The sequence below is a fragment of the Vibrio sp. 397 genome, assembly GCF_033339395.1.
Lineage (GTDB): Bacteria > Pseudomonadota > Gammaproteobacteria > Enterobacterales > Vibrionaceae > Vibrio > Vibrio alginolyticus.
Genome location: NZ_JAWOUN010000012.1, coordinates 1 through 57,671, shown reverse-complemented (window position 1 = coordinate 57,671; position 57,671 = coordinate 1). Strand labels below are relative to the sequence as shown.

The window sequence follows — 57,671 nt, the reverse complement described above, 5'->3', positions numbered from 1 at the left end:
TGCGCCCGGCTGCTGCAAATACAGGTATCATTTACCGTCGTACAGATGTAAATCCACCTGTAGATTTTCCAGCTGATCCAGCTTCGGTTCGTGACACCATGCTTTGTACTGCATTGGTAAACGATGAAGGTGTGCGTATTTCAACTGTTGAGCACTTGAATGCGGCACTTGCTGGTATGGGCATCGATAACATTGTTGTCGAAGTAGACGCACCTGAAATTCCGATCATGGATGGTAGTGCAAGCCCATTTGTATACTTGCTACAACAAGCAGGTATCGAAACGCAAAATGCGCCAAAACGCTTCATCCGTATCAAAAAGCCAGTTCGTTTTGAAGATGGTGATAAATGGGCAGAATTTGTACCATTTAACGGCTTTCGTATGGACTTCGAAATTGAGTTTAATCACCCAGCGATTGAATCAGACGAGCAACGTTTGCTGTTTGATTTCTCGTCAAAAGGCTTTGTTCGTGAGATTTCTCGAGCACGTACGTTTGGCTTTATGCGTGATATCGAATATCTACAATCTCAAAACCTAGTTTTGGGTGGTAGTTTTGACAATGCTATCGTTTTGGATGATTACCGTATTCTTAATGAAGAAGGTCTACGCTTTGAAAATGAGTTTGTGACTCACAAAGTGTTGGATGCGATTGGTGACCTTTACATGTGTGGCCACCCAATCATTGGTGAATTCCGTGCCTTTAAATCTGGCCACGGTTTAAATAACCAACTGTTACGTGCTGTTCTTGCAGATCAGGAAGCGTGGGAGTGGACTACATTCGAAGAAGAAGTCGGCTCACCAGTAGCATTCGCAGAACCAAATATGGTGCTTGCGTAAATACTTGGCATTAGAATTAATAAAAAACCAGGCTTATGCCTGGTTTTTTTGCTATTTGGCTTTAATCCTGGATTTATCAATAACATTCAAGCTTTCAGCATATTGAAATAACGTTCACTTACGATCTTCCTTTTCTGCCATATCGGCTAATCGTTTTAAACGCTCTTGAATTTTCGGTGGCGCCATGTCGGCAATCGTCATTAATGACTTTGCTGCAGATTCGGTTAGTGGTGGACGCTTAGGTCTGTCGTCTTGTTGAAAGCGGTTTCTATATAGTGAAGGATTGATCCTCACTTCAACGCTCATCAGCTTGGCAAAGCCTTGAGTACGAAGTTTATTTAGGATCATGAGGCGATCGTAATCGATCTTCATTTTGATCGCGGCACTGGAGACATCGATCAATAGATGGCCGTTACGAACATTCGCTACTCGGCAATGATCGGCCGTCCCCATGGGTAAGACCTCTTGCAAAGCTTGGTTAAGCTGTAAGATTTCTCCAGCATGTTCTTGAATCTGCTTGAACTGTGACTCAGCAATAACATCTTCAGTCGAGGTTGGACGGTGATCACGCATAGGTAAAATCTAATTTTGTTGAGATATAGCTATTCTAGAGCAGCTTTCTATCAAGGTATAGTTTACATTAACGTCTTTAGCTTCAGTTTTACAATGTAGCAAGGTAAAAAGCAAAGTTTGCTCTGGATGGATTACACATATTGCGGTATGCAATATCGGCTAATCAGTCACCACTTTAAGTAAAAACTTCAGAGTGCTTCAAACAAATACGTCTATTTATGGTTGTATCGATTAAAAATCCTTACACTAAGCCACATTGTTTCAAAACTTAGCCTTGAAATATGGATGTTTGAACTCAATATCTTTGATAAATGATTTATCTCAGTATTCTTAGTTCCAAACTGGCAGAGACTGAAGGCATTATGAGTAGATCGGGAACGGTCTGAATAAAGAGAGATTCACGAAAAATGATAACTAAGCTACTGACAAAAGTGATTGGCAGTCGCAACGACCGAACACTGCGCCGCCTTAGAAAAATTGTAAAAGAAATTAATAACTATGAGCCAACATTCGAGGCTCTAAGTGATGAAGAGTTAAAAGCAAAGACGGTTGAATTCCGTGAGCGCCTAGAGAAAGGTGAAACTCTTGATAAACTACTTCCAGAAGCTTTTGCTACGGTTCGTGAAGCATCTAAGCGTGTCTACGGTATGCGCCACTTCGACGTCCAGCTTATCGGCGGTATGGTTCTAAATGCGGGTCAAATCGCTGAAATGCGTACGGGTGAAGGTAAAACGCTGACGGCAACGCTTCCTGCTTACCTAAATGCCCTGGCTGGTAAAGGCGTTCACATTGTAACAGTGAACGATTATCTAGCTAAACGTGATGCAGAGACAAACCGCCCTCTATTTGAATTTTTAGGTATGACTGTTGGCGTAAACGTGCCAAACATGCCTCCTCAAGAGAAAAAAGAAGCGTACCAAGCTGACATCTTGTACGGAACGAACAATGAATTTGGTTTTGACTACCTTCGTGACAATATGGCTTTCCGTAGCGAAGATCGCGTACAACGTGAACGCTTCTTTGCAGTTGTCGATGAGGTGGACTCAATCCTAATTGATGAAGCTCGTACCCCTTTAATCATTTCTGGTCCTGCTGAAGATAGCTCTGAGCTATACACCCGAATCAACCTTTTGATCCCGCATCTTAAAAAGCAAGACAAAGAAGACTCTGAAGAATATCGTGGTGATGGTCACTACACTGTTGATGAGAAATCAAAGCAAGTATACCTCACAGAAACGGGCCAAGAGTACGTTGAAGAACTGTTGGTGAAAAATGGTCTTATGGAAGAGGGTGACACACTTTACTCTCCGACTAACATCAGCATGTTACATCACGTGAATGCCGCTTTGCGTGCTCATGTGTTGTTTGAGCGCAACGTTGATTACATCGTTACTGACGAAGGTGAAGTAGTAATTGTTGATGAACATACTGGTCGTACAATGCCAGGTCGTCGTTGGTCTGAAGGTCTTCACCAAGCAGTAGAAGCGAAAGAAGGCGTTAAGATTCAAAACGAAAACCAAACTTTGGCTTCGATTACCTTCCAGAACTACTTCCGCTTATACGAAAAACTGTCTGGTATGACAGGTACTGCGGATACTGAAGCGTTTGAGTTCCAATCTATTTATGGCTTGGAAACGGTGGTTATCCCAACCAACAAACCTATGATTCGTAACGATATGCCGGATGTGGTGTACCGCACCGAAGCTGAGAAGTTTGCTGCAATCATTGAAGATATCAAAGAGCGCGTTGCGAAAGGTCAGCCAACATTGGTTGGTACCGTATCGATTGAAAAATCAGAACTTCTTTCTAACGCATTGAAGAAGGCTAAGATCAAACACAACGTACTGAATGCAAAATTCCATGAGAAGGAAGCGGAAATTGTCGCTGAAGCGGGTATGCCTGGTGCGGTGACTATCGCGACCAACATGGCCGGTCGTGGTACGGATATTGTGCTTGGCGGTAGTTGGCAATCAAAAGTGGAAGCTTTGGAGAACCCAACTCAAGAACAAATCGATGCGATTAAAGCAGAGTGGAAAGTGGTACATGATCAAGTACTAGATGCTGGTGGTCTACACATCATTGGTACTGAGCGCCACGAATCTCGCCGTATTGATAACCAGCTACGTGGTCGTTCTGGTCGTCAAGGTGATGCGGGTTCATCGCGCTTCTACCTATCTATGGAAGACTCTTTGTTACGTATTTTCACTTCTGATCGTATGGCGAGCCTTATTCAAAGTGGTATGGAAGAAGGTGAAGCTATTGAATCGAAAATGCTTTCTCGCTCAATTGAAAAAGCACAGCGCAAAGTGGAAGGTCGTAACTTTGATATCCGTAAGCAGCTACTAGAATACGATGATGTGGCGAACGATCAGCGTAAGGTTGTCTACGAGCTGCGCGACGAATTGATGAACGTTGAAGACATCAGCGGTATGATCGAGCAAAACCGTGAAGATGTGCTAACCGCGGTTATTGATGAGTACATCCCGCCACAATCACTAGAAGATATGTGGGACGTTGAAGGTCTGCAAGAGCGCTTGAAAGCAGACTTCGATCTTGATGCGCCAGTGAAGCAATGGCTTGAAGAAGACGATAAGCTTTACGAAGAGGCGCTACGCGAGAAGATCATCAATCTAGCCGTTGAAGTGTACAAAGAGAAAGAGGAAGTGGTGGGTGCGCAAGTGCTTCGTAACTTCGAGAAATCGGTTATGCTTCAAACTCTGGATACGCTTTGGAAAGAGCACTTGGCAGCAATGGATCACTTGCGTCAGGGTATTCACTTACGCGGCTATGCGCAGAAGAACCCGAAACAGGAATACAAGCGTGAATCGTTTGAACTGTTTGAAGGTCTACTAGAAGCGCTGAAAACTGATGTGATTACTGTTCTATCTCGCGTTCGAGTTCAGCAACAAGAAGAAGTTGAACGTATGGAAGAGCAACGTCGTGCGCAAGCTGAAGAGGCCGCTCGTCGTGCTCAAGCGCAACACGCAGCAGCACAAAACCCTCTTTCTGAAGGTGAAGAATCTGAAGAAGGTTCAAGTCAGCCAATGGTACGTGATGAACGTAAAGTAGGTCGCAATGAGCCTTGCCCTTGTGGTAGTGGTAAGAAGTATAAACAGTGCCACGGCAAGATCGACTAACGTATTAGTCAGATAATTTTTTAAAGAGTCGCCTAGGCGGCTCTTTTTTTAAGCAAATTCTGTGGCTGTCGAATTTCATAAGTTTTGATAGCATCGGATAGTTTTAGAGATGCAAAGACCGTTGAAGTGTAACGGCTTGAGAGTTAGGAACCCCTATGAAAAGAATTCACATAGTCGCGGCTATTATTTTTAACCAAGACAAATCAAAAATTTTTATTACAAAGCGTCCAGACGACAAGCATAAAGGCGGGTTTTGGGAGTTTCCCGGCGGGAAAGTCGAGTCAGGAGAAAGTATTGAACATGCTCTAGCAAGAGAACTTGAAGAAGAAGTAGGAATTGAAGTTACTGAGCAAGCCCTTTTCGAGCATTTGGAATATGACTATCCAGACAAATCACTTAAGTTTGATTTTATTACGGTATCTAAGTTCAGTAATGAGCCTTACGGCCGAGAAGGTCAAGAAGGTCGCTGGGTTGAGATAAGAGAATTGGGTAACTATGCCTTTCCTGAAGCGAACGTGCCTATCTTGGAGCGTGTCGTAAAAGAGTTCGCTTAAGCCTGATGAACTTGCTTGTGGTAACCACGGTATGTTGTTAGTTTAAACAGATTAAGCGAAACGAGAGAACGAGAGCAAACCTCGTTATCCAGAGAAGGAGAGAAAGCGCAATGGTTCGTATTGCAATCGCAGGAGCAGCAGGCCGAATGGGCCGTAATTTGGTTAAAGCTTCACACCTTAACCCAGAGGCGACAGTGAGCGCGGGATCAGAACGACCTGAGTCCTCACTTGTCGGTGTCGATATCGGTGAACTTTGTGGTGAAGGCAAATTCGATGTGTTCTTAACGGATGATCTTGCTAAAGACGTCGATAATTTTGATGTAATCATCGATTTTACTGCCCCAGTAAGTACGTTGGCGAATCTTGAACTGTGTAAGAAGCATGGAAAGAGTATTGTGATTGGGACGACTGGTTTCAGTGATGCAGAGCGTGAACTGATTGACGAAGCCGCTAAGCAAGTGCCTGTTGTCATGGCTCCTAACTACTCTGTTGGTGTGAACCTAGTATTTAAGCTTCTTGAGAAAGCAGCCAAAGTGATGGGCGACTACTGTGATGTTGAGATTGTCGAAGCACATCATCGTCATAAAGTTGATGCTCCTTCTGGTACCGCTATCGGGATGGGCGAAGCCATTGCTGGTGCGATGGGCAACAAGCTGAATGATGTAGCTGTCTATGCGCGAGAAGGTATCACAGGTGAACGTACTAAAGATGAGATCGGCTTTGCTACAATTCGCGCTGGCGATATTGTCGGTGAGCACACAGCCATGTTTGCTGATATTGGGGAACGAGTGGAGATAACGCACAAAGCGACCGATCGTATGACGTTTGCTAATGGCGCCGTCAAGGCCGCTGTTTGGTTGAGTGCCAAACCAGCGGGCTTTTATACCATGACAGATGTTTTGGGATTGAATGAACTCTAAATACATAATTATTCGCCGGCGGTAGCCGGCTTTTTTATATCTATAGAATTATTTGTAAATGAAATGATTCTAACAGAAAGTATTTTGGTGCTTACTTTTGTTGTTATTTTGGTTGTTTTGTGGGTGTTTTGGGTTTTGATGTCTAAAAACTAATGTCTTTTCTGTTGGGTGAACGTTTGCGTGAAAAACTCATACTTTTTTGTGATCTCTAAAAAGTTCAAATTTGTAAAATTCATTAAACCTCTATGCCTCTCTATGTAATAGCATGTAAAAGTTATCTTTTTGGGCCTTACTGATTCAAAATGACCTTACTCGCTAGAAATTAATCATTTATTTTTGATTGTAGGTTGACAGGTTTCGAGTCCAACTTTAGAATACCGCCAATTTGTCTGAAATACCTATTTATGTAGATTTTATAGGTAAAGGAAGGCATGTTTGCAGTTTGATTTATTTTTTTTGCATTTTTATTCTGGAGGTTGTCTTGGGTAAATTAGCACTGTTGGTCCTAGAAGATGGGACAGTGTTCCGCGGAGTGTCCATAGGGGCAGATGGTCTTTCCGTTGGTGAAGTCGTTTTTAATACCTCGATGACGGGGTATCAAGAAATCCTCACTGATCCTTCCTATTCTCAGCAAATCGTCACTCTCACTTATCCTCACATTGGCAATACCGGAACCACTTCCGAAGATGAAGAATCCTCTTCCATTCATGCACAAGGCCTTGTGATTCGCGATCTTCCTCTAATCGCTTCTAACTTCCGTAACGAACAATCCCTCTCTGATTATCTTAAGTCGCAAAATATCGTTGGCATCGCTGATATCGATACTCGTAAGCTCACTCGTATCCTGCGTGAAAAAGGTGCTCAAAACGGCTGTATTGTTGCGGGCAACAACCTAGACGAAGCTTTGGCACTAGCGAAAGCAAAAGAATTCCCAGGCTTAAAAGGAATGGACCTTGCGAAAGAAGTTACAACAAAAGAAGCGTATCAATGGAAGCAAGGTTCGTGGACGCTTGAAGGTGGACTTCCAGAGGCGAAAGATGACAGCGAGCTGCCATACCACGTTGTCGCTTACGACTTCGGCGCAAAACGCAACATCTTACGAATGTTGGTTGACCGCGGCTGCCGCTTAACGGTTGTACCTGCAGAAACGTCAGCGGAAGAAGTTCTGGCACTAAATCCAGATGGCGTATTCTTATCGAACGGCCCTGGTGACCCAGAACCATGTACTTACGCGATTGAAGCAACCAAAGTGTTCCTAGAAAAAGGCCTACCAATTTTTGGTATTTGTCTAGGTCACCAAATTCTGGCGCTAGCATCAGGTGCGCAAACGGTGAAAATGAAGTTTGGTCACCACGGTGCAAACCACCCAGTAAAAGATTTAGAGCGTAACGTTGTGATGATCACTTCGCAAAACCACGGCTTTGCGGCAGATGAAGCAACATTACCGGAAAACTTACGTGCTACTCACGTATCGCTATTTGATGGCTCTTTGCAGGGTATCCACCGCACAGACAAGCCAGCATTTAGCTTCCAAGGTCACCCAGAAGCGAGCCCTGGTCCACATGACGCGGCACCGCTATTTGACCACTTTATCGAACTAATCAAAAAACACAGCGCTTAATTCGGAGTAGTAGATAATGCCAAAACGTACTGACATTCAAAGTATTCTAATTCTTGGTGCTGGTCCGATTGTTATCGGTCAGGCATGTGAGTTTGACTACTCTGGCGCACAAGCGTGTAAAGCTCTTCGCGAAGAAGGTTACCGAGTTATCCTGGTTAACTCTAACCCAGCAACCATCATGACTGACCCAGAGATGGCAGATGCGACTTACATCGAGCCGATTCAGTGGGAAGTTGTACGCAAGATCATCGAGAAAGAACGTCCTGATGCAGTTCTGCCAACTATGGGTGGTCAGACAGCACTTAACTGTGCGTTAGATTTAGAGAAGCACGGCGTTCTCGCAGAGTTTGGCGTAGAGATGATTGGTGCAACGGCTGATGCAATCGACAAAGCGGAAGACCGTTCTCGTTTTGATAAAGCGATGAAGTCTATCGGCCTTGAGTGTCCTCGCGCAGATACAGCGAAGAGCATGGAAGAAGCTTACAAAGTTTTAGATATGGTTGGCTTCCCTTGTATCATCCGTCCATCGTTCACCATGGGTGGCACTGGTGGTGGTATCGCGTACAACAAAGAAGAGTTCGAAGAAATCTGTCGTCGTGGTCTGGACTTATCTCCGACCAACGAACTTCTTATCGATGAGTCGCTAATCGGTTGGAAAGAGTACGAAATGGAAGTCGTTCGTGACAAAGCGGACAACTGTATCATCGTATGTTCAATCGAGAACTTTGACCCAATGGGCATCCATACGGGTGACTCAATCACGGTTGCTCCAGCACAAACACTGACTGACAAAGAATACCAGCTTATGCGTAATGCATCGCTAGCTGTTCTGCGTGAAATCGGTGTTGAAACAGGTGGTTCAAACGTACAGTTTGGTATCAACCCGAAAGATGGTCGTATGGTCATCATCGAGATGAACCCGCGTGTATCTCGCTCTTCTGCGCTAGCATCAAAAGCAACAGGCTTCCCAATTGCGAAAATTGCCGCGAAACTGGCTGTTGGCTTTACGCTAGACGAACTACAAAACGACATCACAGGTGGTGCAACACCTGCGTCATTTGAACCAACTATCGACTACGTCGTAACTAAGATCCCTCGCTTTAACTTCGAGAAATTTGCTGGTGCAAACGATCGTCTGACAACTCAGATGAAATCGGTTGGTGAGGTAATGGCGATTGGTCGTAACCAACAAGAATCTCTTCACAAAGCACTGCGTGGCCTAGAAGTTGGCGCAACTGGTTTTGATGAGATGGTCGATCTGGAAGCGCCAGATGCACTGACTAAGATTCGTCACGAACTTAAAGAAGCAGGTGCAGAGCGTATCTGGTACATCGCCGATGCATTCCGAGCGGGTATGTCAGTCGACGGTGTGTTCAACTTGACTCAAATCGACCGCTGGTTCCTGGTTCAAATCGAAGAAATTGTAAAACTCGAAGAACAAGTCAAGGCGGGCGGCTACGCAGGTTTGACCAAAGAAGTGCTTCGTCAGATGAAACGCAAAGGCTTCTCTGATGCTCGCTTGTCTAAATTGCTTGGTGTCGCTGAAAGTGAAATTCGCCGTGCTCGTGAGCAGTTTGATATTCATCCGGTTTACAAACGTGTGGATACATGTGCAGCAGAGTTTTCTTCTGACACGGCTTACATGTACTCATCTTACGATGAAGAATGTGAAGCAAACCCAACAGACAAAGATAAGATCATGGTTCTTGGTGGCGGTCCAAACCGTATCGGCCAAGGTATCGAATTCGATTACTGTTGTGTTCATGCATCACTTGCGCTGCGTGAAGACGGTTACGAAACCATTATGGTTAACTGTAACCCAGAAACGGTATCTACTGACTACGATACGTCTGATCGTCTGTACTTCGAGCCAGTAACTCTGGAAGATGTACTGTCTATCGCTCGCGTTGAAAAACCAAAAGGTGTGATTGTTCAGTACGGTGGTCAAACGCCACTTAAACTGGCTCGTGCTCTAGAAGCGGCTGGTGTGCCAATCATTGGTACTAGCCCAGATGCTATCGACCGTGCGGAAGACCGTGAACGCTTCCAAGCCGCTGTTGACCGTTTAGGTCTACTTCAGCCAGAAAACGCGACAGTAACAACGATGGAGCAAGCGGTTGAGAAATCGAAAGAAATTGGCTTCCCATTAGTTGTTCGTCCATCTTATGTACTCGGTGGTCGTGCGATGGAAATCGTGTACGACGAGCAAGACCTGCGTCGCTACTTCAACGAAGCAGTAAGCGTATCGAACGAGTCTCCAGTTCTGCTAGACCGTTTCTTGGATGATGCAACCGAAGTTGATATTGATGCTATCTGTGACGGTGAACGCGTCGTTATCGGCGGTATCATGGAGCACATCGAACAAGCGGGTGTTCACTCTGGTGACTCTGCATGTTCACTGCCTGCATACACGCTAAGTCAGGAAATTCAAGACAAGATGCGTGAGCAAGTTGAGAAGTTAGCATTCGAACTCGGTGTACGCGGTTTGATGAACACGCAGTTTGCTGTGAAAGATAACGACGTTTATCTAATTGAAGTGAACCCTCGTGCTGCTCGTACGGTACCATTCGTATCGAAAGCGACAGGCGCTCCTCTAGCGAAAATCGCTGCACGTGTAATGGCGGGTCAATCTCTAGAGTCACAAGGCTTTACTAAAGAGATTATCCCTCCTTACTACTCAGTGAAAGAAGTGGTTCTGCCGTTCAACAAATTCCCTGGTGTTGACCCTCTATTGGGCCCTGAAATGCGCTCAACAGGTGAAGTAATGGGTGTGGGTGCAACGTTCGCAGAAGCTTACGCGAAAGCAGAGCTAGGTTGTGGTGCGGTTTATCCTGAAGGTGGTCGTGCGCTACTGTCTGTACGTGAAGGTGATAAAGAGCGTGTTGTTGACCTAGCTTCTAAGTTAGTGAAACTGGGTTACCAGTTGGATGCGACACACGGTACTGCTGTAATTCTGGGCGAAGCGGGTATTAACCCACGTTTGGTAAACAAAGTACACGAAGGTCGTCCACACATTCTTGACCGCATCAAGAACAACGAATACACCTACATCGTAAACACGGCTGCTGGTCGTCAAGCGATTGAAGATTCGAAAGTTCTACGCCGTGGTGCACTGGCAGAAAAAGTGAACTACACAACGACACTGAATGCAGCGTTCGCTACATGTATGTCTCATACTGCAGACGCAAAAGCGTCAGTAACTTCGGTTCAAGAGTTGCACGCTAAAGTGAAAGCGAGTCTAGACGCGTAACAGATAAAAATCAGTAAGCTCATTAATCAGGGCTTACATGACAACCTCATTGCCCGCTCATTTGAGCGGGCTTTTTTATATCGAGGTTTTTCTAAAATGAAGAGCATTAAAGTGTGCTAGGAACGATTGGTATGCTTCGCTTTTGAAGATCATTAAGCTAATGATGGCAAGCAATGTACCCAAAGATGAAGAAATAGTACTACCACTTGCTGCAACAAAATTAATGCTGCAAGTGAGAATGATAAAAGAGATAGTAAGTAAGTTTATTTTTGCAGCAATACTTAATCCTTTGCTTATTGTCAGAATGTTTGGAATGCATACAACAACAACCGTAATAGCTCCCAATGTAAGAAGGTAAGTATCTAGAGCAATGTGTTGAGTGAAAGAAAACCAGTCATTCCAAATGCTCAAGCTAATAGCCAGACCAATAGTCAATGCCAAGTATAAACATATACTTAGTGAGATGTTTGCTATGCTAATTGATTTAGTATTCAACTTTCAATTCCTCATAGATTCCAATTGCAAGATTTCTTAACTCTCCCGAATAACCGCTTCCTACTATGCTAATTGAGCCTCCAATTGCATCTAGAAGCTGATGAGAAATGGATGCGGATATTGTTGCTTGTGAATACCTCTTAGGAATTTCTCCTGACAACATTAGCTGTTTACGAGCTTTATTCGAAATGCTCGGAAGGTTTTTACGGATGATTTCTTTAGTTAATCTTGTTCTTTCTTGTCTGTTTAAGCCTTTTAGAATCTCGGGAACGCCTTTCTTAGTGGTTTGCTTAAGAGATTGAACCATTTTTATCGTTTGATATCCACTAGCGCCCGCTCCAGCTAAGGAGATGTAATCTAAAGCTTTAGTTGTATTTTGATACCACTCATTACTGTCTATATCCGATAATTTGTCTGGTGATTTAGATACTATACGGGTTCTTGCTACTCCAATAGCACATTGAGCTGTGGCAGCAACAGTAGCGGCGTGTGAGATATAGGACATAGTTACGCCCACAGGACCACTTACTGGTATTGTTAGCCCCGAACCAACTACCCCAATCCAGCCAATCGCTGCACCAATACAGCTAATGCTCGCTGATAGAAGCTCTTGATTGAATCTTGATTTTGACTCTTCCTGTTTTATTTTTTTTGCAAATTCTTGAGATGATTGTAATTTTATCGGTTCTCGTAGAATGATAAAGGTAGGATTGATATGGCATGTGGATTTAAAGTCTCTTAAGCGTACAACGGTGAATTTGTTATCAATATAAATTACACCCGCACCGCTAGTCTCTGGTTTAGAGTCAATAACGCTGAATAGCTGATTAACATTCACTATCTGTTCGATTTTTAAGCGTAATTGCTGCTCTTTTATTGATGGTCGAGTTAGTAAGGCTTCCATTATTTTCGTTTTTTATCAGATTAAATATTTCCTATTAAGACAGCATTTTCTTTTTCTATCAAAATATTAAGAGGCTCTTGAGGTGAGGCTCTATATTTGGATGTAATTGATATTTTTAATGTATCATTCTCTAGATTTATTGACTGATGAAAATTAGGAATAGATTGGTGTCTTGACTTTCCATTGGTAGTTTTGTGAATAAGTGCTACCGTTTCTTCCTCTTTGATACCTCTTCAAAAAGGAAGTGTAGTGGAAATCACGGTTGAGATTTTGTTGGCCTTATTTTTGGTTGCGACTGCCGCAGGCTTTATTGATGCGATGGCTGGTGGGGGGGGGCTCATTACGCTCCCTGCGCTTTTGGCTGCGGGGTTGAGTCCGACTCAAGCTCTAGCAACCAATAAGTTACAAAGTTCGTTTGGCAGTTTCTCTGCTAGCTGGTATTTCGTGCGTAACGGTATTGTCAGCTTAAAGGAAATGCGTTTTGCGATACTCTGCACTTTTATAGGCGCTGCAATCGGTGCCGAGGCTGTGCAGTTTATTGATGCTAGCGTACTCACCAGTTTGATCCCTGTTCTTTTGATAGCCATTTCCCTCTATTTTTTACTCGCGCCAAGTACGCGAAAAATCGATGGAGAACCAAAGTTATCTGAAGCGATGTTTGCGCTATGCATTGGTGGCGGAATCGGTTTCTATGATGGCTTTTTTGGCCCTGGGACTGGATCTATTTTTACTGTTTGTTTTGTTGCACTAGGTCACTTTTCTTTGGTCGAAGCCACTGCTAGAACCAAAATTCTCAATTTCACGTCAAACATTGCGGCACTACTCTTTTTTATCTTCGCTGGGTTGCCCGTGTGGAAGCTTGGCTTAACCATGGCTGTTGGCGGTTTTCTTGGTGCTCAGTTAGGAGCGAAGGTCGTGGTAAGTAAAGGACAAAAATGGATTCGTCCTCTAGTTATAGTGATGTCGATGCTTATGGCAACGAAACTTCTTTGGCAACAACATCAGCAATGGATTCTGTCAGTGCTTTAACTCGTTCGCTACGATATGTGCTGTGACGTAAGCAGATATGTATTGGTCGAACTAACTGATCTAGCTCTTCAAAGTCATAGCAGAACTTAGATGTGATATTAAGTGTCGTTAGGATAGATTTAGGGATTAAAGCGGGAGCCACACCTCCCAAAGCCAGTTGTGCTGCCGCAGTATACGAATCCATTTCCATCAAAGGTTCGATTCCGTGTTTGGATAAAATAGCTTGTTGATATGTGTTGGCAGGGTTAGTTAAGTCATTGGTCAAAATAGCTTTAGGTAGTTGTGAAAGTGAATGTCGACTGACAATTGAGAAAGGTTCATCGGCGAGGTGAAGGCTCATTAATCCATGATGAGGTGGTAGATAGCCAGCGCAAAATCCCAATGTTGCTTTGCCTGATTTCACATTCTCAATAATGCGTGGCGTATGATTGGTCGATATTCGTATGTACTGATCATGGGCAAAGTGTTCTGCCATGATCATGCTGAGGTATCCCGCCACTAAGGTTTCAGAGCAGTCCATTTTGATTAAAGAAGTATCTTCTATTTGTTGTTGATCGTGGATTTTTCCTCTTAACTCATTGAACGTGGGTTCTATTGTGTTTATGAGGGCAAGGCCATCGGAGGTCAGCTTTATGTGCCGACCATTCGGCTCTATCAATTTTTTTCCTAACTTCTTCTCTAGATTTGAAATACGTTTACTCACGGCAGATTGACTAATATAGAGTTGACTGCCTGTGCGGCTCATGGTTTTTTCTTTACTGAGGACAAGTAACGTTTCAATACCTTCAAGCAACATAATGATTAATGAAAGTTAGGAATGGTTGAGATAATTTAGCGAATTGCCCAAGAATTGGCGAATCAAATGAGCATAAATGAGAGGAGCCGACACTTGGTCGACTCCATGGTGAGTGATGTTGTTGGTGTTTAACGGTTAATGGCGAAAGTTGGCAGGGATAGATGCCAACGAATCGCACCGAGACGTATAATGAGCGTTGAGATTACACCAGCGAGTAAAGCCGTTGAGTGGTCATAACCCATGTTTACCGCCATCGTATGGAAGATGCCGCCAATAATACATGCCGTAGCATAGACTTCACTTCTTAATACCATAGGAACTTCGCGAGCCAGCACGTCTCGTATAATGCCACCGCCACAGCCAGTAATAACCCCCATTATCACCGCGACCATCCCAGATGCATTGTAGGCGAGTGCCTTTTCTACTCCTATTCCCACAAACACAGCGAGACCGATGGCATCACAAACGGGTAATACCCACCATGAGAGTCGCTTGGGTCTTCGAATAACAAGCATGGTTAGTAGACACGTAACAAATATCACCCATAAGTAAGTCGTATCTGTTATCCAAAATACGGGAGTGGCACCAAGCGCCATGTCTCGGATTGTTCCGCCACCTATAGCAGTCACACTGCCGAGCACGATAACGCCGAATGGATCCATTTTTAAACGGCCCGCCAGTAATACGCCAGAGATAGCGAAAACAGCGGTACCGAACAAATCGATCATATAAAGCAGCATGGAGTCCATGTTACTTAGTACCTTTAAATAGTGTGAGAAAAAATGGGCGGAAATTGTACGGTATTTGCCACGAAATCGTTAGCGTTTTTGACGAACGCTTTTAAAGTGCTCACACACTTCCTTGATCGCGTTCAATGTGCGTGGTGTCGGACGGTTAATCCAATCAGAGTTTAGGGACCAGATGTGTTTGTTTTTAAGAGCAAGAAGCTCATTACTCCACTCAGCCCACATACCATCGTTACTCATTGCGTGACGAGAAGTAAAAATAACCTCTGGCTGGCGAGTAATGACTTGCTCGATGCTAACTTGAGGATAAGGCGCGCTAGATGCGGCGAAAATGTTCTCACCACCGCAAAAAGTAAAGACTTCACTTGGCCAGTTCTTTCCGGCGACAGTGATGATAGGCTTTTCACTCAACTGATAAAAGTAACTAACTTTCTCGTTCGAGTTGTACTGTTCTTTTAGTGTACTCAGCTGCGTTCTAAAATCTTCAGCGGCTTTTTTTCCTACTTGTGGAGTTTCGCTGTATTGGCTGAGTTGCTCGATATTATTGGCGATATCTTCTAATGAACCTGTAGTGGAGTAATAGATAGGAATACCGAACTGTTTAATTTTCTCCAACTCTTTAGCGGGGTTTCCGGCTGGCCAAGCAATCACTAAGTCCGGCTGAAGAGCAATAATGCGCTCTAATTTAATTCCTTGATAATTTGAGACTCTTTCTAGCTGCTTTGCCTGTTCTGGATAATCGCTCATTTCGCTGACAGCAACAAGCTGCTCTCCTAGCCCTGCTGCAAAGGCAATTTCGGTGGCATGTGGAGCTAAACTTATAATGCGTTGAGCGGGTTGAGCGAAGGTCGCTGTCGAAACAAACAGCGTTAATGCGAAGCATAATTTATTCATCATAATCCTTGATAAATTATTCCTAAAAGCAAACTTTGGATTGCGATCCAAGCCAGGACGCGCCAAACGAGCAGCGTATGTATTTGTGAAAGGTGAATAGCCGATGGCGCAATGCGCCCACCGATTTTTGCGCGCTCTGCACGCACACCTTGATAGATAGCAGGGCCGCATAAAGACAGTTGTAGTTTGTGTCCGATAGTACATAACACCCAGCTAGGTCCTGGTAAGGGCCAAGACTTCGCTTGCTGTTGTATTCCAGAGAGCACATTACTTGTATTCTTTCCGGCAGCTAAAAGTATGGCAAAGAGACGAAGTGGAATAATATCCAGAGTAGCAACCAGTTGAATCACAGGTTTACCAAAGGGCAAATATAGGCGTCGGCTAGGGGACCACACTCGCGCTAATTCTGTTGTGAGTCGATACATTAACGCACCAATGCCACCTGTTAGTGCGTACCAAAATAGCACACCGATCACGTTGCGGCTGTATCCCATAATCAGTGTTTCTGAGCCAGCTTTACCTATGCCAACGATCGAGAGGTTACCAGTGTCGCGATTAAGATATGGTTGCAGTAATGCTCGACATTGGGCTTTGTCTTCCGAAGAGATACTTGTGACGAGCTGTTTCGTTAACGTTTCGCTGTTGCGCCAGTCTAGCGCAATGATCAATAGAACCAGTTCATATAAAGGGATTTGCCAAACAAATGGCTTTACTGCAATCAGTAATATCAAGCAAGGAAACAGCATCAAGCCTAATGCAAGACTGCCTGAGATTACACTCTGTGAGTAATTGTGATTATTGTTCACTTTGTTAGCTAGCTGCTCTGCTAGCTTTCGCCATAAAGTGATGGGGTGCGCTGAATGGGGGATTGGCACTAAAAGGTGCAAGATCAGTGCACCCCACATAATGAGGAGCGCACCGTTGGCATAAAATGACTGAAAAACTTCTTCCATGAATGAGTCGTTTACTTAATGAGTTCCAGCATTTTGAATACCATTTCGGAAGAGCTTTTTGCTGCTAGAGGCAGGAACTCATCAAAGCTCATTGGTGATTCTTTATCAGCGACATCAGAGATTGCACGCACAACAACAAACGGTGTGTTGAATTGGTGACAAGTTTGAGCGATAGCAGATGCTTCCATTTCTACAGCGATAACTGACGGGAAGTGTTTACGAATAAACTCTTGACGCTCAGCAGTACAAACAAACGCATCGCCAGTGCAAATTAGGCCGCGAACCGCATGAGTGTTTTCCATTTGTGCTAGGGCTTTTTCGGCTAAGTCCATTAGCTTGTCATCCGCTTTGAATGCAGCTGGTTGACCGGCCATTTGGCCAATCTCATAACCAAAAGCGGTTACGTCTGCATCATGATGACGAACTTCTGTAGAGATGACTACATCGCCAAGGTTTAAGCTTGAATCGAAACCGCCAGCAGAGCCTGTGTTAATCACAACGTCTGGTTGGTATTCATCAAGAAGGATTGTCGTGCCCACTGCCGCTGCAACTTTACCGATGCCCGATTGTAGTACGACGACTTCAACATCGTTAATTTGACCAGAGAAAAACGTACAGCCTGCTTTATTTACAGTTTTGCAGTTTGTAATTGCTTGCTTCAGGATGGTCACTTCTTGTTCCATCGCACCGATGATACCAACTTTCATAACACTCTCTTTAAGTAAATATTTTAGTTGGCCGAGAGTATAGCACTCCCCGTTGGCAGTTTTCTATTTGATGAGCTTCGCTTGAGTGAGCTTTTCTCGTAATTGATCGGCGCGCTTTCTGTTTACGCCAAAGTCAGAGTAGCCCACACGAGATTCCGAGCGCACAATCAGTTGGTCTCCTGCTATTTTTAGTTCGAGGTCATCCACGAAGCGCATGATTTTAGATGTGCACTCGATACGAAGGTAGTTGCTTTCTTTCACCGCGGTTTTCGCGCCTGGCAGTTCAAGCGCAACTTGCTCAATAGCGTCGATGTTCGCTGAATCAACTAAGATAAATGGCGTTAGGTTGTATTTTTCTCGCGTGTCTTGGGTGGAGACGCAGTTTGGTTTGTCACCACAAGGTGATTGAGAACGATCCGTCATGGTTGTGACTCCTTGGCTACAAGCGGTTAAGCCGAGCAAAGTAATGGAAAGGAGAGCGGCTTTTTTCATTATATTTACTCTTATAATTTTGTTTCTAATTATATGGATACAAAAGAAAAAGGATCCAATAACAGGACCCTTTTTGTGAGGTTAGCTGAGATTAAACTTCGAGGTAATCGAGAATGCCTTCTGCCGCTTTTCGTCCTTCATCAATAGCGGTTACGACAAGATCAGAACCTCGTACCGCATCGCCACCCGCGAAGATCTTTTCATTGCTGGTCTGGAATTGGAACTCTTGCTTAGCAGGGGCTTTGATACGACCCCATTGATCCAAATCGACATCAAACGGTGCTAACCAGTCCATTTTGTGCGGCTGGAAACCAAACGCCATGATAACAACGTCTGCTGGTAGAACGTGCTCGCTGCCTTCAACGGGCTCTGGACGTCGGCGACCTGCTTCATCAGGTTCACCAAGTGCGGTTTTCACCACTTTGACCCCCGATACTTTGCCTGACGCATCCACTTCCACTCCCAAAGGCTGAAGGTTGAACATGAACTTCACGCCTTCTTCCTTTGCGTTTTTTACCTCGCGACGAGAGCCTGGCATGTTGGCCTCATCACGACGATAAGCACAAACTACGTTGGAGGCACCTTGGCGAATTGAGGTACGAACGCAGTCCATTGCGGTATCACCACCACCCAGTACGACGACTTTCTTTCCTGCCATATCGATAAAGGGTTGGTTACTCTCAAGATCCATGACTTTGTAGGTGTTCGAAACTAAAAATGGCAGCGCGTCATACACACCCGGCGCATCTTCATTATCTAGACCTGCACGCATGTATTTATAGGTGCCAACGCCCAAGAAAACAGCATCGTATTCATCAAGCAGCTCTTGCATTTGGACATCTTTGCCTACTTCCATGTTCATGCGGAACTCGACGCCCATTTCAGTGAACACACGGCGGCGGTTTTCCATCACGCCTTTTTCAAGCTTGAAGGAAGGAATGCCGAAGGTCAGAAGGCCTCCAATTTCAGGGTAGCGGTCAAACACGACTGGCTTAACGCCATTGCGCACTAGGATATCCGCTGCAGCCAAGCCAGCTGGGCCAGCTCCAATGATTGCAACCTTTTTATCGGTCCACTCCACCTTGGACATATCTGGCTTCCAGCCCATTTCAAACGCTTTGTCGGTAATGTACTTTTCTATGTTACCGATGGTGACGGCACCAAAGTCATCATTAAGCGTGCATGAACCTTCACATAGGCGGTCTTGAGGACAAACGCGCCCACATACTTCCGGTAGGCTATTGGTTTGATGCGATAGTTCAACCGCTTCAAGAATACGACCTTCATTGGCAAGTTTTAACCATTGAGGGATGTAGTTGTGGACTGGGCATTTCCATTCACAATATGGGTTGCCACAATCTAAGCAGCGATCCGCTTGTGCAGTCGCCTGTTGTTTAGTGAACGGTTCATAGATTTCAACGAACTCGATCTTACGAACTTTTATAGGCTTTTTCGCAGGATCTACACGCTGCACATCGATAAATTGATAAACGTTCTGGCTCATGATTCAAACATCCTCCATGATTACTGTGCTTGAACACGCAGCTCTGCGGCACTGCGGCTCTGGTGACCAAGTAGCGTGCGAAGATCTGCCGCTTGTGGTTTCACCAAATAGAACTTTGGAATCCATTCATCAAAGTTCGCCAAAATATTTTCTGCATGACTCGACCCTGTTTCTTCAAGGTGTTCCGCAATTAGGCCACGCAAATGTTCTTGGTGGATGTAAAGATCGGACAATGAGATGGCTTCGACAGACTCAGTATTAACTCGACCTTCAAAGCTTTGGTTCTCATCCAGAACATAGGCAAAGCCTCCAGTCATACCCGCGCCAAAGTTCACACCTGTCGCACCAAGAATGGCAACAATACCGCCAGTCATGTACTCACAAGCGTTATCGCCAGCACCTTCAATGACGGCTATCGTACCTGAGTTTCGTACGCCGAAACGCTCACCTGCTTTACCGGCTGCAAATAGTTTACCGCCGGTCGCGCCGTACAGGCAGGTGTTACCAATGATAGTTGCTTCATTGCATTTAAATGCGGTGCCAAGGTGAGGTTTGATAACCACTTTACCACCCGCCATGCCTTTGCCCACGTAGTCGTTCGCATCGCCCGTGAGGTAAAGCTCTACACCACCTGCGTTCCAAACACCAAAGGACTGACCTGCGGTGCCGTCAAGATAGATTTTGATAGGGGAAGCCGCCAATCCTTGGTTGCCATAGCGTTTTGCTATTTCGCCAGATAAGCGTGCACCAACAGAACGATCAGTGTTGATGACATTGTAGAAGAAACTTGCCGATTGACCGTTTTCGACCGCATGCATGGCATCATCAATGATCTTTTGGTTGAGCTCAGCTTTATCAAACGGTTTGTTTGGCTCTGTCCAAAATAGCGGATGACCCTCAGGTGATACTGGAGCTTCTAGAATATTGGATAGATCCAGCTTGGTCTGTTTCGCTGTAAATCCCTCTACTGCCTCAAGTAAATCGGTACGACCAATCAAGTCCGTCAGCTTTTCAACGCCAAGTTCGGCGAGTAATCCGCGCACTTCGTCTGCCAGGCCGACGAAGTAATTCATCACCATTTCTGGTAGACCTTTGAAGTATTCTTTACGCAGTGTCTCGTCTTGAGTCGCAACCCCAGTTGCACAGTTGTTGAGGTGACAAATTCGTAGGAACTTACAACCCATAGCGACCATTGGCGCAGTACCAAAACCGAAGCTTTCTGCACCTAAAATTGCGGCTTTAACTACGTCTAAACCAGTCTTTAGACCACCGTCTACCTGTAGGCGGATCTTATGACGCAGACCATTAGCAACCAGAGCTTGTTGTGTCTCTGCCAACCCCAACTCCCAAGGGCTACCAGCGTATTTTACCGAAGTTAATGGGCTTGCTGCGGTACCACCGTCGTAACCCGAAATGGTAATAAGATCAGCGTAAGCCTTGGCTACACCCGTTGCGATGGTGCCGACACCTGGCTCGGAGACGAGTTTTACCGAAACCAGCGCATTCGGGTTGACTTGTTTAAGGTCGAAGATCAGCTGGGCCAAATCTTCAATCGAATAGATATCGTGATGCGGAGGAGGGGAGATCAGAGTCACGCCTTGTACCGAATAACGCAGTTTTGCGATTTCTGCGGTGACTTTGTGTCCTGGTAGCTGTCCACCTTCACCCGGTTTCGCACCTTGTGCCACCTTGATTTGCAGTACATCCGCATTAGTCAGGTAATGCGGCGTTACACCAAATCGGCCAGAAGCAATCTGTTTGATACGTGAGTTACGCTCAGTACCGAAACGGCGAGGATCTTCACCGCCTTCACCCGAGTTAGAGTAACCACCAAGACGGTTCATCGCCGTTGCAAGTGCTTCATGCGCTTCTGGGCTAAGTGCGCCAATGGACATTGCCGCTGAGTCAAAGCGTTTGAACAGTTCAGTGCGTGGTTCTATTTGCTCAAGTGGCAGCGGTGAGTCTGATTTTTTCAGCGACATTAAGTCACGCAGCATGGCAACAGGGCGTTGGTTTACCTGCTTAGCAAAGCTCTGATAGTCGTTACTTTCGCCAGATTTAACGGCCTGTTGCAGCGTGCCGACGACATCCGGGTTGTAAGCATGATACTCACCTCCATGGACGTACTTTAACAAGCCGCCATGATCAATCGATTTGCGTTTCGCCCATGCTTTACGAGATAAGTTTGTAAGATCTTGCTGGAAGTCGTCAAAATTCGCGCCTTCAATTCGAGTTGTGACGCCTTTAAAACACAGATCGACCACATTTTGGCTCAAGCCAACTGCTTCAAACAGTTGTGAGCAGCGGTAAGAGGCGATGGTTGAGATCCCCATTTTCGACATGATCTTGTACAGGCCTTTGTTGATGCCGTATTGGTAGTTTTGCATCACATCGCGGTAGTCTTTCTCTAGTGCTTTATCATCAATCAGTTTACCTAACGCTTCATAAGCAAGGTATGGGTAAACCGCAGTGGCACCAAAACCAAGTAAGACGGCAAATTGGTGTGGATCACGGGCTGTTGCGGTTTCGACAACAATGTTGGCATCGCAACGTAAGTTCGCGTCAATCAGACGAGTTTGAACGGCGCCGACTGCCATTGCTGCCGGAATTGGTAACTTACCTTTGACCAAGGCTCTGTCCGAAAGCACCACTAAAACCGTGCCTTCACGAACGACTTGCTCTGCTTGCTCACACAGATCATTAATGGCTTGTTTAAGATCTTTTTGTTGTGGGTCGTAGTTGATATCGAGAATGGTATTACGGTAATGATCGTCACTCAGCTCTAGTAGTTGCTGCATGTCAGAATAGAGCAGTACTGGAGAATCAAAGGTTACACGATGCGCGTGGCCATCGGTTTCACAGAAGACATTCATTTCCTGACCGATGCTGGTCGCCAGCGACATGACGTGTTTCTCACGCAGTGGATCGATTGGTGGGTTGGTGACCTGCGCGAACTTCTGACGGAAGTAATCAGTCACCAAGCGCTCTTTCGAAGAAAGAACCGCCATCGGGGTGTCATCACCCATCGAACCGACGGCTTCTTGCCCCATATCACCGAGGACACGCAATACTTGATCGACTTCTTCATTGCTCATAGCAAACTGCTTTTGATAAGTCTTAAGCAAGTCTTCATCAAAGCTGCGCTCACCTACTTGATCTTCAGGCAGCTGAGAGAACGGTGTTAGTTTGCGAACGTTGTTCTCCATCCATTCGCGATAAGGGTGACGAGATTTCAGGTCATTATCGATCTCGCTAGATTGCCAAAGCTTACCTTTACGAGTGTCGATGACGAGCAATTCCCCCGGACCTACACGACCTTTTTTGGCAACTTCATCTGGGGCGTAATTCCAAATCCCTACCTCAGACGCCAGAGTGATCAACTTGTCTTTGGTAATTACATAACGCGCAGGACGTAGACCGTTTCGGTCTAGGTTACAAGCAGCATAACGACCATCGGACAGTACGATACCTGCTGGGCCATCCCATGGTTCCATGTGTTTGGAGTTGAAATCGTAAAACGCACGCAAATCCGGATCCATGTCAGGGTGGTTTTGCCATGCTGGCGGCACAAGCATACGCATGGCACGGAAGATATCCATGCCGCCAGCTAAAAAGAGATCTAGCATATTATCTAGGCTAGACGAGTCTGAGCCTGTCTCGTTCACAAACGGTGCTGCAGTTTGTAGGTCAGGCAGCAGTGGTGACGAGAACTTGTAAGCACGAGCGCGTGCCCATTGTCGGTTACCTTCAATGGTATTGATCTCACCATTATGAGCAAGGTAGCGGAACGGTTGAGCTAATGGCCAACGCGGTTGAGTGTTGGTAGAAAAACGCTGGTGGAACAGACAGATAGCAGATTCCATACGTAGATCGGCAAGATCAAGATAAAAGCGCGGTAAGTCCGCAGGCATGCATAGGCCTTTGTACACCAAAACTTGAGTCGATAAGCTACAGATGTAGAAATCCGGATCTTCGGTGATTTGTTTCTCGATGCGACGGCGTGCGATGTAGAGACGACGTTCAATGTCGCGTTCGCGCCAACCTGCCGGTGCAGAGACAAAGACTTGCTGAATATTTGGAAGCGAGTTGGCCGCAATTGGACCGAGTACTTCTGAATTAGTTGGTACTTCACGCCAACCAGCCACAGTTAGCGTCTCTTGCGCCAGTTCTTTGTTGACGATGTCTTTAGCGAGTTGAGCTTTGACTGGATCTTGGTTGAAGAAAATCATCCCTACGGCGTATTGCTTGCCAAGGTTGAAACCATTTTCTTCGGCAATAAGACGTAAATAGGAATCGGGCTTTTGTAATAGAAGACCACAACCATCACCAGTTTTACCATCGGCGGCGATACCACCACGGTGAGTCATGCGGTCAAGTGCAGAAATTGCTGTACGTACCAGCTTGTGGCTTTGTTCGCCTTCCATATGCGCGATCAAGCCAAATCCACAGTTGTCTTTCTCAAGACTTGGATCATAAAGAGCCATTGCAATTCTCCCTTTGCTTATCCGTCATCCCGACAGATATATCAACACTGCTTACGTTGATATCGATGACTAACTATGCGTCATCTTTATAGCTTTATGTATAATTATTCAGTAAAAGTTGTGAAATATTTAACATTTTTTGAGTGTTTTATTTTCATCAACTTCACAAGCTATAGCTTATTGTAAAAAAGGTCAAGTTATTAGTGGATCATCACGTGAATATACGATTTACCATTTAATAAGCTAAAATAGTTTAATAATTTCAAATAGATAGAAAATTGATTGTTACAAAAAAGTAACATTTGATTCTGTGGGAGATAAAAAAGACCAGCATAAAATGCTGGTCAAAATAGAAAGATTGGAAGGAATTGTTTTCTTTCTTCACCGATAGCCATCGATATTGCTGATGGCTATTAGGCAATTGAAAGAGAGAAGCATGACTGCTTCGTTAAGCAGAAAGCATCAGTGAATCTGCTTTTGCTTCTAGGTTTGTGCCACCCATTAGGTAATCATCGATAGCACGGGCACATTCGCGGCCTTCATTGATACAACGAACCACCAAAGATTGGCCTGTTCGCATATCACCAGCAGCAAATACGCCTTCTTGGTTAGTAGCAAAATCTTGAGTTGCTACGTTACCGCGATCGTCTAGTGCGATATCCAGTTGAGCAAGTACGCCTGTTGGTTCAGGGTGTAGGAATCCCATCGCTAGAAATGCCATATCACATGGAATCACACGCTCGCTGCCTTCTACTTCTTTGAAGCTTGGACGCTCGCCTGGTTTCGCATCTTGCCAAACGATATCAGCTAAACGAAGACCGGTAACTTCACCTTTGTCATTGCCGATGAACTCTTTGGTTAGGATATTCCAGTGACGATCAACGCCTTCTTCATGAGACGTCGAAGTACGTAGGATCATCGGGTACTGTGGCCATGGCATATTGGCAGGACGTTTCTCTGGTGGAATCGGCATGATTTCAACCTGAGTGATGCTTGCTGCACCGTGGCGGTTTGATGTACCTACACAGTCAGAACCCGTATCACCACCACCGATAACGACAACGTGTTTACCCGCGGCGTGAAGTTCTTCACCCTTAAGATCCATGTCGTTGGCACGGCGGTTATTTTGACCTAGGAATTCCATCGCGAAGTGAACGCCTTTTAGTTCACGACCCGGAACGGGCAAATCACGTGGAACCGTTGAGCCACCGGTTAGTAGAACCACATCGAACTCTTGACGCAATTGTTGAGCATTTACATCAACACCGACGTGTTGGTTTACTTTAAACTCAATGCCAGCTTCTGCCATTAGATTGATCTTGCGATCAATGACTTCCATGCTCAGTTTAAAGTCTGGGATACCAAAACGTAGCAGACCGCCCACTTTCTCGTCTCGCTCGAATACCGTCACAGTATGACCAGCGCTGTTTAGCTGCTCTGCTGCCGCAAGGCCAGCAGGACCTGAACCAATGATCGCAACGGTTTTGCCAGTGCGAGAGCGTGGTGTTTTTGGTTTGGCGTACCCTTCACGATACGCCGTTTCTACGATGGTTTTCTCGATATTACAGATAGTGATTGGATCTTGGTTGATGCCAAGTACACAAGCACTTTCACACGGAGCAGGGCAAACACGACCAGTGAACTCTGGGAAGTTATTGGTTGAGCTTAGAATGTTCCAAGCTTCTTCCCAGCTATCACGATAAACCGCATCGTTAAACTCTGGGATGATGTTACCGATAGGGCAGCCGTTATGACAAAACGGCACACCACAATCCATACAACGAGAAGCCTGAGTATTGATCTTGTCACCAAACTCCTCGTTCAGAACGAACTCTTTGTTGTTCTTGATGCGTTCAGCTGGGTCGATCTTCTGTGGTAGTTCACGACCATGCTCTAAAAATCCAGTAGGCTTACCCATTATACGGCCTCCACTTGAGTTTCGTTTCCTTGAGACTGTGCTTCAGCTTTACGCTTTTGAAGAACCGCTTTGTAGTCACGCGGCATTACCTTAACCATAGAGGCTAGGCTTGCTTCAAAGTTGTCTAGGAAAGACTGAGCGACTTCACTTCCTGTGAATTGAACATGCTTAGTTAGCATGTCGAGTAATAGATCTCTGTCTTCTTGCTCGATTGGATCTAGGTCTACTAACTCTGGGTTCAGTTTTGACTCAAAGTCACCTGATTTATCCCATACGTAAGCCACGCCACCACTCATACCTGCGGCAAAGTTACGACCTGTTGACCCAAGGATGATGGCTGCACCGCCAGTCATGTATTCACAACCGTGGTCACCGACGCCTTCTACTACTACTTTCGCGCCTGAGTTACGAACACAGAAACGTTCACCAGCCATACCACGAATGAAAGACTCACCCGAAGTTGCACCGTAGAAGCACACGTTACCAACCACGATGTTGTCTTCCGCGACAATGCTTGATTTCGCATCTGGATAAAGTACTAAAGTACCGCCGGATAAGCCTTTACCCCAGTAGTCGTTCGCGTCGCCTTCCACTTCGAACTTCACGCCCTTAGCTAGGAATGCGCCGAATGACTGACCTGCAGAACCTTTGAACTTCACGTTCATTGGCTGAGGTAGACCTGCATCTTTGTACACTTTCGAGATTTCGTTCGACAACATGGTACCTGCAGAGCGGTCCGTGTTGACGATAGGGAACTCGGCATTCACCGCTTCGCCTTTCTCTAGTGCAGGAATCGCTGCTTGAATCAGCTTACGGTCTAGCACTTCTTCTAGGTTGTGGTTCTGTTGAGCTTGGTTGAATACACCATCAGCTTCACGTGGTTGCTCAACGTGGAGAACAGGAGACAGATCTAGGTTCTTGTATTTCCAGTGAGAAATGTCTTGGCGGATCTTCAGTTTCTGACCTTGACCGACCATTTCATCGATAGTGCGGAAGCCAAGCTCAGCCATGATTTCACGTAGACCTTGTGCCATGTATTGGAAGAAGGTAACGACGTCTTCTACGCGGCCATCAAAGCGCTCGCGAAGCGTCTTGTTCTGAGTCGCGATACCAACAGGACAAGTGTTCTTATGACACTTACGCATCATGATACAACCTTCAACCACTAATGCTGCGGTTGCTACGCCCCATTCTTCTGCACCAAGTAGTGTTGCCACTGCAAGGTCGCGAGGTGTCTTCATCTGACCATCTGCTTGAACCACGATACGGTTACGTAGACCGTTCTTCAGTAGCGTTTGGTGCGTTTCTGCCAAGCCAAGTTCCCAAGGAAGACCGGTATGGCGGATTGAAGACATTGGTGATGCACCTGTACCGCCGTCGAAACCTGCGATTAGTACAACGTCCGCTTTCGCTTTCGCTACACCAGAAGCGATCGTACCTACGCCTGCTTCTGATACCAGCTTCACGTTTACACGGCCTGCGCGGTTCGCGTTCTTCAAGTCGTAGATAAGCTGAGCCAAATCTTCGATTGAGTAGATATCGTGGTGTGGTGGTGGAGAGATAAGGCCAACGCCCGGAGTCGAGTGACGCGTTGCACCGATCCAGTCATCTACTTTATCGCCTGGTAGCTGACCACCTTCACCTGGCTTCGCACCTTGAGCCATTTTGATTTGCAGCTCTTCAGCGTTAGTTAGGTAGTAAGAGGTTACGCCGAAACGACCTGAAGCCACCTGCTTGATTGCAGAGCGTTCCCAATCGCCGTTCTCTTTGCGCTCGAAACGCATTGGGTCTTCACCACCTTCACCAGAGTTCGATTTCGCGCCAAGACGGTTCATCGCAACAGCCAGTGTGGAGTGTGCTTCGTAAGAAATAGAACCGAATGACATAGCACCCGTCGCGAAGCGTTTCACGATGCTGTCAATTGGCTCGACTTCGTCGATAGAGATAGAACCGGCTGGATTCTTAATGAATTCTAGCTGGCTACGCAGAGTTACCGCGTTGTCACCTTGTTTATCTACGGCTGTCGCGTATTGCTTGAACTGATCGTAGTTCTTGTTGCGCGTAGACTCTTGCAGTAGAGAAATAGTCTCTGGGTTGAATAGGTGCTTTTCACCACGCTGTTTCCATTGGTAAACACCACCAACATCCAGCATTTGAATTGGGATTTCGCGTTGTGGGTAACCGATGCGGTGACGGATCAGCACTTCTTTGGCGATATCATCAAGGGTGAGACCTTGGATACGAGAAACCGTACCAGTGAAGTATTTGTCTACCACGGATTTGTGGATGCCCAAGGCTTCGAAGATTTGTGCGCCATGGTACGACTGTAGCGTCGAGATACCCATCTTCGAGAAGATCTTCAGAAGACCGCCATTAATCGCTTTACGGTAGTTGTTGAACAGATCGCGCGGGTTCGCTTCTGGATCCAACTTCTTCGTACGTTGAAGTTCAATGATGGTTTCAATCACTAGGTAAGGGTTAACCGCATTCGCACCGTAACCAAGTAGCGTTGCAAAGTGGTGCGTTTCACGCGCGTCACCAGTTTCAACCACGATGTCACACTTCGCACGTAGACCTTTACGGATCAAGTGGTGGTGCACTGCGCCAACAGCCAGCATTGCTGGGATCGCCGCGTGGTTTGAATTCACTGCGCGGTCAGTGAGTAGGATGATTGAATAACCATCGATAACCGCGTCTTCTGCGTATTGGCAGATACGTTTTAATGCACGCTCAAGTTTGCCTTGATCTTCACTAGCTTGGAATACGATATCCAACGTTTTCGCTTGTAGGTGCTCGTTATCGATCGCACGCAGTTTTTCAAGCTCAGAGTTGGCTAGAACAGGCGATTCCAATTCTACTTTCTGACAGTGAAGTGGTGTTTCAGTCAGAAGGTTTTGGTCTTTACCCAAGTAAGTGTTCAGCGACATAACCATACGCTCACGGATCGGGTCGATCGGTGGGTTAGTTACCTGTGCGAACAGCTGCTTGAAGTAGTTTGAAAGATGTTGAGACTGATGAGATAGAACCGCAAGAGGCCAGTCGGCACCCATTGCTGATAATGGCTCTTTCGCATCATTCGCCATTGGAACGATGATTTCGTTCACTTCTTCAGTGCTTACGCCAAACGCTTGTTGGCGGTGTAGAAGGTGTTCTGGCTTAGGTTGGCTGAACTGGTTGCTCGCATCTGGCAGCTTCTTCAAGCTCAGTAGGTTTTCTTCTACCCACTTCTCGTAAGGCTGTGCCGTTGCGATGGTGTCTTTCACTTCTTCATCAGAGATGATTCGACCTTGTTCTAGGTCTGCAACGAAGATACGACCCGGTTGTAGACGACCACGGAACTCTACGTTCTCTGGTTCAATATCCACAACACCAGATTCAGATGCCATCACTAGGAAGTTATCTTTGGTCACTGTGTAGCGAGAAGGGCGCAAACCGTTACGGTCTAGTGTCGCACCAACTTGAACACCATCAGTAAAACATACTGAAGCAGGACCATCCCATGGTTCCATGATGTTCGCGTGGTACTGATAGAACGCGCGACGTTTAGGATCCATGTTTTTGTTTTCTTGCCATGCTTCCGGGATCATCATCATCAATGCGTGTGGCAGGCTGCGACCAGAAAGAACTAGGAGCTCAAGTGCCATATCGAAGTTAGATGAATCCGAGCTGCCTTCCTGACAGATTGGAAGAAGCATGTCGATTTCAGCCTGAGTAAACAGGTCTGATTCTAGGATTGCTTCACGGGCTTTCATCCAGTTCAAGTTACCGCGAACTGTATTGATTTCACCGTTGTGGGCAATGTAACGGAAAGGCTGTGCAAGACGCCATTTCGGGAAGGTATTGGTAGAGAAACGAGAGTGTACCAGTGCCAGTGCAGTCACCATGGTCGGGTTTTGCAGATCGAGGAAGTACTGAGGTACTTGCTCAGTCGTTAACTGACCTTTGTACACTAATGTCTTGTAAGACATGGAGTTAATGTAGAAGTCGTCACCAATGTTCGAAACGCTTTCTAGGCAAACGCGTACGGTGTAATTACGAAGTACGTACAGTTTGCGTTCTAGCTCTTCAGGCGTGATGCCAGGGCCGCCGGAGATAAACACGTGCTCAAATTGAGGCTCTGTGCTTAGAGGGTCGGCACCAATCATGGAGTTGTCGGTTGGTAATACGCGGTAGCCGATAACTTCAAGGTCTAGACGCTGTGCGTTGCGTTCTAGAATGTCACGGCATTGTTCGCGTTTGTATTCGTCTTTCGGGAAAAGAACGACACCAACACCATACTTTTCAAACGAAGGCAGTTTAATGCCTAGCTTAACGGCTTCTTCTAATAGGAATTCATGAGGTTTTTGTAGCAAGATACCCGCACCGTCACCGCTGCATGGGTCACAACCTTGACCACCACGGTGTTCCATGCGAGCCAGCATATCCAATGCTTGAGTCACTACTTCATGAGATTTACGGTTTTTAAGGTGAGCAACAAAACCGATACCACAAGCGTCATGCTCCAGTTCCGGAGTGTACAGACCCTGTGGATTTTGCTCTCTATCTACCATAGATACATCCTTCCAGTTCAATGTCGACGCAAAAGTACCGGGCAGCAAATACTACCTAGACTATTGATTACGTCTTGTCCTTTATATTTATTATCGCCACCGATCTAGGTTGACCGGTCTTGATTCCTTTCCGTATCTCGCAGGAAAAGTTTTGCGAGAAAAACAATCCTTGGTGGTATCCCTTTATTTATTATCACTATCTAGTGATTTATATAGGTAGGAGTGGGATAACACCGACAAATCCCGCAGTGTGCTTTGTAATAAAAGTCACAAAAATAACGGGGTTGTGTAAGTATCCTACAATTTTGTCACTTCAGAATGCAATGAAAAAGTCGGCGTTGTGACCCAATTTTTTCGTTTAATTATGCATTTTTAGTTTAACATTTACGCAACATGAACGATTTTTGTCTTTAATTATGCAAGTTTATTGATTTTGACCTGCATGATGGGTGTTTGAATTGATTAATATTGTGTGTTTTTTCTTGCAGGGATGTAATTTATTTACACAGATCGTAGTGAGATTGATTACGATTTATTGTTGGTGAGAATTTATGCAGTTACATGAGTTGGTCAATACAATCGGCCAAGATCTTCAGCGTCGATACGGTGAAAAGGTTCATAAGTTAACATTGCACGGTGGATTTAGTTGCCCTAACCGCGATGGCACGATTGGGCGGGGAGGATGTACATTTTGCAATGTGGCTTCGTTTGCAGATGAAGAAGTCCAGATAAAAAGCATTCACGAACAGTTAAAAGATCGCGCAGGTGAAATTCACAGAGCGAAGAAGTATCTCGCTTATTTTCAGGCCTACACCAGTACCTATGCAGAAGTACAAGTTCTCAAAAACATGTATGAGGAAGCACTAAAGGCTGCAGACATGGTTGGTCTTTGTGTGGGGACGCGTCCTGATTGCGTCCCTGATGCGGTATTGGATTTACTGTCGGGCTATGTACAGCAAGGTTATGAAATTTGGCTAGAACTAGGTCTTCAAACCGCCAACAACGACACCCTCAAACGTATCAATCGTGGTCATGACTTTGAGTGTTATGCCGAAATCACTAAGCGTGCTCGAACACTCGGAATCAAGGTTTGTACTCACTTAATTGTGGGTTTACCCAAAGAAACCCGCGCCGAAAATATTGAAACGCTGCAAAAAGTGTTGGCCGTGGGAACGGATGGCATCAAGTTACATGGCTTGCATATTGTCGAAGGTAGCACCATGGCGAAAGCTTGGCGTGCTGGAAAGCTAGAAGCCCCTGAATTAGAAGAATATGTTGCGATCGCCAGTGAAATGATTCGTATGACACCACCAGATGTGATTTATCATCGCGTTTCATCAGCAGCCAGGAGGCCCACGTTATTATCGCCTCTGTGGTGTGAAAACCGTTGGCTAGCGATGACGGAAATTGGTCGAGATCTCAGTGCTCATGGTGCTCAAGGGAGTCTTACGGGGAATACCTTTATCTATACTAAACCGGAATTAATAGCAGATCGCTCAATAAATAACTGATATATTTTAACCAGTGTTCTTTGAAGGTTTAAACGATGGATCAGTTACTCAATTGGCTTTGGGGTGGTCAAGGCGGTTATGGCTATGTCGTCTTGTTGTTAATCGCAGGCGTGTGCGCGTTAGCACTGATCTATTTGCACTTTCAGACGTCACTTAAGCAACTAGTAACGGATTCTCCCTATCCAGTCATAGTGGTGGACACTAGCCATGCTCAGCTCTTGCTATCTAACCAGGCTGCGATGCAGTTATTAGGCATTCGCTCTTTGGGAACGGGGTATTTGTATCCTGCTTTATTCGATATTCATGAGCTTGAGCAGTTTCTCGATCGCTTCTCTAGTCGTCATTTTCGTCAGCAGGCTTTTGACTGGCGACTATCTGATAGTGAATCTATTAAAGTGGAGCTGTCAGGCAGAAAGAGTTTATTGCGCAATCATCGAGTTTGGATTCTTTATGCTCAGCCATATCAAGCCACTCACCAAGAGCAGCAACAAGAACTTGCACAATTAATCATCGCACGTTCGGCATTAGACTCACTTTCAGAGCTGATTTGTACCCAAGACCGCCAAGGCAATCTGTTAACGACCAATCGAGCATTTGATCAATTCTGGCAAGGGCGAAGGGAAGAAGCTTGCGCATCCAAGACCTTGGGTGAGATGACCAGAAAAAGCGAACGTAAATGGACAACGGATCCACAAGGTCGAAGTTGCTTACTGGAAGTCAATCAAAACTCTCTTGTTTCGCCGAGTGGTGAGCTTATCGGTACGCTGTCTATTAGTCATGACGTGACTGAATGGCACAAGATGCAACAGAATCTGCGAGATGAAATGGAGCGTCGCAAAGATACAGAGGTGGCGCTAGCGCAAAGAGATACTATCTTACAAACGATTCTGGATGCCAGTCCGGACTCTATTGGTATTTTCAATGAGAACATGGTCTATCAAGCGTGTAATCAGCCTTTTGTTAAGGCGTTAGGAATTTCAAAAATTTCTGATTTGATAGGTAAGCGCCTCCAAGACGTGATTCCTAAAGAGATGTACGCGCGCTTAGCAGACAGTGACTTAGAAGCATTACGCCAGTTAGAGCCAGTTCGATACATAGATAAAGTCGTGAGTAGTGATGGTAAAAGTACGTGGTTTGATGTGGTGAAATCGCCTTTTAAAGATAAAGCATCAGGAACGAATGGTGTGCTGATCATGGCGCGTGATATTTCTGAGCGTTATCTTGCAGAACAAAAGTTGGAAAAAGCCAACCTAGAGTTAGAAAAATTGAGCTTTATGGATAGCTTAACTCAAGTATCGAACCGACGCCGTTTCGATGAACAACTGCAGGTATTGTGGTACCACCATGCTAGAGAAAAGCTGCCGCTCACCATCATGTTATGTGACATCGACTTTTTCAAAGATTACAACGACTGTTACGGTCACCAACAAGGTGATGAAGCGTTAGTCAGTGTTGCTACCGTGTTTACACAAGTCATCAATCGTTCTTCGGATTGTGTTGCGCGTTATGGTGGCGAGGAGTTTGGTTTTATCTTGCCGAATACCACCACGGAAGGTGCGCGCAACGTAGCACAGCGTATTCATGAGAAAATTCTACAGCTTGATATGGAACACGACAGTTCAGAAGCATCTGAACGCCTTACCGTCAGTATCGGTCTGGTCTCTTACATTCCTCAGCATGGTGATGAACCCGAAATGGGCATCGCTATGGCTGACAGTGCGTTATATCAAGCTAAAGCTGATGGACGTAATCGCACTTGTATTCACCCCAGTTCTTGCTAACGCTTTGTGACCGCTTGCTCTAAGTTGATAGCTGATTGTTTAAATCACCGTATTAAACACGTTAAACTTACACAAGCCTGTGCGCTCGTTGGTTTATCTTTTTATCTCGTATCACAAGAGCAGATCGCACCGTGTGTTTTTCACTAATCAAACAGACCTAAATTGCGTTAGGTCGAGTGCATTTACCTGTTTTTCATCATCGAATGGCGCTATCTAGCCACCACCATGGAGTAGTTAATGAAACCCATGAAAAATCTCGCCCAGTATTATGTCGACTTGCTAGTCAAACTGGGGATTGTTCGCTTCTCTATTTTGCTAGCCCTTGCGCTGGTGGCATTAGCTGTTGTGGTGCAGGTAGGGATTACTTTAGCTCTCAAAGGGCGAGTAGATGATATCGACATTGTCCGTTCGGTGTTTTTTGGTCTATTGATCACCCCTTGGGCGGTTTACTTCCTCTCTGTGGTTGTCGATCAACTAGAAGAGTCTCGCCAGCGTTTAACTAAGCTGGTGTCCAAACTGAAGGACATGCGTTCGCGAGATCAAGAGCTGAATTACCAACTTCAACAAAACATTGAAAAGCTTAACCAAGAAATTGAAGAGCGTATTAAAGCGGAAGAAGCACGTGAAGAGGCGATGCAAGACCTCGAGAATGAAGTTTTCCAACGTGAACGTACTCAGCTTGAGCTTGCCGAGCGTACGGCGCTGTTACGTTCTTTTATCGATGCGTCTCCAGACTTGATTTACTACCGCAATGCCGATGGTGTTTTCTCTGGCTGTAACCGCGCGATGGAAGAGCTAACTGGGAAGAAAGAACATCAATTGGTGGGGTTAAGCCCTTGGGATGTGTATAGCAAAGAAATCGCCGAGCATATCGTTGATACTGACCAAAAGGTTTTTGCCGATAATCAAGCAATTACTTACGAGCAATGGCTCGAATACCCAGATGGTCGCAAGCATTACTTTGAGCTGCGTAAAGTGCCATTTTACAGCAAAGATGGCCGCCACCTTGGTCTCGTTGGGTTCGGTCGTGATATCACTGAACGTAAGCGCCATGAAGAGTCGTTAGAGAAAGCAAGCCGCGACAAAACTACCTTCATCTCAACCATCAGTCATGAGCTGCGAACGCCGCTGAATGGCATTGTAGGCTTAAGTCGTATGCTTCTAGATAGTCCGTTGACAGAAGAGCAGCGTAAACACATGCAGACCATCAATGTGAGTGCGATTACTCTAGGTAACATCTTCAACGATATTATCGATATGGATAAATTTGATCGCCGTAAGTTAGAACTATTACCTGCGCCACTTAACTTCGAAGACTTCGTCGCAGAGATTGAGAGTATCTCAGCTCTGATGGCGGAACAAAAAGGGTTACGCTTTGACTTAGAACGTTTAAGCGACTTGCCAAAAGCAATTGAAGTGGATGCAACCCGTCTACGTCAGGTGATTTGGAACTTGGTCAGCAACGCAATGAAGTTCACCAAGGAAGGTGGCGTTGTGATGACAGTGAGCGCGGATGTCGAAGACGATTTTGCGACCATTATTATGGAAGTGGAAGACACAGGTATTGGTATCCCAGACGAAGAGCTAGATAAGATCTTTGCGATGTACTACCAAGTGAAATCAGGCAAGGACAACCTGCATGCGGTCGGTACAGGTATTGGTTTGGCGGTATCTAAGCAACTGATCAATATGATGGATGGTGACATTACGGTTACCAGTGAGGAAGGCTTTGGTAGCACTTTTACTGTATCGATCCACGTTCCGATTGTTGAACTAGCTGAGCCAGTCATTGATGCGAAACGCGACAATGTGCGCCTCAACATATTTATGGTCGAAGACATCGAGCTTAACGTAACTGTGGCTAAATCGTTACTAGAGAGCCTAGGGCACTCTGTCACCGTGGCAATGACGGGCCAAGAAGCGTTAGTGAACTTTGTGCCAGAAAAATACGACTTAGCGTTGTTGGATATCCAACTGCCTGATATGACAGGCTTTGATGTCGCCAATTATTACCGCAAGCATTATAACAATCTTCCTCCATTGGTCGCCTTAACTGCTAATGTAATGAAAGATCGTCGTGAATACTTAGATAACGGCATGGATGATGCGATCAGTAAGCCGCTGGCAGTGAATGCTATTCAGTCAGTGATTGATAAATTCTTCGCTCACCAGTTAGAACAACCTAAGGAAGTGGTGAGCGGTCCCGAAACAGTGGAAGAGCCAGTGCCTTCTCCTGTGATTGAGACACATTTGCTCGATATGGATATGTTAGAGTCTTACGTCGACATTGTTGGTGCAAAACCTGTCTACGACAGCATAAAAATGTTTGAAGATATGATGCCAGACTATATCGATGTCTTAGATTCGAACATGACAGCGAAAGATCAAGATGGGATTGTTTCTGAAGCGCATAAAATCAAAGGTGCTGCAGGTTCAATTGGCCTGAAACGTATCCAAAGTGTGGCGCAAAAAGCGCAATCGCCCGATATGCCAGCATGGTGGGAAAACATTTCAGACTGGGTTGAAGAGATCAAAAATGAATACCAAAACGATATTCAAGTCCTCAAAAGTTGGTTGGAACAAAGGAAATAACATGAAAAGAATCGCACCATTGGCATTAGCCATGGCATTGATGGCAGGCTGTAGTTCCGTTCCAAATGTGAATTGGCAACAAAACAGTCAGATTACGATTAATGAGGTTAATGTTGAGCTCAAAAGTAATTTATGGGTGAACCTCATGCCGAATATTGGGGACGTGGAAGAGCAAAGTATTCAAGGTGCACTTTACCTCGAAGGAGATCAGTTACTTCCTGCAAATCTAACGGCAGAAGCTCTTATTATTAAACAGGGGCAAAAAGAGTGGTTGGTGGACAGTGCGTCTTTAGATACTCGAACGCACAGTGAAAGCCGATGGGAGGTGGCGTTCTCGTCTCACATTGATGTGAACACAGAAAAATCGGTTGATATCGCAGTGCTTCTAGACGATGCGGGTAAACAGCGTTGGTTAGTCGAAAAGTACGTGAAGATTAACAAGGTTTATTAACCGCAATGATGTTGCATTAGTCGTTAGACCTAAAACAAAAAGGGCTTGCTCAATGAGCAAGCCCTTTGCATATTAGCGGTTAAATCTAGTCTTCTAGATCGCCACAGAAGCGGTAACCTTCGCCGTGGATAGTGGCGATGATTTCTGGCGTACCTGAAACAGACTCAAAGTGCTTACGGATACGACGAATCGTTACGTCTACAGTACGGTCGTGTGGCTTAAGTTCACGACCAGTCATCTTCTTAAGAAGATCGGCACGAGTTTGAATCTTACCCGGGTTCTCACAGAAGTGCAGTAGTGCGCGGAACTCAGAGCGAGGTAGCTTGTAGCTATCACCAGCAGGGCTTACTAGAGAGCGGCTGTTGATGTCTAGTACCCAACCGTTGAATTCATACTTTTCTACCGAGCGCTTCTCTTCTTGCACCGCGTTAGAGCTCATTGAGCGACTAAGTAGGTTACGTGCACGAATAGTTAGCTCACGTGGATTGAATGGTTTAGTGATGTAGTCATCTGCACCAATCTCAAGACCTAGGATCTTGTCTACTTCATTGTCACGGCCTGTCAGGAACATTAAAGCAATGTTCGCTTGCTCGCGTAGTTCACGCGCTAGTAGAAGGCCATTCTTGCCTGGAAGATTAATGTCCATAATAACCAAGTTGACTGAGTTATCAGACAACACTTGGTGCATCTCTTCACCGTCACTGGCTTCAAAAACAGCGTATCCCTCTGCTTCAAAAATACTCTTAAGAGTGTTACGAGTTACTTGCTCATCTTCAACGATAAGAATCTGCGGGGTTTGCATTGGCGGTACCTAAATTTGTGACAAAATTGTGCTAATAGAATAAATTCTAGGCAAAAATATAACATACAGGTAATGTGATTTTGATAATAAATCAAGTTGATCAAAAAAACACTTCTTTCAGTTATCCGCCCTCCATGGAATTTTGCCAACTCACCAGTATCCAATGGCGACGTTTATTCTAAAGGGCTTGTTTACCTTTCATTTCCTGCTTTCAGTGGGGCCTGAAACGTAAACACCCTAAGATATTGAGCGGATTTTATATTGTTAACAGCATGCTAACAATGCTCAAATGTTAATTCCATTCAGTTTGTTGATTTATATCAATTGATGAAATGTAACTGTTATTAATCGTTTAAGACTTATGATAGAAAAAAGTAATAAGAACATAGACGCATCGTTATGGAATGCTTATTCAGAATCTTTTTTCAGATTCGAAGCCGAGTGGCGTGTTTCAAACTATGCTGTGATAACCGCTTGGAACCCATACAGTAACTTGAGGTCCAAAGAAGAGAACAGCATAAACAATCACGCGTTAGAAAAACAGCTACAGCACGTTAATTACGCGCCTGTCACGGTAGGTGATAGCGCTTTTACATGGTATGAGGAAAGCTTTGCCGTCGAGTTGTCGCCAGAGGTAGCCGTTGAATTGGCGAATGACTTTCAACAAAACGCGATTTATTACGTCATTAATGACCAACTTTATCTTATTGCGTGCTCGCAGCCGAAAGTTTTTCATACGTTAGGCTCCATTAAACCTCGGCTCGTATAGAAGGTATAGAAAAGGATACTGCTCACTGAAGCATCGCTTGGGTGAGAAAATTCACGGAGGAAATATGAGAGACATTACACCCGATATTTGTGACCAATTTGAAGACCAAGTGAGCTTGCTTACTTTACCATTGCAGAACTTTGGTCAACGTAGCGCTTTTTACGGTGAAATCGTTACGGTGCGCTGCTATCACGATAACTCGAAAGTGCGTGAAGTACTGGGCGAAGATGGAACGGGTAAAGTATTGATTGTTGACGGGCATGGATCGTGTCAGAGAGCATTACTCGGCGATCAATTAGCGATACTCGGAATAGAAAATGGGTGGGAAGGCATCATTGTCTATGGTGCAATACGCGACGTAGCACAAATATCTCAAATGGACATTGGCGTTCAAGCTCTTGGAACTAACCCGTTTAAAACAGAGAAACGCGGGATAGGAGAGGTAAACGTAACCTTAACGATGCAAAACCAAATCGTTCAACCTAAGCACTACGTTTACGCGGACTGGAACGGTGTGTTGATTTCTAAGCAAAAGCTGGACTTCTAAAAACGAAAGCCTAAACCAACCTCAAAGCCTTGTTGCCAATCTTGGTAATCAAGAGTCGCGTGAAGATCCAGTTTATCGGTAATTTTTACGCGACTTGATACTTCAGCCGCGAGGCTACTGTCGTCTTGGCGAATACCTTCCGCTGTTTCATTCTTGTAAGAGCGAACTGTACTTTTCAGCGTGACACGATCATTAAAGTGATAGCTGATCCCACTCAAAAAACCACTTTGATTTTTGGTAGGAGAGTTATTGACTCGCGCACCGACATAAACATCTACCGAATCAAAAAGTTCGTAAGCGTAACCCGTATCGATATTCCAAACATCAAAACTGTCAGACTGATAACTGTCGCTGGAAATGAATAGTTTATGAGGAGAAGGGGATATTTTACCTGGAAGCGGCGGAAGCTCGTTTGCTAGACAAACACCAGGCACAAAAAACAGCAACAGAAAAAGCCCTCTTTTCATGTTCACCACTCCTTGTGTCAACTTTTTTATTAGTATGCGCCCAAAGCTTCTCACTATTAAAGCATAGAATATGAAAGCTAGCTCACCTATTTTCTAAATAATTCGATCCTATGAACATAAGTCACAGTTAAGTTGTTGTTATGTGTCACAACCCTCTCGAATTATTTGATCGTACGTTTTATGGCAAAGATCAGACTAGTTATTAGATAAAAAACCGAACTGGTGATGATGGTTAAGTCCTTTACAAAAACTAACTGTAGATTTTTAAATGATCAATAATGTGTAATTAACTATAAATATCAATGACATTGCTTAGCAGAATTCTCTGAAAGATGGAAAAACAAACAATTTTTTGTTGACTATGTATCAGAAACTCGGTAAACGTAGAGTTAAGCAAACACAATTAACGTTGAATATTTATTTATGCCATCTAACAGCCTAGTAGTAATGACCACGACCATTATTATTACCGACACGACACATGTTGGGGCAGGCTGCTGAGCGAAAGAAATTCACAAAAAAGGCCTGTATCCAACAAGATACAGGCCTTTTTTTATGCTTTTTTATCCAGAATTTAGACAAATTTAAGAAGATATACCGGAGGAAGGGATGCGAGTATTGAAGTTTGGCGGATCATCACTAGCTGATGCAGATCGCTTTTTGAGAGCGGCAGACATTATTGCCAATAACGCTCAACAAGAAGAAGTGGCGGTTGTTCTTTCCGCTCCTGGTAAAACAACAAACAAATTGGTTGCGGTCATTGAAGGCGCATTGCGCAATGGTGAAGCAGAACTACAAATCAAAGAGTTGGAGGAGTCGTTTAAAACGCTCTTCACTCAAGTCCAAGCAGTACTACCCAATATCGATGGTTCAGCTTTCGATAACCAAGTGAAAACTTCTCTCTCTCAATTACGCCAATTCGTTCATGGCATCAATCTTCTTGGCATGTGCCCAAACAATGTTAATGCACGTATTATTAGCAAAGGCGAACGCGTTTCGATTCAATTGATGAAAGCGGTGTTAGAAGCCAAAGGCCAGCCTGCACATCTTATCGACCCAGTTGAATACCTATACGCAAAAGGTGATCACCTTGAAGCCATGGTCGATGTTGAAGTTTCGACTCAGAACTTCCGCCAGAATCCTCTTCCTCAAGGTCATGTGAACATCATGCCTGGCTTTACCGCAGGTAACGAGAAAGGTGAATTGGTAACACTTGGTCGCAATGGCTCTGATTATTCGGCGGCGGTTCTTGCGGCGTGTCTGCGCGCAGATTGCTGTGAGATCTGGACAGACGTAGATGGTGTGTACAACTGTGACCCTCGCTTAGTCGAAGATGCTCGCCTACTTAAATCTCTTAGCTATCAAGAAGCGATGGAGCTTTCTTACTTCGGTGCTTCCGTTCTGCACCCGAAAACCATCGCCCCAATCGCACAGTTCCACATCCCATGTCTGATCAAAAACAGCTTTAACCCACAAGGTGCAGGAACTTTGATTGGGCAAGACACTGGTGAAGACAATCTGGCGATCAAAGGTATTACGACGCTAAACGACCTAACTATGGTTAACGTCTCCGGCCCAGGTATGAAGGGTATGGTTGGCATGGCAAGCCGCGTATTTGGCGCAATGTCTTCCGCTGGTGTGTCTATTGTTCTTATTACTCAGTCTTCTTCTGAGTACAGCATTAGCTTCTGTATTGAGGCAGAAGATAAAGCAAAAGCGCAACAAGTACTGGCCGATGCGTTTGAGTTGGAACTGAAAGATAGCTTATTAGAGCCGGTCGAGTTTATTGATAATGTTTCAATCATAACGTTGGTTGGTGACGGCATGCGTACATCGCGCGGTGTTGCATCTCGCTTCTTCTCATCTCTTGCTGAAGTGAACGTAAACATTGTAGCCATCGCACAGGGCTCATCTGAGCGTGCTATCTCAGCCGTGATTCCTGAAGATAAAATCTCTGAAGCGATCAAAGCGTGTCACGAAAACCTATTCAACTCTAAGCACTTCTTAGACGTATTCGTGGTTGGTATTGGTGGCGTTGGTGGTGAGCTGGTGGATCAGATCGAGCGTCAACAGGCGAAGCTTGCGGAAAAAGGCATCGTTATTCGCGTGTGTGGCTTGGCAAACAGCAAAGGTCTTCTGCTTGATAGTGAAGGTCTGCCACTCGATCATTGGCGTGATCGTATGTCGGCAGCGACAGAAGAGTTCAGCCTAGCGCGTTTGATTTCTTTGGTTCAACGTAACCACATCATCAACCCAGTATTGGTTGACTGTACATCAAGTGAAGATATTGCGAATCAATACGCTGATTTCCTAGCTGCTGGTTTCCATGTCGTTACACCAAATAAAAAAGCAAACACAGCAAGCATGGCTTACTACCATCAGCTTCGCGATGTTGCGCGCAGCTCTCGTCGCAAGCTGATGTACGAAACAACTGTGGGGGCGGGTCTACCGGTAATCGAAAACCTGCAAAACCTAATCTCAGCGGGTGATGAGCTAGAGCGCTTTAGCGGTATTCTTTCTGGCTCTCTGTCATACATCTTCGGTAAGTTAGATGAAGGTATGAGCCTAAGTGAAGCTACTAATATCGCAAAAGAAAATGGTTTTACTGAACCGGATCCTCGTGATGATCTTTCTGGTATGGATGTCGCGCGTAAGCTTCTGATCCTAGCTCGTGAAGCAGGCATGTCTCTAGAACTAGAAGACGTTGTGGTTGATCAAGCACTGCCACCAGGTTTTGATGATTCTGGTAGCGTTGATGAATTTATGGCGCGTTTACCTGAAGCAGACGCTTACTTTAAAGAATTATCTGCAAAGGCAGCGGAAGAAGGCAAAGTACTGCGCTACGTTGGTGAGATTAATGAGGGCAAGTGCACAGTAAGCATCGCAGCGGTGGATGAAAACGATCCAATGTATAAAATCAAGGACGGTGAAAACGCACTGGCATTTTACAGCCGTTACTATCAGCCAATCCCACTAGTGTTACGTGGCTATGGTGCAGGCACCGAAGTAACGGCTGCGGGTGTATTTTCTGACGTGATGCGTACTTTAGGTTGGAAACTAGGGGTATAACAATAATGAGTTCAAGTGATATGGATGTAGTGGTTTATGCCCCAGCATCAATTGGTAATGTAAGCGTTGGCTTTGATGTGCTGGGGGCGGCCGTGTCTCCAGTGGATGGCACACTATTGGGTGACCGTGTATTGGTGAAATCTGGGGCTGATCCGTTCAGCCTTAAAACGGCGGGTGATTTTGTTGAGAAATTGCCAACTGAACCAAAAGACAACATCGTCTACGACTGTTGGCTCGTGTTTGCTCGTGAGTTAGACAAAAAAGGCGTTGAGCTAAAACCACTTGAGATGACGCTAGAAAAGAACATGCCAATTGGCTCTGGTTTAGGCTCAAGTGCATGTTCTATCGTCGCTGCATTAGATGCATTGAACCGATTCCATGGACAGCCACTTAACGAGACAGAATTATTGGCGCTGATGGGAGAGATGGAAGGCAAGATCTCTGGTGGTATTCACTACGACAACGTTGCGCCATGTTACCTTGGTGGTGTGCAACTGATGCTTGAAGAGTTGGGTATCATCAGTCAAGAAGTGCCTTGCTTTGATGATTGGTACTGGGTGATGGCGTATCCGGGTATCAAGGTATCAACGGCGGAAGCGCGTGAGATCCTACCATCTCAATACCGCCGACAAGATATCATCGCTCATGGTCGCCACCTTGCGGGCTTTATTCATGCGTGTCATTCTGGTCAGCCAGAACTTGCTGCAAAAATGATCAAAGACGTGATCGCAGAACCGTATCGTGAGAAACTGCTTCCAGGTTTTGCGAATGCACGTCAATACGCAGCGTCTGCGGGTGCATTGGCAACCGGTATTTCTGGCAGTGGTCCGACACTGTTCAGTATTTGCAAAGAGAAAGATGTCGCTGAGCGAGTTGCTCGCTGGTTAGAACAAAACTACGTACAAAACGAAGAAGGATTCGTCCACGTTTGTCGTCTAGATAAGCAGGGTTCGAAAGTAACAGGAAGTGAGCTATGAAGCTTTACAATATAAAAGAAAATGATGAACAAGTTTCCTTTGGCCAAGCCGTTCGCCAAGGGTTAGGCCGTAACCAAGGTCTATTTTTTCCATCGGAATTACCAAAATTTGAAGATATCGATGCGCTGCTTGCAGAAGACTTTGTCTCTCGTAGCACTAAGATTCTATCGGCGTTAATTGGAGATGAACTTACAGAGGAGCAAGTGAATGCCCTTGTTGATGCTGCGTTTCAATTCCCTGCGCCTATCAACCAAGTAAAAGACGGTGTTTATGCACTGGAACTGTTCCATGGTCCAACGCTTGCGTTTAAAGACTTTGGTGGTCGCTTTATGGCGCAATCTCTTGCTGCGGTTTCGGACGGCGGCAAGATCACCATTCTGACGGCAACGTCTGGCGATACTGGCGCAGCCGTTGCGCATGCTTTCTACGGTATGGAAGACATCAATGTTGTGATTCTTTACCCGAAAGGAAAAATCAGCCCACTGCAAGAGAAGTTATTCTGTACGCTTGGTAAAAACATTCACACTGTCGCGATCGATGGCGACTTCGATGCGTGTCAGGCACTGGTTAAGCAAGCTTTTGATGATTCAGCACTGCGTGAAGAGATCGGTCTGAACTCTGCAAACTCAATCAACATCAGCCGTTTGATGGCGCAAATCTGTTACTACTTTGAAGCAGCTGCGCAAATGAGCAAGCAAGAGCGTGAAAACCTAGTGGTATCAGTACCAAGTGGTAACTTTGGTAACCTAACTGCTGGTCTACTGGCAAAAGCGCTGGGCTTGCCTATCAAACGCTTTATCGCGGCAACTAATGCCAATGACACTGTTCCTCGCTACCTAGAAACAGGTAAGTGGGAGCCAAAACCAACAGTCGCAACAACATCGAACGCGATGGACGTGAGCCAACCAAACAACTGGCCTCGTATTGAAGAGCTGTGCCGCGTGAAAGAGTGGGGCTTGGAGACGTTAGGTAAAGGCGCAGTATCTGATGAGCAAAGCGCACAGTCAGTGAAAGATTTACATGCTCTAGGCTACCTATGCGAACCGCATGGTGCGATTGCTTACCGAGTGCTTGAAGAACAATTGCAAGACGGTGAAACCGGTCTGTTCCTATGTACTGCTCACCCTGCGAAGTTCAAAGAAGTCGTGGATGATATTCTAGAATCCGATATCGAGCTTCCTGCGCCACTAGCGAAGCACGCTGCGATGGAGCTGCTATCGGAAGAGCTCGACGCAGACTTTGACGCATTGAAACAAGTACTGCGCCGCGTGCAGTAAGCTTCAAAGTATAGTAAGTATCAAAAACAGAAATAACGAGAGGTGAATGAGTAATCATTCACCTTTTTTATTGTCGGTAAGTTTTGACTCTCTTTATGATTGAGAAACGAACTTAACTAAATGAGATGGAAAGAGAAGCATGCATTTTTTGATTTTTCTTGGCTCAGTGAGAGACAGCACGCCACCACGACCAGCCCGTTTAGGAATGCGAGTCAGTAAAGCGTGTGAAAAACTCATCGCGAGTCAACATTCGCAACATACGGTCGAAATCATCGACCCTTTGAATTACGACTTTGGTGATGTGTTTAAGCCCGAGTTTGCTTATCACCGCTCTAAAGTTCCGCAGAACCTAAGTGAGCTGGCAGACAAAATCAAACATGCGGATGGGTATGTGATGGTTAGCCCGGAATATAACCATTCGATGAGTCCTGCTCTGGCGAACACGCTTAACCATTTCGGCAGTTCGCTGTTTTCTTACAAGCCGAGTGCTATCGTGACCTATTCTGCCGGACAATGGGGTGGTGTTAGAGCTGCCGTTTCTATGCGTACCTTCTTATCTGAACTTGGATGTCTACCTGTCTCTGCGATGATCCACATTCCGAAAGCGCAAGAAGTGTTTGATGAACAGGGCGTTGCTGCGGATGAGTCGGAGCAGACGCAGTGGGACAACTATATGAATCGCACTATGCATCAATTGATTTGGTGGGCAGAAGGGGCGTCACTGCAAAGAGATAGGCGTGATCCAACCTCTTTAGCGCAAGCGTTTCAGAAAGATCCTTCGCAAAGAAATGCACCTTAGAGGCGAGTTGCTTTCCATTATAGAAAGGGTTTAGAAGGATTCTGAAACAAAAAAAGCTTGGTCATTGCAGACCAAGCTTTTTAAATTCTAGCGAGCTAGTTTACTGAGAGATTATAGAGTCTCAGTAAAAGTACGAGCGATTACATCACGTTGTTGCTCTGGAGTTAGCGAGTTAAAACGTACTGCGTAACCAGAAACACGAATAGTTAGTTGTGGGTATTTCTCTGGGTGTGCAACTGCATCTTCTAGTGTTTCGCGTTTAAGCACGTTCACGTTTAGGTGTTGGCCGCCTTCGATACGAGGAGCAGTTTCGATTGCAACTTCACGGCTTTCGTATTCACCTAGGTCGCTGATTGCGATAACTTGGTCTGCTTCGTAGCCAGCAGTTGCAGCAACACAACGAGCTTCATTTTTTTCGCTATCTAATAGCCAGATAGAGTTTAGTAGGTCGTCGTTTGCCGCTTTTGTAATTTGGATACCTTGGATCATCACTATCTCCTAGACCACTTACGTGGTGATTATTGGTGTTAATTTTCGAATTTTCGTTGAGCTGAGTATTATATAGCTAATATCCACTATTTTAATATTGATTTAAGTCAATAAACAACCAAAAACATTATTTTTATTAAGGTAATTTTATTGAGTTAAATCAATAAAACCTTTGAAAACAAACTAATTACAATTTATTTGATAATATAAAAAATATTTAATAATTGGTTTTGTTGTAAATTTACTACAAATTGAGATTGAAGTTTAAACTGGTTAACGCAACTATCTGTATTTAGGTAGCAATACTGAAAGTCTAAAGTGATTAAATGACAAACATGAAAAACAAGCTTGGGAATAAACTCATTGGTGCACATGTCTCTGCTGCTGGTGGGGTCGATCAAGCTCCGTTGAGAGCTCGTGAAATTGGCGCGAATGCATTCGCACTATTTACAAAAAACCAACGCCAGTGGGTGGCGAAGCCTTTAGAAGCAAAAACCATCAGTGCGTTTAAAGCGAACTGTAAAATGCTGGGTTTCGGAGCAGAACATATTCTTCCCCATGATTCTTATCTGATTAACTTGGGTGCGCCGGAAGAAGAAAAGCTGAATAAATCCCGCGCGGCATTTATTGATGAAATGGAGCGTTGTAATCAGTTGGGGCTGACTTTGCTTAACTTCCATCCGGGCAGTCACCTAAAGAAAGTCTCTGAACAGGAGTGTCTCGCGACGATCGCCGAGTCGATCAATCTTGCGCATAAAGCGGTGCCGAATGTGATCGCTGTTATCGAGAATACGGCAGGTCAAGGCACTAACTTAGGCTGGAAGTTTGAGCACCTAGCTGAAATCATCGAGCAAGTGGAAGATAAAGATCGTGTCGGCGTTTGTATAGATACCTGCCATACCTTTACGGCTGGTTATGACTTACGTACAAAAGAAGATTGCGAGCGCACCTTTGCAGAGTTCGACCGTATCGTAGGTATGCACTATTTAAGAGCAATGCATCTAAATGATTCAAAAGTAGAGTTTGCCAGCAAAGTAGATCGCCACCATTCTCTAGGTAAAGGAGAGATCGGGTGGGATTGCTTTGAGTACATCGCGAAAGACCCTCGTTTTGATGGTATCCCTCTGATTTTGGAAACAATTGATCCAGATATTTGGCAGCAAGAGATCAACACGTTGCGTCAATTCCATTTAGCGGCCATTGACAGTTAATGGCGTAACCACAAAGTTGGCACCTTTCTTTCTTAGTCATTGAACATCAATCTCTGAATTAGCAAAGAAGGATGCCAACATGTCTCGACCACTCTCTTTTACTCCTTATGCTTACACTCGTCGCGTGCTTCGCTTACCGATGCCTAATCGTCACATTACCGGACAGGGGCACTTTCGAACGCCACAGAAGCATTAGTCTTTTATTACTTGTCTCAAGTTCGTGGTAAGTTTTTGTTTGTTTGAGTTTCGCTCGTTAGAATAGAAGCAAAATTTAGGACAGGAACTTTCCATGAATCAGTCACCCACTTGGCACGATGTGATCGGCGAAGAGAAAAAGCAGAGCTACTTTGTAGACACCTTGAATTTTGTTGAAGCCGAACGCGCCGCAGGCAAAGCTATTTTTCCTCCCGCAAAAGATGTCTTTAACGCGTTTCGTTTTACCGAGTTCAAAGACGTTAAGGTCGTGATTCTAGGACAAGACCCATACCACGGCCCAAATCAGGCGCATGGCCTGTGTTTCTCTGTACTTCCTGGTATTAAAACGCCACCGTCACTGGTTAATATGTATAAAGAGCTGGCGCAAGATATTGAAGGTTTCCAAATCCCTCAGCATGGTTTTTTGCAAAGCTGGGCTGAACAAGGCGTATTGTTACTCAATACGGTATTAACGGTGGAGCAAGGTAAAGCGCATTCACATTCAAAGACAGGTTGGGAAACGTTTACTGACCGAGTGATTGAAGCCATTAATCAGCATCAAGAAGGTGTAGTGTTCTTGCTGTGGGGGTCACACGCACAGAAGAAAGGGCGCTTTATCGATCGCAACAAGCACCATGTGTTAGCTGCCCCACACCCATCGCCACTTTCTGCACATCGAGGCTTTTTCGGTTGTAAGCATTTCTCTCAAGCAAACCAGTTGCTTACATCACAAGAAAAAGCACCAATTAACTGGCATTTGCCATTAACGGTATAAATGAAGAGACAGCGATCATGGGTGGTATGATCGCTGTTTTTTTGAGCACGCTCGAGGCTGATAGTAAATTTCTCATGTACACTTACTAAAAGTAGGTGTTAAGGAGAGACGCTATGATGATCGAAAGAATTCGACGCGAACATGGTTATATGGTTCGTCTGTTGGCGATACTGCGCCATAAGCTTAATGAGATAAAAAAAGAACGTGTAATCAACTATGCGTTAGTAAGCGAGATTGTTGATTACCTCTCTAATCATTCGGAGAAAGTACACCACCCGAAAGAAGATATCCTCTATCACCACTTTCTTGAACACTATGGTAAGCAACAAACCATGGAAAATTTAGAGAAAGAACATCTAGAGTTAGCGAGTAAAACCAGAGAGTTTTCATCCGTGATAGAGATGATCCTTCAGGATGCTGTTGTGCCACAAGACATGTTTGTCGCTCACCTAGAAGATTTCATAGAATCGCAAAGGCACCACTTGGAGCTAGAAGAGCGAAAAATTTTGCCTCTCATTGAAGAGTTATTTACCACAGAAGATTGGCAGCATGTCGAGAGCTTATGGAGCGTCAGTGAGGATGATCCTGTGTTTGGTGACACGATTGCTGATCGTTATAAGCAGTTGGCCGAACGTGTTCGTCAAAGTGATACTGAGTATGTTTAAGCCTGAGTGATGAAACCTGAGCGAGCGAAAGCCGTCTCTCGGGTTTGTGAGATACATTTCTTATTTATTGGGAATCAACCGAAAATTTAGTGTGCATATTTCTCGGCAAAAAGTACGGAAGATTCTCATTGAGTAATAATGGTATTCATACTTAAACCTTGGTACATAAACTCACGGTGTTTACGGTCACTGTAAACAAAAAACAAAAGGCACCTGTAAGGTGCCTTTTGTTTGAATTAGAGTTTAATGTCTTCCAAGTTATAATCGGTACAGACATCAAGTTCGCGCAGCTCTTTAAGCAAATTGCGTCTGTCGTTCATCTCTTCTATTTCACGCCACTTTCGCTTTACTGGTTTGGCACGAGATTTGGTTGTTGAGGTAGTATCCAGATTAAAAATGTCATCTAGTTGAAAGCCTTCCATAAGCCACCTTTACCTTTCTTAAGCTAAACTGTTGTAACCAGTCCTTGTGGAGTTTTTTAAGTACCACAATAGCCGTGAGAATAACCATGATATATTTCGCATTTGTGTCGGTAGCATGACATTTTCGTGCAAAAATATTCTCAAAATCACACTTTTTATTGCAACGATGTGGATAAAAAATGCACAAACGATCTCAAGAAAACGATTAAATAGAGAGATTTTCTATGTTAATTCGATTTGATGAATGGGTGCACTGCGCAAAGGTTAAAGTTGCATAAAATCAGTTTGATGAAATAGTGTTCAATTAGATGGTAAGTCACTAGCGTAAATTTATGTAACACCTTGTGAATACTAGCTTGTTCTTGTTTATACAGTTTACCATTCCATTTAATGAAGAATAATTATTTATGTTGGTGTTTGGTAATTGAAATGTTGCGCAGTTTGAGTGTTAAGTCTTCTATTTATGTTATTTTTTGGTGACTTTATAGTGAAAAATAACAATGTTATTCTTGTTGTTGCATATTGATTTTTGCGCTCCTAGGTTGCATTATCCGCCCGTCAAAAAATACGCTGGTACGTAAAATGGATGCATGAAGCGACGTTTACGATTCTAGATTGCCCATAAACATTACTTAAAAAGCTAAGCACACTTTGACACTTAGCAGGCAATTTGGTGGATGGCTAGGACGCATAGACTGGCGCAACTCACTTTGAGGTACACATGACAGACTTAATCAATTTGATGAACGATCTCCTCTGGGGCTCGATTCTGGTTTATCTTCTTGTTGGTGTTGGTATTTACTTCACCGTTCGATTAGGGTTCATTCAGTTCCGCCATTTCGGCCACATGTTCTCTGTTCTTAAGAACAGCCGTAAAGCAGACAAAGCTGGTATTTCCTCTTTCCAAGCGCTTTGTACTAGTCTTGCTGCACGTGTTGGTACAGGTAACATGGCGGGCGTTGCAGTTGCATTGACTGCGGGTGGTCCTGGTGCGATCTTCTGGATGTGGCTGATTGCAATGCTTGGTATGGCAACATCGTTTGCTGAGAGCACACTGGCGCAGCTATACAAAACCAAAGATGATGATGGCAACTACCGTGGTGGCCCTGCCTACTACATGGAAAAAGGCCTGGGCATGCGTTGGATGGGCGTGTTGTTCTCAGTTTTCCTAATCATCGCTTTTGGTTTGGTATTCAACGCCGTACAAGCTAACTCAATTGCCAATGCAATGAGCAACGCATTTGGTTGGAATAACCTGTATGTTGGTATTGCCGTTGTTTTACTGTCTGCAATTGTTATTTTCGGTGGCATCAAGCGTATCGCAAGAGTAGCTGAGATGATCGTTCCGATCATGGCACTACTTTATCTAGCCCTAGCGCTGTTCATCATGTTCTCTAACCTAGAGAAATTACCTGATGTATTGATGCTTATCTTTAAGAGTGCATTTGGTCTGCAAGAAGCAGCAGCAGGTGGTCTTGGCTACGCAATTGCACAGGCAATGATTAACGGTATCAAGCGCGGTCTATTCTCGAATGAAGCAGGTATGGGTTCTGCACCTAACGCGGCAGCTTCAGCAACACCTTACCCACCACACCCAGCGTCTCAAGGTTACGTACAGATGCTAGGCGTGTTCATGGATACGATCGTTATCTGTTCTGCAACAGTGGCTATCATCCTGATGTCTGGTGAGTATGTCGGTCAAGCAACAGAAGTGACGGGTATCGAGCTAACTCAGCGTGCATTGAGCTCACAAGTTGGCGATTGGGGCGGCATCTTTGTTGCTGTGGCAATCTTCTTCTTTGCGTTTACTTCAATCATTGCAAACTACTCGTATGCTGAAACGAACTTAATCTTCCTAGAGCACAATCATAAAGCGGGCTTAAGCATTTTCCGCGTTATTGTTCTTGGTATGGTGATGTTTGGTGCACTAGCTTCGTTACCAGTCGTATGGTCGCTTGCTGATGTCTCTATGGGTCTGATGGCGATAGTTAACTTAGTGGCTATCATCTTGCTATCTGGCATCGTGATTAAACTGGCCAAAGATTACAACCGCCAGCTTGGTGAAGGCAAAGTGCCAACATTTGATGCGAATGATTTCCCAGAGCTGAAATCTCAGCTTGAAGAAGGCATTTGGTACAACGATAAAAAAGACTAAGTGAGCTATCACTCATAGCTATCACTCATAGTTGAAAGCTATTAGTACGATGTAAAAAGCCATGCAGACAATGCATGGCTTTTTTTGTACCCTATTAAAAACAAAATTATAGAAGGGAAAGTCATGCTTATCGTAGTTTCTCCAGCGAAGACTCTTGATTACGAGTCTCCGTTAGCGACAGAAAAATTTACTCAACCTGAGTTGGTCGAATACTCAAAAGAGCTTATCGATGTATGCCGCAAACTGACTCCTGCTGATGTTGCCTCTTTAATGAAAGTGAGCGACAAGATTGCCGATTTAAATGTGGGCCGATTCCAAGAGTGGAGTGAAACGTTTACCACGGAAAACTCACGACAAGCCATTCTTGCATTTAAAGGTGACGTTTACACAGGGCTAGACGCCGAAAGTTTATCTGAAGCGGACTTCGAATATGCTCAAGATCATCTGCGTATGCTATCGGGTCTCTATGGTTTACTAAAACCACTTGATTTGATGCAGCCATACCGCCTTGAAATGGGTACCAAGCTTGCAAACGACAAGGGTACGAACTTGTACCAGTTTTGGGGCAATGTTATTACGGACAAGCTTAACGAAGCGATTTCTGCTCAAGGCGATAATGTCCTTATCAACCTTGCATCAAATGAATACTTTAAAGCGGTTAAGCCAAAGAATTTAGATGCGCAAGTGATCACGCCAGTATTCAAAGATTGTAAGAATGGTCAATACAAGGTCATCAGTTTTTACGCGAAGAAAGCGCGCGGTATGATGGCGCGTTACATCATTGAAAACCGTGTTGAGAGCGTGGCAGACCTGACTAAGTTTGATACGGCGGGTTACTACTTTGTGGAAGATGAATCGACGCCAACAGAGTTAGTATTTAAACGCGAAGAGCAAAAATAAAGCTGATTGAGACGTAGTCTACGTTAATCTCTATCAGCACAAACGAAAAAGGGTTGGCATTGCCAACCCTTTGTTATTTTTTAGCTTGAGCTACTTCGCCCCAACAAGGTTACTTCTTCTTAGCGGTTTTCTTTTTCGCTACTTTTTTCTTGTCGTCTTTTTTCTTTTTCTTCTTAAACACAGGCTTTTTGTGTTTAGGACGCATCTCTTTCACGAAACGCTCTTTGATGTCTTCCTTCACGTAGCGCGCAACGCGATCCATCATTGGTTGGTCGTGTGCTTCTACGATTGAGATAGCGTTACCTTTTTTACCCGCGCGAGCCGTACGGCCGATACGGTGAAGGTAAACATCAGCCGTGCGCGGCATGTCGTAGTTGATAACGTGTGATACATCCGGAAGATCGATACCACGCGCAGCAACGTCCGTCGCGAGCAGAACGTTCACAGTTCCATCGCGGAAGCGAGAAATCGCATTGTTACGACGATCTTGCGGCATTTCACCTTGAATCCAAGAACATGGAATCTGTGCACTTTCAAGCTGCGCTCGTAGCTCAGCCAAACGCTCACGAGTCTTTAAAAAGACGATAGTGCGCTCAGCTTGCTGAGTAATAATGTGTTTTAGTAATTCTAGTTTGTGTTCAGCATCATCAGCTCGGTGATACCACTGAGCAATTTTCTTACGCTCACGCAGAGGTGATTTTGCATCGATCTCTGCTGGATCATTCAACAGATCAGCGGTAAAGCCTTCTACGCCTTTCCCTTCTAACGTTGCTGAGAACAGAAGGGTTTGCTTACGCCAGCGACATTCGTTAGATAGGCGATCGACAGTAGGAGCAAAACCCATATCTAGCATGCGGTCTGCTTCATCAAGGATTAACCATTCGATTGCACGACAATCAAAACGCTCTGCATCAATGTATTCTTTTAAACGGCCAGGTGTCGCAACCACAATGTCTTGCGTTGTTGCAAGGATGTCGGCGTGCTCTTGGTACTGAACACCACCAGTGATGGTGAAAATGTTGAGTTTGGTATTTTTTGCCAAAGCACGTGCTTGATCGGCAATTTGCATCGCCAGTTCGCGAGTAGGCGTTAGGATCAAAATACGCGCAGGCCCAGGCTTACGACGAGGGAAGTCTTGCAAGTATTGCAATGCTGGCAGGACGAAGGCGGCCGTTTTACCAGTTCCTGTTGGCGCTGACGCTAGAATGTCACGACCGTCCAACGCTTGTGGAATCGCTTCTGCCTGAATTTTTGTTGGGCGTTCGTAACCCATCTCTTCAATGGCTTCAAGTAGGTTTTGGTCTAGATCAAGTTCAGCAAAGGTTCTGATCACAATGAGTTCTCCACAAGCAAAGCTTGGTTAATGGTTCGCCACAACAGCATAGAATACAAAAAGGTCGCACATTATAAAGTGATTGGTGATAAGGATCACATGTTATTTCACATCTTAAGATAAAACTCGCGAGTTAACTGGATGAAATCATCACTATAGCCGTCATTTGAACGGATAATTAAATGTGACGTCTGCAAATCGCAAGGTCGTTTTGACAGTTCAAATAACAGTCTGTGTACTGGTTTCTTTTCTGACGGTTGCACACGACAGATCCTCGATAGATACCAACCTTGGTTTAATGCTAGCTCAATGAACTGCTCGCCTTCGGTGATTGGCAACACAAAACTAGCCCTCCCTTCGTCATCAAGCAAATGATAGCAACGCTGCAGCAATACGTTATGGCCTAGCGTATCTGTGTGCCTCGCGGTTGCACGTTGACTGTGTTTCGATTGCTCGCCGCTGTTGAAGTAGGGCGGGTTACAAATGATGCGTTGGAATGGATGTGTCGGCGTAAAGTGCAGTATGTCGGTGTGATGCACACTTACACGATCTGACCAAGGAGACTGGGCCATATTTTTTTGCGCGGCAGCAACGGCTGTTAATTCGATATCGACCGCGGTTATTTGAGCTTCCGTAAAGCGTTGAGCACACATCAGGGCAAGCAGGCCAGTGCCAGTCCCAATATCGAGAATTTTAGCGTCGTTAGGGCTTTGAATCCAAGCACCAAGCATTACCCCATCTGTGCTGACTGGCATACCACTCTCGCCGCCCTCAATACAAAATTGCTTAAAATTGAAGCCTTTAGTTTTCAGTGTTTTGTTCTTCATGATTGTTTTATATTTGCTCAATAATTAAGTGGATTGCTCTATTGTTTATTAATTGTATAGATTGTTGTTTTGTTGGTTATTAAATTGTATTGTTAATTGATCGAGATAAAGAACTGGCCTGTTATTTGGATCTGGTTATATCCACTGCTTTTAAGTTTGAAAACTAAATTAATATGGTGTTTTTTTCTTAAAGGTTGCCAAATGATGAGTCTTTCGTCATTATGCGGCGAAAATTTTATAGATTGAACCACGTGTACTTATTGACTTTAGGTATACAAAAAGTGGTCTAAGCATACACAACATTCATTAATTAAAAGACAAGGGTTATCTGTGAAGCAGACGTTAAAACTAACAGATATTATCGCAGTAGGCTTTATGCTATTTGCGTTCTTTTTAGGTGCGGGCAATATTATCTTTCCACCTCTAGCGGGTCAGTTAGCGGGTGAAAACTTAATGCCAGCTATGTTTGGTTTCTTGCTAACAGCGGTAGGTCTACCTCTTATTACTATCGTTGCTATTGCTGTTGCTGGTGGTTCTTGGGATCACTTGACGCAAGATCTTCCGAAAAAAGCGGCAGTTCTTATGGCTGCACTGATTTTCATCATCATTGGTCCTGCGTTTGCAGCGCCTCGTACTGGCCTAGTGGCTTACGAGATGGCGGTGAAACCTTTCTTCCTTGAGGCGTCACAAACGCATCTGACAGCGTTCTCAGTGATCTTCTTTATCGCAGCGATGATGTTCTCATGGTTCCAAGGCCGTTTGATCGATCTTATCGGTAAAGTACTGACACCAGCATTGTTCGTTGGTTTGATCATTCTTGCTGTCGCTGTCTTCCTTGATCCTCAGGGCGATATGATTGGCGCGCACGGTGAATACCTAACGCAGCCTCTGACCAAAGGCTTCTTAGAAGGCTACAACACAATGGATACGTTTGCGTCATTGATGTTTGGTATGCTGATGGTTGATGCACTGCGCGGTAAAGGCATTACTGAGCGCTCTGCAACTACTAAATATCTGATCTATGCAGGTTGTATTGCTGCTGCTGGTCTTGCGTTTGTTTACATCTCACTATTTTACTTAGGTGCGACGAGTGCAACGGTTGCTGCTGGTGCTGATAATGGTGGCCTAGTGCTTAGCCAATACGTTCAAGCGTTGTTTGGTCCATACGGTCAAATCGTTCTGTCTGTCATCGTATTGCTAGCGTGTCTGACAACCGCGATTGGCTTGATTTCTGCGTGTTCAGATTTCTTCAGCTCGAAAACACCACTGTCATACAAGCAATGGGTACTGATTAATGGTTCTGTTTGTGCATTGGTTGCAAACGTTGGTCTTGCGCAGCTGATTTCTCTGTCAGTGCCAGTATTGTTTGCGCTGTACCCTGTGGCGATTGCGTTGGTTGCACTAACATTTGTGCGCAGCAAACTGCCGAATCCACGCTTTGCTTACCGTGCGGTACTGCTTGTATCTCTGCTGTTTGCGTTAGTTGATGCGGCAAAAGTATCGGGTATTGATGTTTCTGCGTTTAACATGTTGCCACTATTCGAAGTCGGCATGGGTTGGGTGCTTCCAACATTTGCGGCTATCGTGTGCATGTTCTTCATCGCGAAACCTCGCCCAGAGCTAGCACAAGAAACCGCGTAATCAAGATAATAAAAAGCCCGATGAATTACTTCATCGGGCTTTTTACTTTTTAATGATGACGTGTTTGCGCTATTAAAGCGTGTCGTGGAATTCCACAAGAACTTGTTCACACCATTTTTCGATGCGTTCATCACTCAGTTCGTACTGTGAGTCTTCATCTAACGCAAGTCCAACAAACTTGCTGCCATCTTCGATCAATGCTTTCGATGCTTCAAATTCGTAGCCTTCATTTGGCCAGTAACCGATAAAGGTTGCGCCTGTGGCTTGCAATTCATCGTGAAGTAAGCCCATCGCATCTAAATACCACTCTCCGTAACCTTCTTGGTCACCCAGACCAAACAGCGCTACAACTTTGCCTTTCAGTGGTGTGGTCGCGATGTCTTGCCAAATCGCGTTCCAATCTTCTTGAATTTCACCAAAATCCCAAGTTGAGATGCCAAGGAGTAATAAGTCGTAGTCCGCCATTAGTGATAACGGTGTCTCTTTCACATTGTGAATGTCGACAAGGTCTTCACCAATAAGGGTACGAATTTTCTCTGCTGCCATTTCGGTGTAGCAGGTCGTTGAGCCGTAAAAGAGTCCGATTTTCATTATATTCGTCGTTATTTGTGTTGCTGTTGTGGAAGATTCTAACCATAAATTGAGGAAGATTGCAGCGAATATCCTATGTGGGATGATTTTTTATGGTATTGGATTGGCAGGTGCTTTAATCTAAATACTGTAAATATAAACAGATAAGGAAGCATTCATGACGGCACAACAGCCTGTCAATCAACAAGATTTTTCGCTTGTTGAGCAATTCTTAGATGCGATGTGGATGGAGCGTGGCCTATCAGAGAACACGTTGGCTTCCTACCGAAACGATTTAATGAAGCTGCTCGTGTGGATGGAAAAACATCGATACCGTCTTGATTTTATCAGTTTGTCTGGCTTGCAAGAATATCAAAGCCACCTTGTAGATTTAGATTACAAACAGACGTCTCGTGCGCGTATGTTGTCGGCGATTCGCCGTTTATTCCAATACCTGCATCGTGAGAAGGTGCGCGCTGATGACCCGAGTGCGCTCTTGGTTAGTCCTAAACTGCCACAACGTTTACCCAAAGATATTAGTGAAGAGCAAGTGGACGCGTTGCTCGAGGCGCCAGACCCGAACGACCCTATAGAATTGCGCGATAAAGCGATGCTAGAGCTACTCTACGCGACAGGGTTGCGTGTGACAGAGCTCGTCAGTTTGACCATGGAAAATGTTAGCTTGCGCCAAGGGGTGGTGCGCGTGACTGGTAAAGGTGGTAAAGAACGCCTAGTTCCTATGGGGGAAAACGCGGTCGATTGGATCGAGACGTTCATTCAACAAGGGCGTCCTGCGTTACTTGGTGATACATCATCTGATATTGTTTTTCCTAGTAAACGCGCAAGACAGATGACTCGTCAGACGTTTTGGCACCGTATTAAATACTATGCTTTGATAGCAGGGATTGACACGGATCAGCTGTCGCCGCACGTACTGCGTCATGCCTTTGCCACGCATTTATTGAACTATGGCGCAGATCTCAGGGTCGTACAGATGCTTTTAGGACATAGTGACTTATCGACCACGCAAATTTATACTCACGTGGCGACTGAACGATTGAAGCAGATCCACAGTCAACACCA

At 44.9% G+C, this 57,671-nt stretch carries 45 protein-coding genes and 1 other annotated feature (1 of these 46 running past the window's edge); of the genes, 25 read left to right on the top strand and 20 right to left on the bottom strand.

The features are described from left to right. Window positions 1–836: the 3' portion of a UDP-3-O-acyl-N-acetylglucosamine deacetylase gene (lpxC, locus tag R7P36_RS18195; RefSeq protein ID WP_005381871.1), read on the top strand. It extends 82 nt beyond the left edge of the window; only the last 836 of its 918 coding nucleotides appear in the window; the start codon falls outside the window, past its left edge; the stop codon is at window positions 834–836. A gap of 114 nt (window positions 837–950) precedes the next feature. Here the strand turns inward: lpxC and R7P36_RS18190 are convergent, their stop codons facing one another. Beyond that, a complete protein-coding gene (locus R7P36_RS18190) occupies window positions 951–1,409 on the bottom strand; it encodes a DUF721 domain-containing protein (RefSeq protein WP_005381869.1) in 459 nt (152 codons plus the stop codon). 407 nt (window positions 1,410–1,816) lie between these two features. Between R7P36_RS18190 and secA the strand changes: the two genes are divergently transcribed. The 5 genes from secA to carB all read left to right on the top strand — a co-directional run bounded on the left by secA (window position 1,817) and on the right by carB (window position 10,891). After that, window positions 1,817–4,546 (top strand): preprotein translocase subunit SecA, encoded by a 2,730-nt coding sequence (secA, locus tag R7P36_RS18185; RefSeq protein ID WP_005387389.1) that lies wholly within the window; start codon window positions 1,817–1,819, stop codon window positions 4,544–4,546. A gap of 155 nt (window positions 4,547–4,701) precedes the next feature. After that, window positions 4,702–5,100 carry an 8-oxo-dGTP diphosphatase MutT gene (gene mutT / locus R7P36_RS18180; protein WP_005387387.1) on the top strand — a complete coding sequence of 133 codons (399 nt, stop codon included), beginning with the start codon at window positions 4,702–4,704 and terminating at the stop codon, window positions 5,098–5,100. A 110-nt stretch (window positions 5,101–5,210) separates the two neighbouring features. After that, on the top strand, window positions 5,211–6,020 hold the full coding sequence (dapB, locus tag R7P36_RS18175; RefSeq protein WP_005381860.1) for a 4-hydroxy-tetrahydrodipicolinate reductase: 810 nt from the start codon (window positions 5,211–5,213) through the stop codon (window positions 6,018–6,020). Between the two features lie 481 nt (window positions 6,021–6,501). Continuing rightward, window positions 6,502–7,641 carry a glutamine-hydrolyzing carbamoyl-phosphate synthase small subunit gene (gene carA, locus R7P36_RS18170; protein ID WP_017821483.1) on the top strand — a complete coding sequence of 380 codons (1,140 nt, stop codon included), beginning with the start codon at window positions 6,502–6,504 and terminating at the stop codon, window positions 7,639–7,641. A 16-nt stretch (window positions 7,642–7,657) separates the two neighbouring features. Next, a complete protein-coding gene (carB, locus tag R7P36_RS18165) occupies window positions 7,658–10,891 on the top strand; it encodes a carbamoyl-phosphate synthase large subunit (RefSeq protein WP_005381854.1) in 3,234 nt (1,077 codons plus the stop codon). A gap of 75 nt (window positions 10,892–10,966) precedes the next feature. On the opposite strand, the gene R7P36_RS18160 is transcribed toward carB, so the two are convergent. Further along, on the bottom strand, window positions 10,967–11,386 hold the full coding sequence (locus tag R7P36_RS18160; protein ID WP_169644219.1) for a hypothetical protein: 420 nt from the start codon (window positions 11,384–11,386) through the stop codon (window positions 10,967–10,969). Then, the gene (locus R7P36_RS18155) at window positions 11,376–12,290 is read right to left on the bottom strand and encodes a hypothetical protein (protein ID WP_213899725.1); all 915 of its coding nucleotides are present in this window, start codon (window positions 12,288–12,290) and stop codon (window positions 11,376–11,378) included. Before R7P36_RS18155 ends, R7P36_RS18160 begins: the two co-directional genes overlap by 11 nt. Window positions 12,291–12,539: 249 nt before the next feature. Between R7P36_RS18155 and R7P36_RS18150 the strand changes: the two genes are divergently transcribed. Then, window positions 12,540–13,319 carry a TSUP family transporter gene (locus R7P36_RS18150; protein WP_005381847.1) on the top strand — a complete coding sequence of 260 codons (780 nt, stop codon included), beginning with the start codon at window positions 12,540–12,542 and terminating at the stop codon, window positions 13,317–13,319. Here R7P36_RS18150 and R7P36_RS18145 read toward each other — a convergent pair. The 10 genes from R7P36_RS18145 to gltB (R7P36_RS18100) form a co-directional block, all read right to left on the bottom strand. Further along, window positions 13,261–14,115, bottom strand: a complete 855-nt coding sequence (locus tag R7P36_RS18145) for a LysR family transcriptional regulator (protein WP_005381845.1) — start codon at window positions 14,113–14,115, stop codon at window positions 13,261–13,263. The genes R7P36_RS18150 and R7P36_RS18145 overlap by 59 nt on opposite strands. A 128-nt stretch (window positions 14,116–14,243) precedes the next feature. Further along, window positions 14,244–14,864, bottom strand: coding sequence for a TRIC cation channel family protein (locus R7P36_RS18140; protein WP_005387377.1), 621 nt, complete (start codon window positions 14,862–14,864; stop codon window positions 14,244–14,246). Between the two features lie 69 nt (window positions 14,865–14,933). Further along, window positions 14,934–15,755, bottom strand: coding sequence for a vitamin B12 ABC transporter substrate-binding protein BtuF (btuF, locus tag R7P36_RS18135; RefSeq protein ID WP_005381841.1), 822 nt, complete (start codon window positions 15,753–15,755; stop codon window positions 14,934–14,936). Continuing rightward, window positions 15,755–16,708: a cobalamin biosynthesis family protein gene (locus R7P36_RS18130; protein ID WP_213899726.1), complete on the bottom strand. Its 954-nt coding sequence runs from the start codon at window positions 16,706–16,708 to the stop codon at window positions 15,755–15,757. The genes btuF and R7P36_RS18130 overlap by 1 nt, the downstream gene beginning before the upstream one ends. A gap of 11 nt (window positions 16,709–16,719) precedes the next feature. After that, complete coding sequence (gene mtnN, locus R7P36_RS18125) at window positions 16,720–17,415, bottom strand: 5'-methylthioadenosine/S-adenosylhomocysteine nucleosidase (protein WP_005381837.1); 696 nt, start codon at window positions 17,413–17,415, stop codon at window positions 16,720–16,722. Window positions 17,416–17,478: 63 nt separating this feature from the next. Continuing rightward, a complete protein-coding gene (locus R7P36_RS18120; protein WP_025768418.1) occupies window positions 17,479–17,907 on the bottom strand; it encodes a DUF1499 domain-containing protein in 429 nt (142 codons plus the stop codon). Between the two features lie 91 nt (window positions 17,908–17,998). Continuing rightward, entirely contained in the window at window positions 17,999–19,411 is a 1,413-nt protein-coding gene (locus tag R7P36_RS18115; protein ID WP_005381833.1) for an FAD-dependent oxidoreductase, read from the bottom strand. Between the two features lie 20 nt (window positions 19,412–19,431). After that, complete coding sequence (gltB, locus tag R7P36_RS18110) at window positions 19,432–23,895, bottom strand: glutamate synthase large subunit (protein WP_213899727.1); 4,464 nt, start codon at window positions 23,893–23,895, stop codon at window positions 19,432–19,434. A 448-nt stretch (window positions 23,896–24,343) separates the two neighbouring features. After that, entirely contained in the window at window positions 24,344–25,813 is a 1,470-nt protein-coding gene (locus tag R7P36_RS18105; RefSeq protein ID WP_104975856.1) for a glutamate synthase subunit beta, read from the bottom strand. After that, complete coding sequence (gltB, locus tag R7P36_RS18100; protein WP_213899728.1) at window positions 25,813–30,363, bottom strand: glutamate synthase large subunit; 4,551 nt, start codon at window positions 30,361–30,363, stop codon at window positions 25,813–25,815. The genes R7P36_RS18105 and gltB (R7P36_RS18100) overlap by 1 nt, the downstream gene beginning before the upstream one ends. A gap of 551 nt (window positions 30,364–30,914) precedes the next feature. Here gltB (R7P36_RS18100) and R7P36_RS18095 point away from each other — a divergent pair. From R7P36_RS18095 to R7P36_RS18080, 4 genes are all read left to right on the top strand, one after another. After that, window positions 30,915–31,874 carry a TIGR01212 family radical SAM protein gene (locus R7P36_RS18095; protein WP_017633631.1) on the top strand — a complete coding sequence of 320 codons (960 nt, stop codon included), beginning with the start codon at window positions 30,915–30,917 and terminating at the stop codon, window positions 31,872–31,874. 35 nt (window positions 31,875–31,909) lie between these two features. After that, window positions 31,910–33,655, top strand: a complete 1,746-nt coding sequence (locus R7P36_RS18090; protein ID WP_033906101.1) for a GGDEF domain-containing protein — start codon at window positions 31,910–31,912, stop codon at window positions 33,653–33,655. Window positions 33,656–33,892: 237 nt separating this feature from the next. Next, window positions 33,893–36,247 (top strand): aerobic respiration two-component sensor histidine kinase ArcB, encoded by a 2,355-nt coding sequence (gene arcB, locus R7P36_RS18085; RefSeq protein ID WP_005381826.1) that lies wholly within the window; start codon window positions 33,893–33,895, stop codon window positions 36,245–36,247. 1 nt (window position 36,248) lies between these two features. Then, complete coding sequence (locus R7P36_RS18080; protein WP_005381825.1) at window positions 36,249–36,698, top strand: hypothetical protein; 450 nt, start codon at window positions 36,249–36,251, stop codon at window positions 36,696–36,698. An 85-nt stretch (window positions 36,699–36,783) separates the two neighbouring features. Here the strand turns inward: R7P36_RS18080 and arcA are convergent, their stop codons facing one another. Beyond that, a complete protein-coding gene (arcA, locus tag R7P36_RS18075; protein WP_005381824.1) occupies window positions 36,784–37,500 on the bottom strand; it encodes a two-component system response regulator ArcA in 717 nt (238 codons plus the stop codon). A 361-nt stretch (window positions 37,501–37,861) separates the two neighbouring features. Between arcA and R7P36_RS18070 the strand changes: the two genes are divergently transcribed. Together R7P36_RS18070 and R7P36_RS18065 are read left to right on the top strand one after the other, a co-directional pair. Continuing rightward, window positions 37,862–38,269, top strand: a complete 408-nt coding sequence (locus tag R7P36_RS18070; RefSeq protein ID WP_031780899.1) for a DUF3293 domain-containing protein — start codon at window positions 37,862–37,864, stop codon at window positions 38,267–38,269. 64 nt (window positions 38,270–38,333) lie between these two features. After that, on the top strand, window positions 38,334–38,816 hold the full coding sequence (locus tag R7P36_RS18065) for a putative 4-hydroxy-4-methyl-2-oxoglutarate aldolase (protein ID WP_005381822.1): 483 nt from the start codon (window positions 38,334–38,336) through the stop codon (window positions 38,814–38,816). Here R7P36_RS18065 and R7P36_RS18060 read toward each other — a convergent pair. Beyond that, window positions 38,813–39,283, bottom strand: a complete 471-nt coding sequence (locus tag R7P36_RS18060; protein ID WP_017821468.1) for a hypothetical protein — start codon at window positions 39,281–39,283, stop codon at window positions 38,813–38,815. The two genes, R7P36_RS18065 and R7P36_RS18060, sit on opposite strands and share 4 nt — an antisense overlap. A gap of 423 nt (window positions 39,284–39,706) precedes the next feature. Between R7P36_RS18060 and thrL the strand changes: the two genes are divergently transcribed. The 5 genes from thrL to R7P36_RS18035 all read left to right on the top strand — a co-directional run bounded on the left by thrL (window position 39,707) and on the right by R7P36_RS18035 (window position 45,405). Further along, the gene (thrL, locus tag R7P36_RS18055; protein ID WP_074192076.1) at window positions 39,707–39,784 is read left to right on the top strand and encodes a thr operon leader peptide; all 78 of its coding nucleotides are present in this window, start codon (window positions 39,707–39,709) and stop codon (window positions 39,782–39,784) included. Further along, window positions 39,720–39,839 (top strand) — a sequence feature (Thr leader region). (Overlaps the previous gene by 65 nt.) 53 nt (window positions 39,840–39,892) lie before the next feature. Then, complete coding sequence (gene thrA / locus R7P36_RS18050) at window positions 39,893–42,352, top strand: bifunctional aspartate kinase/homoserine dehydrogenase I (protein WP_017821509.1); 2,460 nt, start codon at window positions 39,893–39,895, stop codon at window positions 42,350–42,352. Window positions 42,353–42,372: 20 nt separating this feature from the next. Then, complete coding sequence (thrB, locus tag R7P36_RS18045) at window positions 42,373–43,329, top strand: homoserine kinase (RefSeq protein ID WP_033906103.1); 957 nt, start codon at window positions 42,373–42,375, stop codon at window positions 43,327–43,329. Then, window positions 43,326–44,606, top strand: a complete 1,281-nt coding sequence (gene thrC / locus R7P36_RS18040) for a threonine synthase (protein ID WP_005381818.1) — start codon at window positions 43,326–43,328, stop codon at window positions 44,604–44,606. The genes thrB and thrC overlap by 4 nt, the downstream gene beginning before the upstream one ends. 139 nt (window positions 44,607–44,745) lie before the next feature. Next, window positions 44,746–45,405, top strand: coding sequence for an NADPH-dependent FMN reductase (locus tag R7P36_RS18035; RefSeq protein WP_213899729.1), 660 nt, complete (start codon window positions 44,746–44,748; stop codon window positions 45,403–45,405). Between the two features lie 111 nt (window positions 45,406–45,516). Here the strand turns inward: R7P36_RS18035 and grcA are convergent, their stop codons facing one another. Then, window positions 45,517–45,894 carry an autonomous glycyl radical cofactor GrcA gene (grcA, locus tag R7P36_RS18030; RefSeq protein ID WP_005381814.1) on the bottom strand — a complete coding sequence of 126 codons (378 nt, stop codon included), beginning with the start codon at window positions 45,892–45,894 and terminating at the stop codon, window positions 45,517–45,519. A gap of 326 nt (window positions 45,895–46,220) precedes the next feature. On the opposite strand from grcA, the gene nfo reads away from it, so the two are divergent. The 3 genes from nfo to R7P36_RS18015 all read left to right on the top strand — a co-directional run bounded on the left by nfo (window position 46,221) and on the right by R7P36_RS18015 (window position 48,740). Beyond that, window positions 46,221–47,105: a deoxyribonuclease IV gene (gene nfo, locus R7P36_RS18025; RefSeq protein WP_017821508.1), complete on the top strand. Its 885-nt coding sequence runs from the start codon at window positions 46,221–46,223 to the stop codon at window positions 47,103–47,105. A gap of 289 nt (window positions 47,106–47,394) precedes the next feature. Beyond that, window positions 47,395–48,075, top strand: coding sequence for a uracil-DNA glycosylase (gene ung, locus R7P36_RS18020; protein WP_005382846.1), 681 nt, complete (start codon window positions 47,395–47,397; stop codon window positions 48,073–48,075). 113 nt (window positions 48,076–48,188) lie between these two features. After that, window positions 48,189–48,740 carry a hemerythrin domain-containing protein gene (locus R7P36_RS18015; protein WP_005381807.1) on the top strand — a complete coding sequence of 184 codons (552 nt, stop codon included), beginning with the start codon at window positions 48,189–48,191 and terminating at the stop codon, window positions 48,738–48,740. 236 nt (window positions 48,741–48,976) lie between these two features. On the opposite strand, the gene R7P36_RS18010 is transcribed toward R7P36_RS18015, so the two are convergent. Next, window positions 48,977–49,162, bottom strand: coding sequence for a DUF3545 family protein (locus tag R7P36_RS18010; protein WP_005381805.1), 186 nt, complete (start codon window positions 49,160–49,162; stop codon window positions 48,977–48,979). A gap of 721 nt (window positions 49,163–49,883) precedes the next feature. On the opposite strand from R7P36_RS18010, the gene R7P36_RS18005 reads away from it, so the two are divergent. After that, window positions 49,884–51,317, top strand: a complete 1,434-nt coding sequence (locus tag R7P36_RS18005) for an alanine/glycine:cation symporter family protein (RefSeq protein WP_005381800.1) — start codon at window positions 49,884–49,886, stop codon at window positions 51,315–51,317. 123 nt (window positions 51,318–51,440) lie between these two features. Continuing rightward, window positions 51,441–52,217: a peroxide stress protein YaaA gene (gene yaaA / locus R7P36_RS18000; RefSeq protein WP_005382848.1), complete on the top strand. Its 777-nt coding sequence runs from the start codon at window positions 51,441–51,443 to the stop codon at window positions 52,215–52,217. Window positions 52,218–52,326: 109 nt separating this feature from the next. Here the strand turns inward: yaaA and srmB are convergent, their stop codons facing one another. Next, window positions 52,327–53,550 (bottom strand): ATP-dependent RNA helicase SrmB, encoded by a 1,224-nt coding sequence (gene srmB / locus R7P36_RS17995; RefSeq protein WP_005381797.1) that lies wholly within the window; start codon window positions 53,548–53,550, stop codon window positions 52,327–52,329. A 107-nt stretch (window positions 53,551–53,657) separates the two neighbouring features. After that, window positions 53,658–54,377, bottom strand: a complete 720-nt coding sequence (locus R7P36_RS17990) for a tRNA1(Val) (adenine(37)-N6)-methyltransferase (protein WP_203345680.1) — start codon at window positions 54,375–54,377, stop codon at window positions 53,658–53,660. 330 nt (window positions 54,378–54,707) lie between these two features. Between R7P36_RS17990 and brnQ the strand changes: the two genes are divergently transcribed. Then, on the top strand, window positions 54,708–56,018 hold the full coding sequence (brnQ, locus tag R7P36_RS17985) for a branched-chain amino acid transport system II carrier protein (RefSeq protein WP_005381792.1): 1,311 nt from the start codon (window positions 54,708–54,710) through the stop codon (window positions 56,016–56,018). 72 nt (window positions 56,019–56,090) lie between these two features. Here brnQ and fldB read toward each other — a convergent pair whose 3' ends face one another. After that, complete coding sequence (gene fldB, locus R7P36_RS17980; protein ID WP_005381790.1) at window positions 56,091–56,609, bottom strand: flavodoxin FldB; 519 nt, start codon at window positions 56,607–56,609, stop codon at window positions 56,091–56,093. Between the two features lie 157 nt (window positions 56,610–56,766). Here fldB and xerD point away from each other — a divergent pair. Beyond that, window positions 56,767–57,671 (top strand): site-specific tyrosine recombinase XerD (gene xerD / locus R7P36_RS17975; RefSeq protein WP_318086043.1); only part of this gene is annotated, 905 nt, incomplete at its 3' end.

Coding starts and splice junctions, on each gene's coding strand:
- thrB (WP_033906103.1), top strand. CDS start 42,373: ATGGATGTAGTGGTTTATGCCCCAGCATCAATTGGTAATGTAAGCGTT.
- R7P36_RS18140 (WP_005387377.1), bottom strand. CDS start 14,864: ATGGACTCCATGCTGCTTTATATGATCGATTTGTTCGGTACCGCTGTT.
- dapB (WP_005381860.1), top strand. CDS start 5,211: ATGGTTCGTATTGCAATCGCAGGAGCAGCAGGCCGAATGGGCCGTAAT.
- ung (WP_005382846.1), top strand. CDS start 47,395: ATGAATCAGTCACCCACTTGGCACGATGTGATCGGCGAAGAGAAAAAG.
- R7P36_RS18065 (WP_005381822.1), top strand. CDS start 38,334: ATGAGAGACATTACACCCGATATTTGTGACCAATTTGAAGACCAAGTG.
- thrA (WP_017821509.1), top strand. CDS start 39,893: ATGCGAGTATTGAAGTTTGGCGGATCATCACTAGCTGATGCAGATCGC.
- R7P36_RS18105 (WP_104975856.1), bottom strand. CDS start 25,813: ATGGGTAAGCCTACTGGATTTTTAGAGCATGGTCGTGAACTACCACAG.
- carB (WP_005381854.1), top strand. CDS start 7,658: ATGCCAAAACGTACTGACATTCAAAGTATTCTAATTCTTGGTGCTGGT.
- R7P36_RS18155 (WP_213899725.1), bottom strand. CDS start 12,290: ATGGAAGCCTTACTAACTCGACCATCAATAAAAGAGCAGCAATTACGC.
- thrL (WP_074192076.1), top strand. CDS start 39,707: ATGCCATCTAACAGCCTAGTAGTAATGACCACGACCATTATTATTACC.
- mtnN (WP_005381837.1), bottom strand. CDS start 17,415: ATGAAAGTTGGTATCATCGGTGCGATGGAACAAGAAGTGACCATCCTG.
- mutT (WP_005387387.1), top strand. CDS start 4,702: ATGAAAAGAATTCACATAGTCGCGGCTATTATTTTTAACCAAGACAAA.
- R7P36_RS18115 (WP_005381833.1), bottom strand. CDS start 19,411: ATGAGCCAGAACGTTTATCAATTTATCGATGTGCAGCGTGTAGATCCT.
- R7P36_RS18120 (WP_025768418.1), bottom strand. CDS start 17,907: ATGAAAAAAGCCGCTCTCCTTTCCATTACTTTGCTCGGCTTAACCGCT.
- R7P36_RS18070 (WP_031780899.1), top strand. CDS start 37,862: ATGATAGAAAAAAGTAATAAGAACATAGACGCATCGTTATGGAATGCT.
- R7P36_RS18015 (WP_005381807.1), top strand. CDS start 48,189: ATGATGATCGAAAGAATTCGACGCGAACATGGTTATATGGTTCGTCTG.
- arcB (WP_005381826.1), top strand. CDS start 33,893: ATGAAACCCATGAAAAATCTCGCCCAGTATTATGTCGACTTGCTAGTC.
- nfo (WP_017821508.1), top strand. CDS start 46,221: ATGACAAACATGAAAAACAAGCTTGGGAATAAACTCATTGGTGCACAT.
- secA (WP_005387389.1), top strand. CDS start 1,817: ATGATAACTAAGCTACTGACAAAAGTGATTGGCAGTCGCAACGACCGA.
- R7P36_RS18145 (WP_005381845.1), bottom strand. CDS start 14,115: ATGTTGCTTGAAGGTATTGAAACGTTACTTGTCCTCAGTAAAGAAAAA.
- yaaA (WP_005382848.1), top strand. CDS start 51,441: ATGCTTATCGTAGTTTCTCCAGCGAAGACTCTTGATTACGAGTCTCCG.
- R7P36_RS18090 (WP_033906101.1), top strand. CDS start 31,910: ATGGATCAGTTACTCAATTGGCTTTGGGGTGGTCAAGGCGGTTATGGC.
- gltB (WP_213899728.1), bottom strand. CDS start 30,363: ATGGTAGATAGAGAGCAAAATCCACAGGGTCTGTACACTCCGGAACTG.
- gltB (WP_213899727.1), bottom strand. CDS start 23,895: ATGGCTCTTTATGATCCAAGTCTTGAGAAAGACAACTGTGGATTTGGC.
- grcA (WP_005381814.1), bottom strand. CDS start 45,894: ATGATCCAAGGTATCCAAATTACAAAAGCGGCAAACGACGACCTACTA.
- R7P36_RS18130 (WP_213899726.1), bottom strand. CDS start 16,708: ATGGAAGAAGTTTTTCAGTCATTTTATGCCAACGGTGCGCTCCTCATT.
- thrC (WP_005381818.1), top strand. CDS start 43,326: ATGAAGCTTTACAATATAAAAGAAAATGATGAACAAGTTTCCTTTGGC.
- R7P36_RS18010 (WP_005381805.1), bottom strand. CDS start 49,162: ATGGAAGGCTTTCAACTAGATGACATTTTTAATCTGGATACTACCTCA.
- R7P36_RS18060 (WP_017821468.1), bottom strand. CDS start 39,283: ATGAAAAGAGGGCTTTTTCTGTTGCTGTTTTTTGTGCCTGGTGTTTGT.
- fldB (WP_005381790.1), bottom strand. CDS start 56,609: ATGAAAATCGGACTCTTTTACGGCTCAACGACCTGCTACACCGAAATG.
- btuF (WP_005381841.1), bottom strand. CDS start 15,755: ATGAATAAATTATGCTTCGCATTAACGCTGTTTGTTTCGACAGCGACC.
- R7P36_RS18190 (WP_005381869.1), bottom strand. CDS start 1,409: ATGCGTGATCACCGTCCAACCTCGACTGAAGATGTTATTGCTGAGTCA.
- R7P36_RS18005 (WP_005381800.1), top strand. CDS start 49,884: ATGACAGACTTAATCAATTTGATGAACGATCTCCTCTGGGGCTCGATT.
- arcA (WP_005381824.1), bottom strand. CDS start 37,500: ATGCAAACCCCGCAGATTCTTATCGTTGAAGATGAGCAAGTAACTCGT.
- R7P36_RS18080 (WP_005381825.1), top strand. CDS start 36,249: ATGAAAAGAATCGCACCATTGGCATTAGCCATGGCATTGATGGCAGGC.
- R7P36_RS17990 (WP_203345680.1), bottom strand. CDS start 54,377: ATGAAGAACAAAACACTGAAAACTAAAGGCTTCAATTTTAAGCAATTT.
- R7P36_RS18035 (WP_213899729.1), top strand. CDS start 44,746: ATGCATTTTTTGATTTTTCTTGGCTCAGTGAGAGACAGCACGCCACCA.
- R7P36_RS18095 (WP_017633631.1), top strand. CDS start 30,915: ATGCAGTTACATGAGTTGGTCAATACAATCGGCCAAGATCTTCAGCGT.